At 70.9% G+C, this 56,731-nt stretch carries 48 protein-coding genes, 1 tRNA gene and 2 pseudogenes (1 of these 51 cut by a window edge); 23 read left to right on the forward strand and 28 right to left on the reverse strand.

Features of this window, described 5'->3' with window-relative positions:
- Window positions 1-130 precede the first annotated feature (130 nt).
- Window positions 131-793 carry a GntR family transcriptional regulator gene (locus ACZ7OO_RS07230; RefSeq protein ID WP_471502393.1) on the forward strand — a complete coding sequence of 221 codons (663 nt, stop codon included), beginning with the start codon at window positions 131-133 and terminating at the stop codon, window positions 791-793.
- A 101-nt stretch (window positions 794-894) separates the two neighbouring features.
- Here ACZ7OO_RS07230 and ACZ7OO_RS07235 read toward each other — a convergent pair whose 3' ends face one another.
- Entirely contained in the window at window positions 895-1,605 is a 711-nt protein-coding gene (locus tag ACZ7OO_RS07235) for a uracil-DNA glycosylase (RefSeq protein WP_471502395.1), read from the reverse strand.
- Between the two features lie 144 nt (window positions 1,606-1,749).
- Here ACZ7OO_RS07235 and ACZ7OO_RS07240 point away from each other — a divergent pair, with 144 nt between their 5' ends.
- Window positions 1,750-2,370: an RNA-binding S4 domain-containing protein gene (locus ACZ7OO_RS07240; RefSeq protein ID WP_471502397.1), complete on the forward strand. Its 621-nt coding sequence runs from the start codon at window positions 1,750-1,752 to the stop codon at window positions 2,368-2,370.
- Between the two features lie 81 nt (window positions 2,371-2,451).
- Here the strand turns inward: ACZ7OO_RS07240 and ACZ7OO_RS07245 are convergent, their stop codons facing one another.
- The 3 genes from ACZ7OO_RS07245 to ACZ7OO_RS07255 form a co-directional block, all read right to left on the reverse strand.
- Window positions 2,452-2,925, reverse strand: coding sequence for a DoxX family protein (locus ACZ7OO_RS07245; protein WP_471502399.1), 474 nt, complete (start codon window positions 2,923-2,925; stop codon window positions 2,452-2,454).
- A gap of 111 nt (window positions 2,926-3,036) precedes the next feature.
- Window positions 3,037-3,717 carry a class I SAM-dependent methyltransferase gene (locus ACZ7OO_RS07250; protein WP_471503366.1) on the reverse strand — a complete coding sequence of 227 codons (681 nt, stop codon included), beginning with the start codon at window positions 3,715-3,717 and terminating at the stop codon, window positions 3,037-3,039.
- Between the two features lie 164 nt (window positions 3,718-3,881).
- Window positions 3,882-4,847 carry an acyltransferase domain-containing protein gene (locus tag ACZ7OO_RS07255; protein ID WP_471502401.1) on the reverse strand — a complete coding sequence of 322 codons (966 nt, stop codon included), beginning with the start codon at window positions 4,845-4,847 and terminating at the stop codon, window positions 3,882-3,884.
- A 66-nt stretch (window positions 4,848-4,913) separates the two neighbouring features.
- Between ACZ7OO_RS07255 and ACZ7OO_RS07260 the strand changes: the two genes are divergently transcribed.
- Window positions 4,914-5,213 (forward strand): DUF6343 family protein, encoded by a 300-nt coding sequence (locus ACZ7OO_RS07260; protein ID WP_471502403.1) that lies wholly within the window; start codon window positions 4,914-4,916, stop codon window positions 5,211-5,213.
- 12 nt (window positions 5,214-5,225) lie between these two features.
- On the opposite strand, the gene ACZ7OO_RS07265 is transcribed toward ACZ7OO_RS07260, so the two are convergent.
- From ACZ7OO_RS07265 to rpsA, 5 genes are all read right to left on the reverse strand, one after another.
- Window positions 5,226-5,612, reverse strand: a complete 387-nt coding sequence (locus tag ACZ7OO_RS07265) for a tetratricopeptide repeat protein (RefSeq protein WP_471502405.1) — start codon at window positions 5,610-5,612, stop codon at window positions 5,226-5,228.
- A 72-nt stretch (window positions 5,613-5,684) separates the two neighbouring features.
- The gene (gene coaE, locus ACZ7OO_RS07270) at window positions 5,685-6,296 is read right to left on the reverse strand and encodes a dephospho-CoA kinase (RefSeq protein ID WP_471502407.1); all 612 of its coding nucleotides are present in this window, start codon (window positions 6,294-6,296) and stop codon (window positions 5,685-5,687) included.
- A 109-nt stretch (window positions 6,297-6,405) separates the two neighbouring features.
- Window positions 6,406-7,344 (reverse strand): PAC2 family protein, encoded by a 939-nt coding sequence (locus ACZ7OO_RS07275; protein ID WP_471502409.1) that lies wholly within the window; start codon window positions 7,342-7,344, stop codon window positions 6,406-6,408.
- Window positions 7,345-7,501: 157 nt separating this feature from the next.
- Window positions 7,502-9,028: a flavin monoamine oxidase family protein gene (locus ACZ7OO_RS07280; RefSeq protein WP_471503368.1), complete on the reverse strand. Its 1,527-nt coding sequence runs from the start codon at window positions 9,026-9,028 to the stop codon at window positions 7,502-7,504.
- Window positions 9,029-9,331: 303 nt separating this feature from the next.
- Complete coding sequence (gene rpsA / locus ACZ7OO_RS07285) at window positions 9,332-10,825, reverse strand: 30S ribosomal protein S1 (RefSeq protein ID WP_189947373.1); 1,494 nt, start codon at window positions 10,823-10,825, stop codon at window positions 9,332-9,334.
- 304 nt (window positions 10,826-11,129) lie between these two features.
- Between rpsA and ACZ7OO_RS07290 the strand changes: the two genes are divergently transcribed.
- Both ACZ7OO_RS07290 and hrpB read left to right on the forward strand, forming a co-directional pair.
- Window positions 11,130-12,041 (forward strand): class I SAM-dependent methyltransferase, encoded by a 912-nt coding sequence (locus ACZ7OO_RS07290; protein WP_471503370.1) that lies wholly within the window; start codon window positions 11,130-11,132, stop codon window positions 12,039-12,041.
- Between the two features lie 148 nt (window positions 12,042-12,189).
- On the forward strand, window positions 12,190-14,670 hold the full coding sequence (hrpB, locus tag ACZ7OO_RS07295; protein WP_471502411.1) for an ATP-dependent helicase HrpB: 2,481 nt from the start codon (window positions 12,190-12,192) through the stop codon (window positions 14,668-14,670).
- On the opposite strand, the gene pgfA is transcribed toward hrpB, so the two are convergent.
- From pgfA to ACZ7OO_RS07310, 3 genes are all read right to left on the reverse strand, one after another.
- The gene (pgfA, locus tag ACZ7OO_RS07300) at window positions 14,660-15,652 is read right to left on the reverse strand and encodes a cell envelope lipid trafficking protein PgfA (RefSeq protein WP_471502413.1); all 993 of its coding nucleotides are present in this window, start codon (window positions 15,650-15,652) and stop codon (window positions 14,660-14,662) included. The two genes, hrpB and pgfA, sit on opposite strands and share 11 nt — an antisense overlap.
- A gap of 21 nt (window positions 15,653-15,673) precedes the next feature.
- Complete coding sequence (locus tag ACZ7OO_RS07305) at window positions 15,674-15,808, reverse strand: SPW_0924 family protein (RefSeq protein ID WP_471502415.1); 135 nt, start codon at window positions 15,806-15,808, stop codon at window positions 15,674-15,676.
- Between the two features lie 164 nt (window positions 15,809-15,972).
- Window positions 15,973-17,733: a lytic transglycosylase domain-containing protein gene (locus tag ACZ7OO_RS07310; RefSeq protein ID WP_471502417.1), complete on the reverse strand. Its 1,761-nt coding sequence runs from the start codon at window positions 17,731-17,733 to the stop codon at window positions 15,973-15,975.
- Window positions 17,734-18,043: 310 nt separating this feature from the next.
- Between ACZ7OO_RS07310 and ACZ7OO_RS07315 the strand changes: the two genes are divergently transcribed.
- Window positions 18,044-18,883 (forward strand): DUF4184 family protein, encoded by an 840-nt coding sequence (locus tag ACZ7OO_RS07315; protein ID WP_471502419.1) that lies wholly within the window; start codon window positions 18,044-18,046, stop codon window positions 18,881-18,883.
- Here the strand turns inward: ACZ7OO_RS07315 and ACZ7OO_RS07320 are convergent.
- Both ACZ7OO_RS07320 and polA read right to left on the reverse strand, forming a co-directional pair.
- Window positions 18,819-19,190: a hypothetical protein gene (locus ACZ7OO_RS07320; RefSeq protein WP_471502421.1), complete on the reverse strand. Its 372-nt coding sequence runs from the start codon at window positions 19,188-19,190 to the stop codon at window positions 18,819-18,821. The genes ACZ7OO_RS07315 and ACZ7OO_RS07320 overlap by 65 nt on opposite strands.
- 405 nt (window positions 19,191-19,595) lie before the next feature.
- The gene (polA, locus tag ACZ7OO_RS07325; RefSeq protein WP_471502423.1) at window positions 19,596-22,322 is read right to left on the reverse strand and encodes a DNA polymerase I; all 2,727 of its coding nucleotides are present in this window, start codon (window positions 22,320-22,322) and stop codon (window positions 19,596-19,598) included.
- Between the two features lie 196 nt (window positions 22,323-22,518).
- Between polA and ACZ7OO_RS07330 the strand changes: the two genes are divergently transcribed.
- The 7 genes from ACZ7OO_RS07330 to ACZ7OO_RS07360 all read left to right on the forward strand — a co-directional run bounded on the left by ACZ7OO_RS07330 (window position 22,519) and on the right by ACZ7OO_RS07360 (window position 31,536).
- A complete protein-coding gene (locus ACZ7OO_RS07330) occupies window positions 22,519-24,813 on the forward strand; it encodes an FdhF/YdeP family oxidoreductase (RefSeq protein ID WP_471502425.1) in 2,295 nt (764 codons plus the stop codon).
- Between the two features lie 85 nt (window positions 24,814-24,898).
- A complete protein-coding gene (locus ACZ7OO_RS07335) occupies window positions 24,899-25,390 on the forward strand; it encodes a PaaI family thioesterase (protein WP_471502427.1) in 492 nt (163 codons plus the stop codon).
- A 495-nt stretch (window positions 25,391-25,885) separates the two neighbouring features.
- On the forward strand, window positions 25,886-27,094 hold the full coding sequence (locus ACZ7OO_RS07340; protein WP_471503372.1) for a branched-chain amino acid ABC transporter substrate-binding protein: 1,209 nt from the start codon (window positions 25,886-25,888) through the stop codon (window positions 27,092-27,094).
- 109 nt (window positions 27,095-27,203) lie between these two features.
- Window positions 27,204-28,142 carry a branched-chain amino acid ABC transporter permease gene (locus ACZ7OO_RS07345; RefSeq protein WP_352224167.1) on the forward strand — a complete coding sequence of 313 codons (939 nt, stop codon included), beginning with the start codon at window positions 27,204-27,206 and terminating at the stop codon, window positions 28,140-28,142.
- Between the two features lie 5 nt (window positions 28,143-28,147).
- Entirely contained in the window at window positions 28,148-29,923 is a 1,776-nt protein-coding gene (locus tag ACZ7OO_RS07350) for a branched-chain amino acid ABC transporter permease (RefSeq protein ID WP_471502429.1), read from the forward strand.
- A 6-nt stretch (window positions 29,924-29,929) separates the two neighbouring features.
- The gene (locus tag ACZ7OO_RS07355) at window positions 29,930-30,823 is read left to right on the forward strand and encodes an ABC transporter ATP-binding protein (RefSeq protein WP_471502431.1); all 894 of its coding nucleotides are present in this window, start codon (window positions 29,930-29,932) and stop codon (window positions 30,821-30,823) included.
- Complete coding sequence (locus tag ACZ7OO_RS07360) at window positions 30,820-31,536, forward strand: ABC transporter ATP-binding protein (RefSeq protein ID WP_471502433.1); 717 nt, start codon at window positions 30,820-30,822, stop codon at window positions 31,534-31,536. The genes ACZ7OO_RS07355 and ACZ7OO_RS07360 overlap by 4 nt, the downstream gene beginning before the upstream one ends.
- Before the next feature lie 72 nt (window positions 31,537-31,608).
- Here the strand turns inward: ACZ7OO_RS07360 and ACZ7OO_RS07365 are convergent, their stop codons facing one another.
- On the reverse strand, window positions 31,609-32,265 hold the full coding sequence (locus ACZ7OO_RS07365; protein ID WP_471502435.1) for an ANTAR domain-containing response regulator: 657 nt from the start codon (window positions 32,263-32,265) through the stop codon (window positions 31,609-31,611).
- A gap of 101 nt (window positions 32,266-32,366) precedes the next feature.
- Between ACZ7OO_RS07365 and ACZ7OO_RS07370 the strand changes: the two genes are divergently transcribed.
- Together ACZ7OO_RS07370 and ACZ7OO_RS07375 are read left to right on the forward strand one after the other, a co-directional pair.
- A tRNA-Leu gene (locus tag ACZ7OO_RS07370) sits at window positions 32,367-32,439 on the forward strand.
- Between the two features lie 109 nt (window positions 32,440-32,548).
- Window positions 32,549-33,066 (forward strand): annotated as a pseudogene (locus ACZ7OO_RS07375) (helix-turn-helix domain-containing protein); the annotation flags it as partial.
- Between the two features lie 15 nt (window positions 33,067-33,081).
- On the opposite strand, the gene pyk reads toward ACZ7OO_RS07375, so the two are convergent.
- Together pyk and ACZ7OO_RS07385 are read right to left on the reverse strand one after the other, a co-directional pair.
- Complete coding sequence (gene pyk, locus ACZ7OO_RS07380) at window positions 33,082-34,518, reverse strand: pyruvate kinase (protein WP_471502437.1); 1,437 nt, start codon at window positions 34,516-34,518, stop codon at window positions 33,082-33,084.
- 188 nt (window positions 34,519-34,706) lie between these two features.
- On the reverse strand, window positions 34,707-35,432 hold the full coding sequence (locus tag ACZ7OO_RS07385; protein WP_471502439.1) for an SIMPL domain-containing protein: 726 nt from the start codon (window positions 35,430-35,432) through the stop codon (window positions 34,707-34,709).
- Window positions 35,433-35,582: 150 nt separating this feature from the next.
- Here ACZ7OO_RS07385 and ACZ7OO_RS07390 point away from each other — a divergent pair.
- Window positions 35,583-37,378 (forward strand): annotated as a pseudogene (locus ACZ7OO_RS07390) (bifunctional metallophosphatase/5'-nucleotidase).
- A 40-nt stretch (window positions 37,379-37,418) separates the two neighbouring features.
- Here the strand turns inward: ACZ7OO_RS07390 and ACZ7OO_RS07395 are convergent.
- Together ACZ7OO_RS07395 and ACZ7OO_RS07400 are read right to left on the reverse strand one after the other, a co-directional pair.
- Window positions 37,419-38,831, reverse strand: a complete 1,413-nt coding sequence (locus tag ACZ7OO_RS07395) for a lysine N(6)-hydroxylase/L-ornithine N(5)-oxygenase family protein (RefSeq protein WP_471502441.1) — start codon at window positions 38,829-38,831, stop codon at window positions 37,419-37,421.
- 5 nt (window positions 38,832-38,836) lie between these two features.
- Complete coding sequence (locus ACZ7OO_RS07400; protein ID WP_471502443.1) at window positions 38,837-40,195, reverse strand: pyridoxal phosphate-dependent decarboxylase family protein; 1,359 nt, start codon at window positions 40,193-40,195, stop codon at window positions 38,837-38,839.
- Between the two features lie 219 nt (window positions 40,196-40,414).
- On the opposite strand from ACZ7OO_RS07400, the gene ACZ7OO_RS07405 reads away from it, so the two are divergent.
- Window positions 40,415-40,963 (forward strand): GNAT family N-acetyltransferase, encoded by a 549-nt coding sequence (locus ACZ7OO_RS07405; protein ID WP_471502445.1) that lies wholly within the window; start codon window positions 40,415-40,417, stop codon window positions 40,961-40,963.
- 9 nt (window positions 40,964-40,972) lie between these two features.
- Here ACZ7OO_RS07405 and ACZ7OO_RS07410 read toward each other — a convergent pair whose 3' ends face one another.
- From ACZ7OO_RS07410 to ACZ7OO_RS07425, 4 genes are all read right to left on the reverse strand, one after another.
- A complete protein-coding gene (locus tag ACZ7OO_RS07410) occupies window positions 40,973-41,806 on the reverse strand; it encodes an NAD(P)H-binding protein (protein WP_471502447.1) in 834 nt (277 codons plus the stop codon).
- 251 nt (window positions 41,807-42,057) lie between these two features.
- On the reverse strand, window positions 42,058-44,541 hold the full coding sequence (gene pepN / locus ACZ7OO_RS07415; protein ID WP_471502449.1) for an aminopeptidase N: 2,484 nt from the start codon (window positions 44,539-44,541) through the stop codon (window positions 42,058-42,060).
- A gap of 207 nt (window positions 44,542-44,748) precedes the next feature.
- Window positions 44,749-45,099, reverse strand: coding sequence for a chorismate mutase (locus ACZ7OO_RS07420; RefSeq protein ID WP_471502451.1), 351 nt, complete (start codon window positions 45,097-45,099; stop codon window positions 44,749-44,751).
- 34 nt (window positions 45,100-45,133) lie between these two features.
- A complete protein-coding gene (locus ACZ7OO_RS07425; RefSeq protein ID WP_471503374.1) occupies window positions 45,134-46,126 on the reverse strand; it encodes a helix-turn-helix domain-containing protein in 993 nt (330 codons plus the stop codon).
- Between the two features lie 108 nt (window positions 46,127-46,234).
- On the opposite strand from ACZ7OO_RS07425, the gene ACZ7OO_RS07430 reads away from it, so the two are divergent.
- Both ACZ7OO_RS07430 and ACZ7OO_RS07435 read left to right on the forward strand, forming a co-directional pair.
- A complete protein-coding gene (locus tag ACZ7OO_RS07430; protein WP_471502453.1) occupies window positions 46,235-47,986 on the forward strand; it encodes a glycoside hydrolase family 35 protein in 1,752 nt (583 codons plus the stop codon).
- A gap of 65 nt (window positions 47,987-48,051) precedes the next feature.
- The gene (locus ACZ7OO_RS07435) at window positions 48,052-48,942 is read left to right on the forward strand and encodes a hypothetical protein (RefSeq protein WP_471502455.1); all 891 of its coding nucleotides are present in this window, start codon (window positions 48,052-48,054) and stop codon (window positions 48,940-48,942) included.
- 12 nt (window positions 48,943-48,954) lie between these two features.
- Here ACZ7OO_RS07435 and ACZ7OO_RS07440 read toward each other — a convergent pair whose 3' ends face one another.
- Complete coding sequence (locus ACZ7OO_RS07440) at window positions 48,955-49,860, reverse strand: SDR family oxidoreductase (protein ID WP_471502457.1); 906 nt, start codon at window positions 49,858-49,860, stop codon at window positions 48,955-48,957.
- 1 nt (window position 49,861) lies between these two features.
- Window positions 49,862-50,620 (reverse strand): SDR family oxidoreductase, encoded by a 759-nt coding sequence (locus ACZ7OO_RS07445; RefSeq protein WP_471502459.1) that lies wholly within the window; start codon window positions 50,618-50,620, stop codon window positions 49,862-49,864.
- Window positions 50,621-50,745: 125 nt separating this feature from the next.
- Between ACZ7OO_RS07445 and ACZ7OO_RS07450 the strand changes: the two genes are divergently transcribed.
- Genes ACZ7OO_RS07450 through ACZ7OO_RS07465 form a run of 4 tightly spaced genes read left to right on the forward strand, consistent with a single transcriptional unit; the run spans window position 50,746 to window position 54,131 of the window.
- The gene (locus ACZ7OO_RS07450; RefSeq protein WP_471502461.1) at window positions 50,746-51,498 is read left to right on the forward strand and encodes an enoyl-CoA hydratase family protein; all 753 of its coding nucleotides are present in this window, start codon (window positions 50,746-50,748) and stop codon (window positions 51,496-51,498) included.
- Window positions 51,491-52,339, forward strand: coding sequence for a CoA transferase subunit A (locus ACZ7OO_RS07455; protein WP_471502463.1), 849 nt, complete (start codon window positions 51,491-51,493; stop codon window positions 52,337-52,339). The genes ACZ7OO_RS07450 and ACZ7OO_RS07455 overlap by 8 nt, the downstream gene beginning before the upstream one ends.
- On the forward strand, window positions 52,339-53,067 hold the full coding sequence (locus ACZ7OO_RS07460; protein WP_471502465.1) for a CoA-transferase subunit beta: 729 nt from the start codon (window positions 52,339-52,341) through the stop codon (window positions 53,065-53,067). Before ACZ7OO_RS07455 ends, ACZ7OO_RS07460 begins: the two co-directional genes overlap by 1 nt.
- On the forward strand, window positions 53,067-54,131 hold the full coding sequence (locus ACZ7OO_RS07465; protein WP_471502467.1) for an NAD(P)H-dependent flavin oxidoreductase: 1,065 nt from the start codon (window positions 53,067-53,069) through the stop codon (window positions 54,129-54,131). The genes ACZ7OO_RS07460 and ACZ7OO_RS07465 overlap by 1 nt, the downstream gene beginning before the upstream one ends.
- 90 nt (window positions 54,132-54,221) lie before the next feature.
- Here the strand turns inward: ACZ7OO_RS07465 and ACZ7OO_RS07470 are convergent, their stop codons facing one another.
- The 3 genes in view from ACZ7OO_RS07470 to ACZ7OO_RS07480 are tightly spaced (at most 25 nt apart) and all read right to left on the reverse strand, a layout consistent with a single transcriptional unit that may run on beyond the window.
- Window positions 54,222-55,379, reverse strand: coding sequence for an acetyl-CoA C-acetyltransferase (locus tag ACZ7OO_RS07470; RefSeq protein WP_471502469.1), 1,158 nt, complete (start codon window positions 55,377-55,379; stop codon window positions 54,222-54,224).
- 1 nt (window position 55,380) lies between these two features.
- Window positions 55,381-56,037 (reverse strand): TetR/AcrR family transcriptional regulator, encoded by a 657-nt coding sequence (locus tag ACZ7OO_RS07475; protein WP_352224141.1) that lies wholly within the window; start codon window positions 56,035-56,037, stop codon window positions 55,381-55,383.
- Between the two features lie 25 nt (window positions 56,038-56,062).
- Window positions 56,063-56,731 carry the 3' portion of an SDR family oxidoreductase gene (locus ACZ7OO_RS07480; RefSeq protein WP_471502471.1) on the reverse strand. 120 nt of this gene lie beyond the right edge of the window, so the window shows 669 of its 789 coding nt (coding positions 121-789); its start codon lies beyond the right edge, outside the window — the gene reads right to left on this strand; it ends in the stop codon at window positions 56,063-56,065.

A 56,731-nucleotide genomic window follows, 5' to 3' on the forward strand; every position in this document is an offset into this window, starting at 1 on the left:
ACACGAGGAACGATTTCAAGGCGACTTCCGCACCCACCGCAAGAAGATCAACAACTACAACGCGTGACCGGCTCACGGAACTTGTGCCAGATCCCCGTAAAAGCCCCCTCAGGTCGGCGAAGATGGCCCCATGGGATCCCCCACGGCGAAGATCGAACCCCTGGGCGCGGTGCGCGAGCGCGTCCTCGCGACCCTGCGGCAGGACATCATCGCGGGGCGTCTGGGCCCGGGCGACCGGCTGGTCGAGCGCGAGCTGGCCGAGCGGTTCGGGGTGTCCCGGGTGCCGGTTCGGGAGGCGATCCGGGCCCTGGTCGCCGAGGGTTTCGTCCTCTTCGAGTCGGCCCGCCGGACCGTCGTACGCCGACTGACCCCCATCGACGTCAAGGAGCTCTTCGAGCTGCGCGAGGCGCTGGAGGTGTACGCGGCCGGGCTGGCGGCGGCACGGGCGACTCCACAGGCGCTGGCCGAACTGCGGGACCTGCTCGACCGGGCCGCCACGGCGACGCGGGCCGGGGACGCCGAGACGATCACGGACATCAACACCCGTTTCCACGACCGCATCCTGGCTCTGGCCGGCAACAGCCTGCTCATCTCGGTGATGGAACCGGTCGACGGCCGGCTGCGCTGGCTCACCCGGCGGAACGAGGAGTGGCCGCAGCTACTCACCGAACACCGCGAGTTGTACGAGGCGATCGCCTCCGGCGACCCGGACCGCGCCCGCGCCCGCGCACTCGGCCACGTCCAGGCCAACTACCGCTCGACGGTACGGCACCTCTTCGGCGAGGAGCCCTAGCGACGGCTCTGACCTCGCACGGAGTCGCCCACAGGAACATGGACCCACACGGTCGCCGACCGTCCGTTGGCGGCGGCCCATATCGTCTGAGCCCGCCGTCGTCACCGCAGCCCGGCCGCCTCCGCCGCCGTCCGCAGCACATCGCGGAGCATCTCGGGGGTGAGGCGGCCGGTGAAGGTGTTGCGCTGGCTGACGTGGAAGCAGCCGAAGAGGTCCAGGCCATCGAGGTCGACCCGGGTGCCGTGGGCGAAGGCCGGACGGGGCCGGGGCACGCTCCAACCGGCCTCGGCCAACGCGGGCAGCGCGGCCTGCCAGCCGAAGGCGCCGAGCACGACGGCGGCACGCAGCGTCGGCCGCAGCAGCCCCAGCTCCTCCACCAACCAGGGGCGGCAGGTGTCGCGCTCCTCTGGGGTCGGCTTGTTGGCGGGCGGGGCACAGTGCACGGGCGCGGTGATCCGTACGCTGTACAGCTCCAGACCGTCGTCGGCGCGCACCGACGTCGGCTGCGAGGCGAGCCCGATGTCGTACAGCGCCTGGTACAGCACATCGCCGGAGCGGTCGCCGGTGAACATCCGGCCGGTGCGGTTACCGCCGTGCGCGGCCGGGGCGAGGCCGATGATCAGCAGCCGGGCGTCGGGCGGCCCGAAGCCGGGGACGGGCCGGCCCCAGTACGTCCAGTCGGCGAACGCGGCACGCTTGGTACGTGCCACGTCCTCCCGCCAGGCGACCAGGCGCGGGCAGGCACGGCAGGCGCTGACGCGCTGGTCGAGGCGGGCGAGGGGGTCGAGGGGTGTGAGAGGAGCGCGGTGCACAAGGTCCACGGTAAAGCCGGGCAGACCTGGCCGTGCCGCATCGATTCGGTCGGTGCGAGTGGGGTGGGTCGGTGCGAGGGGGGTGCGTGAGCGCCCGGGAAATCGGCTCCGTCTCTCTCGGCTCGGGGGGCTAAGGTCGGGGGCATGGCTTCTGAGGACGCGGGTGAGAGCAGGGAGCGCGAGAGCGGTGGGCCCAAAGCTCCCGCCCCCGCCTCGGCCGAGCCCGCCGAAGGCACCCCGGCGCCTGCTGCCCAGGCCGCCGACGCAGACCCCGCTGCCGTGGCAGCGGCCATCGCCGCCGCCGAGGCCGCGAAGCCCGCTCCCGGCGAGAACGTGCGGATCGACAGCTGGATCTGGGCCGTACGCCTGATCAAGACCCGCTCCATGGGAGCCACCGCCTGCCGGGGCGGGCACGTCCAGGTGAACGCCGAGCGGGTCAAGCCCGCCCATTCCGTGCGCGTCGGTGACGAGGTGCGGCTGCGCCACGAGGGGCGGGAGCGGATCGTCATCGTGAAGCGTCTGATCCGCAAGCGGGTCGGTGCCCCGGTGGCCGCCCAGTGCTACCTCGACAACTCCCCGCCGCCCCCGCCCCGTGAGGCCTTCGTCCCCATCGGTCTGCGCGATCGCGGCACCGGCCGCCCCACCAAGCGCGACCGCCGCGAACTGGAACGACTGCGCGGCCTCGGTGGGATGGGAGGAATGGGCGGGACGGGAGGCATGGGCGGGATGGGCCGGCCGGACGGTGGGCGCACCGGCGGACGGTGATCCACCGTCCGCCTGTTCCCCGGAGTTCGGCCAGGCCGCGCCCGGCTCCTTCCTCCTTGCGCGCTCGGCGGGAGCGGCGCGTCACGCACGGGGCTGCATCAGTCCCCACAACCGTGCGTTCTGTCCGCGCCGGGCCCAGGCGATCAGGGCCAGCGGCACGATCAGAATCAGCGGGGTCGCCGCGTACTGGCCGTCGAAGACGGTGAGCTGGACGATGAACGCGCCCACCATGAGCGCACTCAGCGCCATCGCCGCCACCGACTGCAGCACCGGTATCAACAGGGCGACAGCACCGGCCAGTTCGAGCATGCCGATGGTGTACATGCCCGCGCTGCCCCAGCCGATCCTGTCGAAGGACTCGACGGCCGACGGGTGCGCGATCAGCTTGGGCAGCGCGCTCGCGATGCCGTAGAACAGGGCGAGCAGCACCTGCACCGCGCGCAGGGCCAGGCGGGCACGGCGGCCGCGGGCGGTGGCGGACTCGGCGACGACCGGCGCGGACGCGGTGGAAGTGGCGGAAGCGGCAAGGGCGACGGAAGCGGTGGGCTTGGACATGGGGGTTCTCCTGGGGGTTGCGGTCCCTGTTGCTGTCACAGAGGTAGACCCGCCGCCGACGGAGAACTCATCGGCTGCCGCCCGGATTTCCCGGCTACCCGCCGTCTCTCGCTATGTCGCCGGTACCGCCCTCACCCACACCCCGTCCTCGGTCAGATACTCGGTCACCTCCAGTCCTGCTTCCGCGAGCGCCTCCTCGAACTGTTTCTCGGTGAGCGGCCGGGCCAGGAACGTCTGTGTCCAGCTCGCGTCCGGGAACTCGTACTCCGCGCGGACCGAGTTCACCCCGTCCCCGACCGGCTCCACGGACACGATCCGCACCGTGTAGCCGCTGGGGTCGACCCGTTCCCTCGGCACGTCCGAGTGGTAGTCCGCGCCCTCCCGCTGGATGAGCACACAGCCGCCGTCCGCCACATGCGCCGCGCAGGTGCGCAGCATGCCCCGGCGCACCTCCACGTCACCGGTGTTCACCAGGAACGACGCGAGCATCACCACGTCGAACTTCTCGCCCAGGTCGAGCCCCTCGATGCTGCTGCGTATCGTGCGTGCCCCGCGGACGCGCTCCAGCATCTCCGCCGACTCGTCCACCGCCGTGACCGTGAATCCGCGGTCCAGGAGCGGGTGGGTCATCCGCCCCACGCCGCTGCCCAGCTCCAGGATGTGGGCGCCGGCCGGGACCGCCGCCTCGATGATGTCCGGCGCGTCCCCCACGGCCAGCCGGGAGTAGAGCTCCACCGCGCAGCCGTCGGGGGTGATCGCACCGGGACCTGTTCCCTCGTGCCCCTCACGCATTTCAACCGTCATGCCCGAACAACGGCCCACGGCCGCACGGCCGTTCCCACACCCTTACGGTTCACCCGTTCGAGTAGTCCACGGTCCGGCGGGAACTTTCCTCCACGTGGATGAGGTTGACGGAGCATCAGAGGCCGGCCGAGGTCACCGTGCCCCCGGTGACCTCACCGTTCCCACGGAATCCACCCGTGCCCCAGATACCAGTGGCCGCCCGCCCGCAGATGGTCACCCACCGCCCGCTCCACCGACGTACGCCGGGGCAGGTCCCGTACCGGCAGGTCCGGGGCGCCGAAGACGAACCGGACGGCCGTCGTGTCGGCCGGTTCCGGGTCCACGTACCCGGGTCGGAACCGGTCCTGGAAGCGGACGATGTTCGAGTCCGTCGGCAGGTACCGCCTCAGCTGCGGGTCGAGCAGCCAGGAGTGGCAGGTCGCGACCGGGTACTGCTCCTCCGGGAAGTGCTGCGGAAAGAACTCCCGTGCCAGGGCCAGCGAGCGGTCGCAGGCGGTGGGGGTCAGTGGTCCGCAGTAGTCGGGGATGTGCAGGTTCAGGCAGGGCTGCCCCGGAGCCACGGACACGGCGTGGCCCGTGTCCGTGTCCGTGTCCGTGCCCGTGCCCGTGCCCGTTGCCGTGATCGTTCGTGCCGTGCGTTCGCCCAGCCGCGCCCGTTCGTACTGCAGCCGGCCCAGCTGGTACAGCTCCCCGCGGAAGTGGCGGGTGAGCCAGGACGCCTGGAGGGGCGCCAGTCCTCCCCTGCCGTAGTGCCTTCGGTGCAGCGTCATACCGCGCCCCAGGTCGGCCAGCGTGCGCCGGGACACGTCGGCGGGGACGCCCCGCGCGTGGTGGTACGCACGGGCGTGGGGCACCGCGGCGAGGAAGACGTAGACCAGGAAGTACCCGTCCAGTGCGGCCGGAGCGGTGGCGGCGAGCTCACCGAGCCCGGACGGGTCACCGGCCCCCGCTGTGGCGGCCGTGGCGCCGGTGACCTCGTCGGCGCACTCGGCGAGCAGCCGCTGAACTCCGGGATCGGCGGTCACGGTCCGCCGCAGGGCCACCACCTGGTTGATGTCCTCGTGCGGCACGGCGAGGTCGAGGAGCAGTTCGGGCAGGTTGTCGGCGTCCGGCAGCACGGCGGGGTCCCCCTTGGTGAACGTCCTGGTCGAAGAGTACGTTGCAAGCAGGAGTGGTGATCCGTGATGCGTACGGGCAGTGAACCGGCGACCGCGCGCAGTGCGCTGCGGGCGCGCTTGTGGCTGAGCGTGTGGGGCGTGGCCTGGGCGATCTTCGGCACGGCGGTGTTCGCGCTGGTCGGCCGTCCCGGCTGGGCGGCCGCCTGTGGGGTGCTGTGGCTGGTGGCGACCACCGACATGGCCATCATCCTCAGGCACATCAGGCAGGGCCCGCACTATCAGCCCGGCCCCGATGTGCCGCCGTACCGGCCGCCGGACAACGGCCCGCGGCGACTGCGGCACCCGCCGCAGCACGGTCACCCGTGAGCAGACGTCCGCTCACGCGCCGTCGTCGAAGCGGGCCGCCTTCAGGTACTGCGGGTTCGGGTCCAGGGCGGCCGCCAGCCGGAAGTGGCGTATCGCGAGGTCGGCGCGGCCCTGGCGTTGGTAGGTCCGGGCGAGCGCGAAGTGCGCGAACGCATTGTCCGGCTCGCGCTCCAGGACGATAGTGAACTCCAGCTCGGCGGGGCGTAGTTGCGCGGCCGCGAAGAAGGCACGCGCGCGCAGCAGCCGGGCGGCCGTGTTCTCGGGGTGCGCGGCGATCACTCCGTCGAGCAGTTTCACCGCACCCCGCGGGTCCCGCGCGTTGAGCAGTTGCTCGGCGGCACGGAAATCGATGACGTGCGTCTCCGGAGTACGTCCGGTCGAACCGCTGGTCTCGGGCACGGCAAAGTCCTTCCCTCACTGAAGCGGTTCAACGCCCGGACGGGTACCCGCTATTTCGAAGACGCATGACCGCTAACTCGAACCGGACACCCGTGCCCGGCGCACGAGGTCGGCCCACACCTCGGCGACGCGCTGTTCCAGCGCGTCCAGGGCCACGTCGTTGTCGATCACGATGTCGGCGATCTCCAGGCGCTTCTCGCGCGTCGCCTGCGCGGCCATGCGCGCGCGTGCGTCCTCCTCGGCCATCCCCCGCAGCCGTGTCAGCCGGTCGAGCTGGGTCTCGGGGGCGACATCCACGACGAGCACGACGTCGTAGAACGGCGCGAGGCCGTTCTCCGCGAGGAGCGGGACGTCGTTGACCACCACCGCGTCGGCGGCGGCCGCAGTCTCCAGCTCGCGGGAGCGGGCCCCGACCAGGGGGTGCACGATCGAGTTCAGTACGGCGAGCTTCTCCGGGTCGGCGAAGACGATCGAGCCCAGCTTCGGCCGGTCCAGGCTGCCGTCGGCGGCGAGCACGTCCGGCCCGAAGGCCTCGACGACGGCCGCCAGGCCGGAGGTCCCCGGCTCGACGACCTCACGCGCGATGCGGTCGGCGTCGACCAGCACCGCGCCGTGCCCGACGAGCAGCCGCGACACCTCGCTCTTGCCGGCGCCGATCCCGCCGGTGAGGCCCACTTTCAGCATGCCCCGAAGCTTAGGCCCTGCCACCGACACCGGCCCGGACAGGCCCCGGTTCCGGCCCGGACAGCCCCTGATCCAGGCCCGAGGGCTCGGTTCCGGGCCCGCGCGGGCCTCAGTTGTCGCCCTCACGCTCCGCGAGGAAACGCTCGAACTCCAGGCCGATCTCGTCCGCCGAAGGGATCTCCACCGGTTCGGCGAGCATGTTGCCCCGGGTCTCGGCCCCCGCGGCGGCGTCGTACTGGTGCTCAAGGCCCTGAACCAGGGCGGTGAGTTCCTCGTCGCCCTCCTGGATCTGGCGGTCGATCTCCGTCTGCGTACGGTGCGCGTCCGTGCGCAGGCCGTGCGCGATGCCCGGGAGCACCAGGCCGGTGGCGCCCGTGACGGCCTCCAGGACGGTCAGGGCGGCGTCGGGATAGGCGGAGCGGGCGATGTAGTGCGGGACGTGCGCGGCGACGCCCAGGACGTCGTGACCCGACTCCATGAGGCGGTATTCGAGCAGTGCCTCGGCGCTGCCGGGCACCTGGGCCTCATCGAAGGGGCTGCTGTGCCCCGGGACGAGGTCGGTACGGTTGCCGTGCGGCGTGAGACCGACGGGGCGGGTGTGCGGGACGCCCATCGGGATGCCGTGGAAGTTCACGGACAGCCGGACTCCGAGCCGCTCCACGACCTGCCGTACGGCCGCGGCGAAGCGCTCCCACTCGACGTCCGGCTCGGGGCCCGACAGCAGCAGGAACGGCGCACCTGTGGCGTCCTGCACCAGCCGGACCTCGATGCTGGGCTCCTCGTACTCGGTCCAGCGGTCCCGCTTGAAGGTCAGCAGCGGGCGGCGGGCCCGGTAGTCCACGAGCCGGTCGTGGTCGAAGCGGGCGACGACCTGGTGGGGCAGCGAGTCGAGGAGCCGGTCGACGATCTGGTCGCCGGTGTCGCCCGCGTCGATGTATCCGTCGAAGTGGTAGAGCATGACAAGACCGGCCGACTCCTGGGCCAGCGCCATGTCTACGACGGCCAGGCCCTTCGGCTCCCATGCGTACAAACCCTGCGGATCAAGCACTGTGACCGCTCCTCCTCGTGTTCGTACGGGACAACGTGGCAAGAGCCGCGGGCATTCCCGTCACCGCTCCGATCGACAGGCCACTCACCGCCTTCTCATGCCGGTGTGCGGGCACGCGCGCGTGCCCGCACACCGGCATGTCGCGCCCTCTCGGGCCCTATGCGGACAGCACGCGCGCGTGCAGTGCCATGACCGCCTTCCGCGCGGAGCTGAACGCTCCGTGCTGCCAGGCGTCCATGTAGCTGAGCCAGTCGCCGGCGAAGTAGACCCGGCCGGTGGGCTCGTTGAGCGGCTTGTAGCGCACGTCGTCGGGACCGCCGGGGGTGTCGTGCCAGGCGGCTTCCAGATGGGGGGTCTGGCGCCAGTGGTGGGAGAAGGAGGTGGCCAGCTCGGTGCGGTACTTGTCGCCGTAGATCTTCACACCGGCGGCCACCGCGCGCTGTTCGCGCCGGGCCGGGGTGAGCTGGGCGTATGAGTCGGCGTCGGTGTCGTAGTTGTAGTAGCCGATGAGGACGCCCCGTTCGCCGTGGAAGCCGTACGAGGGGTGCCAGATGTGTGTGACGTCCTGGTCGGTCTCGGTGATGCCGCCGTAGATGCGGTGGTCCAGTTCCCACCAGCGCGAGCGGTATTCGAGGCCGATCTTGGCCGCGGACGACGGTGTGACGGCCTCCAGGGCGCTCTGCACGCCGGAGCCCAGGTTGTGCGGCACCTTGGCGAGGATGTTGGGCGGCATGGCGGCCACGCAGTAGTCGGCGTCGACGACCTTGGTACGGCCGCTCTCGGTGTATGTCACGGTGACGCCGTCGCCCTTGTCGGTGATCCTGGAGACCACGGCTCCGGTACGGACGCGGTGGGCGCCGATCGCCCGGGTGAGCGCCTTCGGTATCCGGTCCATGCCGCCGACCGGCTGGAACATCAGCATCGCCTGGTCGAAGCCGAACTCGAAGGAGAAGTAGCGCCCGACGCCGCTCGCGAACACCTCGGAGGCGGACGGGACATCGCCGAGGAGCACCCCGGGAGTGCCGGCGGCGGCCGGTACGGTCGTGTATCCGCGCCGCTCACCGCCCTCGTACGTCAGCTTGTCGCCGAGTTCGCCCCAGTCCTTGAGGAACTCGACGAGCCGTTCCTGGTCGGTGGCCGTCAGTTCCTTGTCCAGGGCGCCCTTGTCGGTGGCCTTGGCGAGCAACTCCGATACGTAGCCGTACACATCGGCCTTGGCGGTGCGGTAGCGCTCGGGCTTCGTCATGCCGGCGGACTCGTTGTAGAGGTACGCGTCGGCGTTGGTGTTCGTGAACACCTCGATGGGGACGCCGAATTCACGGCAGTAGTCGAGGGTGATCATCCACTGCGGTATTCGGGCCGGCCCGGCGTTCATGTAGTGGCCGTCGGCGAATCTCGCGGTCTGCGTGTGGCCGTAGAGGTCGGTGGTCGAGTCACCGCCGCGCACGGTGAAGTTGCGTCCGCCGGTACGGTCCCTGGCCTCCAGGATCGTACAGTCGTAGCCGGCCTTGCCCAGTTCGTACGCGGTGGCGAGTCCGGCGATGCCGCCGCCGAGGATGACGACCCTCGCCGCGGCGCGCCCGGTGAGCGTGAAGTCGCTTGTGCCGGGCGCCCGGAAGGGCTGTTCGCGCTGGGCCGCCTGGGCGGTGGGAGCGAGGCCGATGGCTCCCATGGTGGCGAACATGGCGCCGGCGCCACCGGTGAGACCGACGTTCCGCAGGAACGTCCGCCGGTTCGTCCCTGACCTGTACTGAGGCTGTGCCATGCCTGGGTTCCTCCCCGATCTTGAACGAAGACCGGGGAAGCGTCGCAGCGCCGCGTTACGGCCCAGCAGTTACTGGTGTATCCCACACGTTTCTGCGAACGCGAAGTCGAGGAACAAGCCGATGAACGAGCCGACGATTGACGAACAAACCGGCCAACGCCAAGGGGCCGTACCTCGAAAGGTACGGCCCCTCAGTTACCGGCTAGGCCCAGCGGCTAGCGTTCAGCTCTGCCCACCGGCCAGCTTCTCGCGCAGCGCGGCCAGCGCCTCGTCCGAGGCCAGCGCGCCGGAGGTGTCCGCACCCTCGGAGGAGTACGAACCGCCACCCGAGGCGGCCGGAGCGGCAGCCTCGCCACCCTCGGCGGCAGCGGCAGCGTCGGCCTCGCGGCTCTTGATGACCTGCTGCTGGTGCTGCTCGAAGCGCTGCTGCGCCTCGGCGTACTGGTGCTCCCACGCCTCCCGCTGGGTCTCGTAGCCCTCGAGCCAGTCGTTGGTCTCGGGGTCGAAGCCCTCGGGGTAGATGTAGTTGCCCTGGTCGTCGTAGGACGCGGCCATGCCGTAGAGCGTCGGGTCGAACTCGACCGAGGCCGGGTCGGCACCGAAGGACTCGTTGGCCTGCTTCAGGGACAGCGAGATCCGGCGACGCTCGAGGTCGATGTCGATGACCTTGACGAAGATCTCGTCGTTGACCTGGACGACCTGCTCCGGGATCTCCACGTGGCGCTCGGCCAGCTCGGAGATGTGGACCAGACCCTCGATGCCCTCGTCCACACGGACGAACGCACCGAACGGAACCAGCTTCGTGACCTTGCCGGGCACGACCTGGCCGATCTGGTGGGTCCGGGCGAACTGCTGCCACGGGTCTTCCTGGGTCGCCTTCAGCGACAGGGAGACACGCTCGCGGTCCATGTCGACGTCGAGGACCTCGACGGTGACTTCCTGGCCGACCTCGACAACCTCGGACGGGTGGTCGATGTGCTTCCAGGACAGCTCGGAGACGTGGACCAGACCGTCGACGCCACCCAGGTCCACGAAGGCACCGAAGTTGACGATCGAGGAGACCACACCGGAACGGACCTGACCCTTCTGGAGGGTCGTGAGGAACGTCTGGCGGACCTCGGACTGGGTCTGCTCCAGCCAGGCACGGCGGGACAGGACCACGTTGTTGCGGTTCTTGTCCAGCTCGATGATCTTGGCCTCGAGCTCCTTGCCCACGTAGGGCTGGAGGTCGCGGACACGGCGCATCTCGACCAGGGAGGCCGGGAGGAAGCCGCGGAGGCCGATGTCGAGGATGAGACCACCCTTGACGACCTCGATGACGGTACCGGTGACGATGCCGTCCTCTTCCTTGATCTTCTCGATGGTGCCCCAGGCACGCTCGTACTGGGCGCGCTTCTTCGAGAGGATCAGGCGGCCTTCCTTGTCCTCCTTCTGGAGAACAAGGGCTTCGATCTCGTCACCGACGGCGACGACCTCGTTGGGGTCGACGTCGTGCTTGATCGAGAGCTCACGGCTCGGGATGACACCTTCGGTCTTGTAACCGATGTCGAGGAGAACCTCGTCCCGGTCAACCTTGACGATGACGCCGTCGACGATGTCGCCATCGTTGAAGTACTTGATCGTCTCGTCGATAGCGGCGAGGAAGGCTTCCTCGTTACCGATGTCGTTGACCGCAACCTGCGGGGTGGTGGCGGTGGTCTCGGTGCTGCTCGTCATGTGGGAAAGGGCTCCGGTACGGACATTGAAGTCGTAGGTACTGCTACGCCGGGAGCCCGTATCGCTCTGATGAAGCCGGACAGCCAAGGAAGCGCCACACAAAACCACTGGTGGCGCCTCGAAAACCGAGGGGACATACAACAGATGCGAGCGCAGCCTGCTACGTCTGAGGTGCGCAGGCCCGCAGCGCAACTTGTAGCATACGGGGGCAGCCGGGCAGGGTCAATGCGCGAAGGCGCACACCCGGGGCGGATCGCCGCATACCCGGCACAAGAACCGTCCCACGAGGCCACGCAGGCCCGAGATACCTCGTCCGCGACACACCCGGGACGGGGTTGGACGGAAGAGTACGACGAGGGAGCCGATCATCCAAGAGCCCGATTCGTTCGACCTCGAAGAGACCGGGTCAGAGACCGGAACAGAGGCCGAACCCGAAGCCACCCGGCGTGCCGCCGGGGTCGCGGAGAGCAGCCGGGCCAACCGGGGCTGGTGGGACCGCAACGCCGACGAGTACCAGGTCGAGCACGGCACGTTCCTGGGCGACGACCGTTTCGTATGGGGCCCGGAGGGTCTCGACGAGGTGGAGGCGGAGCTGCTCGGCCCGCCGGAGGACCTCAAGGGCAAGGACGTCCTGGAGATCGGCGCCGGCGCCGCCCAGTGCTCGCGCTGGCTGGCGGCCCAGGGCGCCCGTCCGGTCGCCCTCGACCTCTCGCACCGCCAACTCCAGCACTCGCTGCGCATCGGCGGATCGTTTCCCCTCGTCTGCGCGGACGCGGGCGCGCTGCCCTTCGCCGACGCGTCCTTCGACCTGGCGTGCTCGGCGTACGGCGCGCTCCCCTTCGTCGCCGACCCGCGGCAGGTGCTGCGCGAGGTGCGGCGGGTCCTGCGCCCGCAGGGCCGTTTCGTCTTCTCCGTGACGCACCCCATCCGCTGGGCGTTCCCGGACGAGCCGGGCCCCGAGGGCCTCTCGGTCTCCGCCTCCTACTTCGACCGCACTCCATACGTCGAGCAGGACGAGGACGGCCACGCGGTGTACGTCGAGCACCACCGCACGCTCGGCGACCGGGTCCGGGACATCGCCTCCGCGGGCTTCCGGCTCGTCGACCTGCTGGAGCCGGAGTGGCCGGCCTGGAACACCGCCGAATGGGGCGGCTGGTCGCCGCTGCGGGGCAATCTCCTCCCGGGCACGGCGATCTTCGTGTGCGAGCGGGACTGAGCGGCTCCACGAGCTTCTGGTCCGCGCGGCCCGGAAGCGGACTGCGCGGGCCGGAAGCGGACTGCGCGGGCCCGGAAGCGGACTGCGCGGGCCCGGAAAGGGGACGCGCGCGTGAAGGGCGTGCCCGGGTGCGTACGACACTGGGGGCGTGATCCGTTACGACGCCCTGGACGCGCTGCCCGTACGACAGGCGCTGCCCGGTCTGGACGACGCCCTGGAGGGGCACGGCACCGCCGTCCTCGTGGCACCGCCCGGCACCGGCAAGACCACTCTGGTGCCGATGGCGCTGGCCGGGCTGCTGGACGAGGGGCGCCCCGTGCGGCGGGTGGTCGTGGCCGAGCCACGCCGGATCGCGGCTCGCGCGGCGGCCCGCCGGATGGCCTGGCTGCTGGGTGAGCAGGTCGGGCGGAGCGTCGGCTACACGGTTCGCGGCGAACGGGTCGTGGGCCGGCACGCGCGCGTGGAGGTCGTCACGACCGGTGTGCTGTTGCAGCGCCTGCAACGCGACCAGGAGCTGCCGGGCGTGGACGTCGTCATCCTCGACGAGTGCCACGAGCGGCATCTGGACGCCGACACGGTGGCGGCCTTCCTCTGGGACGTGCGGGAGACGCTCCGCCCGGAGCTGCGCCTGGTGGCCGCCTCGGCGACCACGGACGCGCAGGGGTGGGCGGGACTGCTGGGCGGTGCGCCGGTGGTCGAGGCGGACGGTGTGTCGTACCCCGTGGAGGTGGTGTGGGCACCGCCGGCGCGTCCGGTACGGCCGCCGCACGGGATGCGCGTCGACCCGGCGCTGCTGGCGCATGTGGCGTCGGTGGTGCGGCGGGCCCTGGCCGAGCGGCCGGGGGACGTGCTGTGTTTCCTGCCGGGCGTGGGCGAGATCGCGCGCGTGGCGGGCCAGTTGGGTGACCTGGGGGACGTGGAGGTCCTCCAGGTCCATGGCCGGGCACCGGCAGCCGTCCAGGACGCGGTGCTGGCGCCCGGGGAGCGGCGCCGGGTGGTCCTGGCCACGGCGGTCGCCGAGTCGTCGCTCACCGTGCCTGGGGTCCGGGTGGTCGTCGACTCGGGGCTGGCGCGGGAGCCGCGGGTCGACCACGCGCGCGGGCTGAGCGCGCTGACGACGGTACGGGCGTCGCGGGCGGCCGGGCGGCAGCGGGCGGGCCGGGCCGGGCGTGAGGCTCCGGGGGCGGTGTACCGCTGCTGGTCCGAGGCCGAGGACGCCCGTCTGACGGCCTTTCCGGCGCCGGAGATCAAGGTGGCCGACCTGACCGCGTTCGCCCTGCAGACGGCCTGCTGGGGCGATCCCGGGGCCGCCGGGCTGGCACTGCTGGATCCGCCGCCGGGCGGGGCGATGGCGGCGGCGCGGGAGGTGCTGACGGCGATCGGGGCGGTCGACTCCGCAGGACGGGCCACGGAACGGGGGCTGCGGCTGGCCCGGCTGGGGGTGCATCCACGGTTGGGGCGGGCGTTGCTGGACGGCCCCGGCGGGGGTGCCGAGGTGGTCGCGCTGCTGAGCGAGGAGCCTCCCCGGGAGTACGGGGACGACCTGGCGGGCGCGCTGCGGGCCGCCCGGCGCGGCGGTGACGCCTATGCCGGGCGGTGGCGCGCGGAGGTGCGAAGGCTCCGGGCGGACGACGACGGCATGCCGGCCGGCACGGTGGACGAGCGCACGGTGGGACTCGTCGCCGCTCTCGCCTTCCCCGAGCGCGTCGCCAAGGCCGACGGCGGGTCGTATCTCATGGCCTCCGGCACCCGGGCAGAGCTCGCTGAGGGCAGCCCGCTGCGCGGTGCCCCGTGGCTCGCGGTGGCCGTCGCCGACCGTCCTGTCGGCAGGGGGCACGCGCGCGTGCGGCTCGCCGCGGTGGTGGGCGAGGACATGGCCAGGGCGGCGGCGTCGTCGCTGTACTCGGAGGACCAGGAGGTCCACTGGGCCGACGGGGACGTCGTCGCGCGGCGCGTGGAGCGGCTCGGCGCGATCGAGCTCGTGGTGCGGCCGCTGCGGGACGCCGACCCCGCCCTCGTACGCACTGCGCTCCTCGACGGCCTGCGGCAGGAGGGGTTCGGCCTGTTGCGGTGGACGCCCGACGCGGCCGTACTGCGGCAGCGGCTCGCCTTCCTGCGCCTGCGCCTCGGGGAACCCTGGCCCGACGTCTCCGAAGACGCGCTGCACGCGCGCGTGGACGAGTGGCTGGAACCGGAGCTCGGGCGGGCCCGGCGCCGGGCCGACCTCGGGCGGATCGACGCCGGGGAGGCGCTGCGGCGGCTGCTGCCATGGGCGAGCGGGGAGGCGGGACGGCTCGACGAGCTGGCGCCCGAGCGGATCGTCGTACCGAGTGGGTCGCGGATCCGGGTCGAATACGAGAACCCCGAGCAGCCCGTGCTCGCCGTGAAGCTGCAGGAGATGTTCGGGGCGCAGGAGTCGCCGGCCGTGGCCGGGGTGCCGGTGCTCGTGCATCTGCTGTCGCCCGCCGGGCGGCCCGCCGCCGTCACCGCCGACCTCGCCTCCTTCTGGCGGGACGGGTACAAGGGCGTGCGGGCCGAACTCCGGGGGCGCTATCCGAAGCATCCCTGGCCCGAGGACCCGGCGTCCGCCGAGCCCACCCGGCACACCAACGCACGCCTCAGGCGCTGACCGGTTCCGGAACCTCGGAGGGTGCGGGTTCCGGGTCGGCCGGGCGGCGGCCGAGGGCTTCCAGGCAGAGGGAGAGGGCGAGCAGCGCGATGCCGAGGGACAGGAAGCCCCACGGGAGGTAGGAGGTCAGCATCAGGACGAGCGTGCGGTTCTGCTTGACCAGGGCGACCGTGTGCTCGATGTAGTCCTCGCGCATCTTCACGTCGCCGGCGAAGGCCGTCACCTTGGCGCGGCCGCCCAGCAGGGTGCCGCCGCGCAGCTCCTCCTTGTGGATCTCCTCGCCGTAGACGGGCGCGCCGGTGACGGGTTCCACCCAGAACTTGCGGACCGTGGTGTACCAGCGGGTGGTGCCGGTCTTGGCGACCGTCTCGGGGGTGATGCCCTGCACCGGCATCTTCTTGGGCATGGGGACCTTGGTCCAGGGGATGGTCTGCTCGAAGTAGTAGACCTCGACGCCCCGGAAGGTCTGCGTCCCCTTGTAGTGGATGGGGTTGGTGATGCGGGTCTGCGCGTCGAAGTACTCGTAGTCCCGTTTCTCGGTCAGGAACGGCCACTTGAACTCGATGCCGTCCCGTCTCACCGGGTCCCCGTCGACCATCTCGCCGGTGGCGTGGACGGGTTCCTGACTGTGGGCGTCGAAGATGTAGCGCTCGGGGATCTCGGAGACCATCTTGCCGTCGGGACCCTGGACGTAGGACAGGCCGTCCCAGACGACGACGTCCCGGCCCGCCGTCTCCTCGATCTTCTTCGCGGCCGCCACATCGCCCTTGAGGGTCTGCACGATGGTGATCCGGGGGACCTGCTTCGCCTTCATGGTGCCGTAGTCGAGGAGGGTGGCGTCCTTCGCCTCCAGGACCATGTCCTGGTACTGGTTCGCCGGGATCTTGGCCAGGCGCGGGAAGGCGTACCAGCGCAGCAGCGGGGACAGTGCCGCGAAGAACACGGCGCAGGCGAGCAGGACCAGACTGGCCTTGCGGCGCATCTCGGCCTCCCGGGGCGGCGGTTACGGATGTGAGGGCACCGTCGTGAGCAGCGGCTTGGGGGACGTCTTACCGGCCGGCGACCCCAGGGCGCTGATCGTGACGACCAGGACGATCGCGAGGGCGAGACCGGTCGCGGCGGCGATCAGGGCACGCATGCGGGGCCTCCCGACGGCCGACTACTTCCCGACGGTCTTCCTGATGGATCGTCAGGTTTGGGCACCGTAGCAACGGGAGGGTGAGATGAGAACAGGTCGTACGACGGCGAAGGGCGCCGTCCCGCGTCGGCGGGAGGGCGCCCTCGGCGTCGTACGACGGTGGATCAGGGGGTGGCGGAGGCGCTCGGGGAGGCGGAGGCCGACGCGGACTCGGATGCGGACGGGCTCGGCGACGGGCTCGGCGAGGGGTCGCTCGCGGCGACCGTCAGTTCGACGGTGAGGGTCGCACCGCCGGTGGTGGTGATGCGGAGCAGGAAAGTGCCGGAGATGTCGTCCGCGTACAGCTTGGGCAGCGTGAGCAGGCCGTTCGCGTCCGTCTTGAGATCCGAGAGGGTCCGCACGGGGTTGCCGTTCGCGTCCTTGAAGTACGGGCCCTTGTCGATCTCGCCGGTGTCGTCCGCCGACTTGACGAGCGTGGCGGTGGCGGCGACCTGGTCGGCGACGGCGCCCTGGTAGGTCGCCTTCACCTGCACCTGGTCGGTGAACTCGGCGCCCGGGGTGCCGGTCGGCGCGGTGGCGTTGACGAGGGCGAGGGCGTCGGCGGCGCGCGCGGTGACCGTCGCGTCGTAGTCGACCGGGGTGATCGTACGGCCGATGACGGTGGCTCGGACCGTGAAGTCGCCGGTCTTCTCGCCCGCCTGGAGCGCCGGTGCGACGGCGACGCCCTTGCTGCCGGTGGTGACCATGGCGACGCTCTCGCCGCCCGTGAAGGTCGCGTCCGTGTCCCCGACGATGGTGAAGCGGATACGGACCTTGGAGACGGTCCGGCCGGCCTTGGTCTCCGCCCGCGTGCTGATCCTCTTGGCGAACGCGTCGCCCGCCATCGCCGTGAGCTTGGCGGTACCCGCGTCCTCCAGGTGGTCCACGGTGTCGGTGGCCGTGGGCGGCAGGGACGGGGGCGTGCTCGGGGTGCCCGGCGTCGGCTCGTTCGGCTTCGGGGTACCCGGCGTGCTGGGCGTGCTGGGCGACGGGGAGCCGCCGGAGCCCGAACCGCTGCCGGACTTGTGGTCGTCGCTGCGGTGGCCGGGTACGGTTCCGGTGCCGTTCGGGATCGAGTGGGTGCCCTTGCGGTAGAACTCGTACCAGGACAGGACCAGGTTGAGGTAGTCCTGCGAGTTGTTGTAGCTGAGGATCGCGCTGTTCATGTCGGCCTGGACGGACAGGTCCCAGCCGTTGCGGCACAGGTAGTGGCCGGCGGCGAGCGCCGCGTCGTAGACGTTGTTGGGGTCCTTGACGCCGTCGCCGTTGCCGTCGCGGCCCGCCCATGCCCAGGTCGACGGGATGAACTGCATGGGGCCGACGGCCTGGTCGTACGCGCTGTTGCCGTCGTACTGGCCGCCGTCGGTGTCCTGGATGAGCGCGAAGCCGTTGCCGTCGAGCTGCGGGCCCAGGATCCGGTGCAGGGTGTTGCCCGCGGCGTCGACGTCGCCGCCGCGGGCCTGCCCGGACTCCACCTTGCCGATGGCGGCGAGCAGCTGCCAGGGCAGGTTGCAGCCCGGCTTGGAGCCGCGCAGCTCCGCCTCGGCCTTCTTGTAGGCGTCCAGAACGGTGGCGGGTATGCCGGCCTCGGCCGCGCCCCGGGAGACGGCGGTGCCGATGCTCGACGAGGGGGCGGTGGGGCCGACGCTGGGGTTCGGGCTGTTGAGCGGCGGCAGGTCCGTGTAGTACGGCGAGTTGCCGGTGGCGCCGTCGACCGCACCGGCTTCGTCGGGTGCGGAGGTGCTGGCGCCGGTGTTGGCCTGCCGGCCCGTGTCGCCGCCCGTCGCGCCGGGCGCCTGGGACGCGGACAGAGCCGCTACCGCCAACGCGGCCGCGGCCGTCGTCGCCGCTCCCTTGCGCAGCCGCCTGCCGAATTGCGCCGCCATAAGGTGAACCCCTCCCAAGGGCGCCTTCTGAGCGCCCGTCTCCGTCTGTCTGCTCGCCCCTGGTGTGACGGTTGACCTGGTGCTGTGGTTGCCCCCTGTTACCTCTTTCGAGTGGTGAGGTGGCGCATCCGTGAAGCCCGCCGGGGCGGCAACCCAGGCGACACTACGACAACTTCCATTCCGCGAACACCCGGCGGTGCCCGATTTTCACCAGTTGGCCATTCCCCGTTGAACGATGGTGGTGTCGCGGATACTTGTCGTACGCGATCACGATTCGGCACTCCGGCCGACGACTGCTCCAGGGGGCCCGGTGCCGTTCACTCTCAGCCATGCCGCCGCCGTGCTGCCCGCCGTGCGCGGTGACGGGACCGGGCGCGGGCGGCTGGTGCCGGCGGTGCTCGTCGCGGGGTCCTTCTCCCCCGACCTCACCTACTACGCGGCGAGCGCGGTACCGGGCGCGATGGAGTTCGGCGGGTTCACGCACTCCTTCACCGGTGTTCTCACCGTGGACGTGCTCTTCTCCTGGGCGCTGGTGGCGCTGTGGGTGCTGGTACGGGAGCCGCTCGTGGCCCTTCTGCCCCGGGCCCGGCAGGGGCGGCCTGCGGCTCTGCTGCGCTGCGGTGCGCCACGCGCGCGTGCCGGTCTTTCCCTGACGGCCCGTTGGTATGTCTCCGCCGCGCTCGGCGCGCTCACGCATGTCATCTGGGACGCGTTCACGCACCACGACCGCTGGGGGACACGGCTGATCCCCGCGATCGGCCGGAACGTCGCAGGCATACCGCTGTACACCGTGCTCCAGTACGGCACTTCGGCGGTGGCCGCGGCCGTGCTCGCGGTGTTCGTGCTCCGTGCGCTACGGCGCGCCCCGGCCGCGGACCCGGTGGGGGTGCCGCCGCTGTCGGTAGGGGACCGGTGGTGGGCCGGGGCCGGGATCGCCGGCTGCGCGCTGATCGCCGCGGTGCAGCGGGCCGCGCGGTGGTGGGCCTACTGGGGTTCGACGGCGAAGCCCTGGGAGCTGCTGCCCACGGTGCTCTTCGGAGCGGGCGCGGGGCTGCTGCTCGGGGTGCTGGGGTACGCCGTGCTGGTCAGGGTGTGGCGTCCGGCTCCGGCGGCCGGCGACGTGCGCCGGAACCCTTCGGCCGTTCGGTGAGGGTCGCCACGAACACGGTCATGGTGCGGGGGCGGCGGGGGCAGGGGAGTGCGCTGAGGAGCAGAGTGAGATAGCTGTGGGCGAGGTCGAGCCACTGCCGTGGGGCGGGTCGGGTACGGAGTCTCCGCCGGAGACGGGTGGCCGCTTTGCGTACGGTGACGGCGAGTTCGGTGGGGATGCGGGCGGAGCTGGCGCCGGGTGCCATGGCCGGGGCCGACGGGGCCGCCGTGACCTGGGCCGCGGCGGAGCGGGCCTTGGCCGGGGGCCTTGTCTGGGGCGTCCGGCCGTGAAGCATGCGTATACCCATGCCCGCATCCTTGCCGGTGCCGGGGACGGGGGCGTTCTGACGGGGGCCAGCTGAGTGACGACGGCAAGCCGCCGTCGGCCCGCCGTCCCGCCCCGGTCCGGGCTGCCCCCCTTTTTTTCCGCCGCGCTTTTCCGTCGCGACGGTGTGTGACCACGACGGCGTCATCCGGCGGGTGCCGCACGGGCCGGGACCCGCGTGTTCCGCACCGCGGGACACCGCCGTCGTTACTGAGCACCGTCGCGGCGGAAAGAGGGGCGGCTGGGAGAAGGGGATGAGGAGTGGCCGCGGGACGTGAGCCGACGCAATGAAGCGCGGGCGTAAGCCGGTGGGAGTTCGGGGGAGCCGCAGAGGGCGCCGCTCCGCCAGGGTCGGCGGGTGGCGCCCTCTGTCGGCTCGCACCGGAGGTCAGTGCGCTGCCGACTCCCAGTCGGGGCCCACGCCCACCGAGACGTCCAGGGGCGCCCTGAGGTTGACCGCGGCGGGCATTTCGCGGCGGAGGATCGTCTCGACCTCGGCGCGCTCGCCGGGGGCGATCTCCAGGACGATTTCGTCGTGTACCTGGAGGAGCATCCGGGACTTCAGGTCCGCCTCGCGCAGCGCGCCGTCCACCTTCAGCATGGCCATCTTGACGATGTCCGCCGCGGTGCCCTGGATGGGCGCGTTGAGCGCCATCCGCTCGGCCGCCTCCCGGCGCTGGCGGTTGTCGCTGTTGAGGTCGGGGAGGTAGCGGCGGCGGCCGAAGAGCGTCGCCGTGTACCCCGTGGCGCGGGCCTCGTCGACGACCCGGCGCAGATAGTCACGGACCCCGCCGAACCGCTCGAAGTACGTGTCCATCAGCGCCCGGGCCTCGCCCGCGTCGATGTTCAGCTGCTGGGAGAGGCCGAAGGCCGACAGACCGTACGCGAGGCCGTACGACATCGCCTTGATCTTCCGGCGCATCTCCGCGTCGACGGCCGAGCGGTCGACGGAGAACACCTGGGAGGCGACTGTGGTGTGCAGGTCCTCCCCGGAGGTGAACGCCTCGATCAGGCCTTCGTCCTCGGAGAGGTGGGCCATCACCCGCAGTTCGATCTGGCTGTAGTCGGCCGTCATCAGCGACTCGAAGCCCTCGCCCACCACGAAGCCCCGGCGGATCGCCCGGCCCTCGTCCGTGCGGACCGGGATGTTCTGGAGGTTCGGGTCGGTGGAGGAGAGACGGCCGGTCGCAGCCACCGTCTGGTTGAACGTGGTGTGGATACGGCCGTCCGCCCCCACCGTCTTGATCAGGCCCTCGACCGTCACCCGCAGCTTGGCCTGCTCACGGTGGCGGAGCATGATCACCGGTAGTTCGTTCTCGGTCTGGTTGGCGAGCCAGGCCAGCGCGTCGGCGTCGGTGGTGTAGCCGGTCTTGGTCTTCTTGGTCCTGGGCAGGGCAAGCTCGCCGAAGAGGACCTCCTGGAGCTGCTTGGGCGAGCCCAGGTTGAACTCGTGACCGGCCGCCGCGTGCGCCTCCTTCACGGCCTGCTGCACCGCGCCCGCGAACATCTGCTCCATCGCTTCGAGGTGCGCGCCGTCGGCCGCGATGCCGTGCCGCTCCATCCGGGCGAGGAGGATGGAGGTCGGCAGCTCCATGTCACGGAGCAGATCCGCCGCGCCGACCTCCTGGAGCCGGCCCTCGAAGGCCTCGCCCAGGTCGAGAATCGCCCGGGCCTGGATCATCAGTGCTTCGGCCTCGGCGCCGTCGTCCGCGCCGAAGGCCAGCTGACCGTCGGCCGCGGCGGCCGGGGCCAGCTCGCGGTGCAGGTACTCCAGAAACAGCGCGTCCAGGTCGAAGGAGCGGCGGCCGGGCTTGACCAGATATGCGGCGAGGGCGGTGTCCATGGCGACGCCGTCGATGCTCCAGCCGTGCTCGGCGAAGACCCGCATGGCGCCCTTGGCGTTGTGAAAGACCTTGGGCTTCGCGGCGTCGGCCAGCCAGGCCGCCCACGCGTTCTCGTCGGCCTCGTCGAGCTCGGCGGGGTCGAACCAGGCCGCCGCTCCCCCTGCCGCGGCCAGCGCGACCTCGGCGACCGAGCCGGTGCCGAGCGCCCAGGTGTCGACGGTGGCGATGCCCAGCGCCTCCGTGCCGTGCTCGGCGAGCCAGCCGGCCAGCTCACCGGTGCCGAGGACCGTGCCGTCCACCTCCACGCCCGCCTCGGTGACCGGCGTGGACTCGGCCTCCTCGGCACCCGGGTCGACGGCGAAGAGCCGCTCGCGCAGCGACGGGTTGCGGATCTCCAGGGTGTCCAGGACCATCGCGACGGTCTTGCGGTCGTACGGCGCGCGCTCCAGGTCGGCGACCGTCTTCGGCAGCTCGACCTGGCGCTCCAGCTCGGTGAGCCGGCGGTTGAGCTTCACCGACTCCAGATGGTCGCGGAGGTTCTGGCCCGCCTTGCCCTTCACCTCGTCGACGCGCTCCACCAGTTCTGCGAAGGAACCGAACTGGTTGATCCACTTCGCGGCCGTCTTCTCGCCGACGCCGGGGATGCCGGGCAGGTTGTCGGACGGGTCGCCGCGCAGGGCCGCGAAGTCGGGGTACTGGGCGGGCGTCAGGGCGTACTTCTCGAACACCTTCTCCGGGGTGAACCGGGTCAGCTCGGAGACGCCCTTCGTCGGATAGAGGACCGTGGTGTGCTCCGTGACCAGTTGGAAGGAGTCACGGTCACCGGTGACGATCAGGACCTCGAAGCCCTCGGCCTCGGCCTGGGTGGCAAGGGTGGCGATGACGTCGTCGGCCTCGAAGCCCTCGACGGCGAAGCGCTGCGCGTGCATCGCGTCGAGCAGCTCGCCGATCAGCTCGACCTGGCCCTTGAACTCGTCCGGGGTCTTGGAGCGGTTCGCCTTGTACTCGGTGAACTCCTCGGAGCGCCAGGTCTTGCGGGAGACGTCGAAGGCCACCGCGAAGTGCGTAGGCGCCTCGTCACGCAGGGTGTTGGCCAGCATCGACGCGAACCCGTAGATCGCGTTCGTCGGCTGGCCCGTCGCGGTGGTGAAGTTCTCCGCGGGCAGCGCGAAGAACGCGCGGTAGGCCAGCGAGTGCCCGTCCATGAGCATCAGCCGGGGACGGGTCCCACTGAGGGTGCTGTCGGTCTTCTTCGATGCTGTCTCTGCCACGCCCCCGATCCTGCCACGCCGCACTGACAGTGAGGGCCGACGGGAGGGGCACGGCCGGGCCGGCATGGCCGGACAGCGCCGGCGCGGCAAGCATTGCTCCCGTTCCCGCCTGCGGGCCGCCCTCGATCGTTGTCGGTGGCGCGTGCGAGGATCGGATGCACATGGCAGTGGTGCCGGTGCAGAGGGGGAGGGTGGGATGGCTACGAAGTCGCCCAAGGAGGATCCGGTCCAGGACGCGCCGCGGGTCGGGGAGCCGAAGCACGCGGCCGCGGGCCTGCCGGCCATCGGGCACACCCTGCGCATCGCCCAGCAGCAGATGGGGGTGAAGCGCACCGCGCTGACGCTGCTCCGGGTCAACCAGAAGGACGGCTTCGACTGCCCCGGCTGCGCCTGGCCGGAGCCCGATCACCGGCACGCGGCCGAATTCTGCGAGAACGGCGCCAAGGCCGTGGCCGAGGAGGCCACCCTGCGGAGGGTGACGCCCGAGTTCTTCGCCGAGCACTCCGTCGCCGACCTGCACCACCGCAGCGGCTACTGGCTCGGCCAGCAGGGGCGGCTCACCCACCCCATGTATCTCGCCGAGGGCGCCGAGCACTACGAGCCGGTCGACTGGGACCGGGCCTTCGACATCATCGGTGAGGAGATCGCCGCCCTCGGCTCCCCCGACGAGGCCGTCTTCTACACCTCGGGCCGCACCAGCAACGAGGCCGCGTTCCTGTACCAGCTGTTCGCGCGCGAGCTGGGCACCAACAACCTGCCGGACTGCTCCAACATGTGCCACGAGTCCTCGGGCTCGGCGCTCAGCGAGACCATCGGCATCGGCAAGGGCAGCGTCCTGCTCGAGGACCTCTACAAGGCCGATCTGATCGTCGTCGCCGGGCAGAACCCGGGCACCAACCACCCCCGCATGCTGTCGGCGCTGGAGAAGGCCAAGGCCAACGGCGCGAAGATCATCAGCGTCAATCCGCTCCCGGAAGCCGGCCTGGAGCGGTTCAAGAACCCGCAGACCCCTCAGGGCATGCTCAAGGGTGCCGCCCTCACCGATCTGTTCCTGCAGATCCGTATCGGCGGCGACCAGGCCCTGTTCCGCCTCCTCAACAAGCTCATCCTGGAGACAGAGGGCGCGGTCGACGAGGAGTTCGTGCGCGAGCACACCCACGGGTACGAGGAGTTCGCCAAGGCCGCCCGTGCAGCCGACTGGGACGAGACGCTCGCCGCGACCGGTCTCACCCGCGCGGAGATCGAGGAGGCCCTGCGTATGGTGCTCGCCTCGAAGCGCACCATCGTCTGCTGGGCCATGGGTCTCACCCAGCACAAGCACTCGGTCCCGACCATCCGAGAGGTGGTCAACTTCCTTCTGCTGCGCGGCAACATCGGCCGCACCGGTGCCGGCGTGTGCCCGGTCCGCGGCCACTCGAACGTGCAGGGCGACCGCACGATGGGCATCTTCGAGCGCCCGGCCCCGGCCTTCCTGGACGCCCTGGAGAAGGAGTTCGGTTTCGCGCCCCCGCGCGAGCACGGCTTCGACGTCGTACGGGCCATCCGCGCGCTGCGCGACGGCGAGGCGAAGGTCTTCTTCGCGATGGGCGGCAACTTCGTCTCCGCGACCCCCGACACGGAGGTCACCGAGGCGGCGATGCGGCGGGCGCGGCTGACCGTGCACGTGTCGACGAAGCTCAACCGATCGCACGTGGTGACGGGCGCGCGGGCGCTGATCCTGCCGACGCTCGGCCGCACCGAACGCGATCTCCAGGGCAGCGGCGAGCAGTTCGTCACCGTCGAGGACTCGATGGGCATGGTGCACGCCTCGCGCGGTCGCCTGGAGCCCGCGAGCCTGCATCTGCTGTCGGAGCCGGCGATCGTGTGCCGGCTCGCCCGCCGGGTGCTCGGCGCCGACAGCGCCACTCCCTGGGAGGAGTTCGAGAAGGACTACGCGACGGTCCGCGACCGTATCGCGCGCGTGATCCCCGGTTTCGAGGACTTCAACGCGCGCGTGGCGCGCCCGGGCGGCTTCGCGCTCCCGCACGCCCCGCGTGACGAACGCCGGTTCCCGACGGCGACCGGCAAGGCGAACTTCACGGCGGCGCCGGTCGAGTACCCCGAACTCCCCGAGGGCCGGCTGCTGTTGCAGACGCTGCGGTCGCACGACCAGTACAACACCACGATCTACGGCCTGGACGACCGGTACCGGGGCATCAGGAACGGCCGCCGGGTGGTCCTGGTGAACCCGGAAGACGCGCGGGCGCTGGGTGTCGCCGACGGGTCCTACGTCGACCTGGTGAGCGAGTGGAAGGACGGCGTGGAGCGCCGGGCGCCCGGCTTCCGGGTGGTGCACTACCCGACGGCGCGGGGTTGCGCGGCGGCGTACTACCCGGAGACCAATGTGCTGGTGCCGCTGGACGCGACCGCCGACACCAGCAACACCCCGGCCAGCAAGTCCGTCGTGGTCCGTCTCGAGAGCGGCGTGCCGCAGCCGACGGCCACCGTCTGAGCGGACGCTCAGTCCGTCTGGAAGAATCGACGGCCGACTGAGCGTTTGCTCAGTGGAGAGACAGCCGTACGACGATCGGAGCCCCATGGGCGAGCAGCAGCATGTGAAGTTCCCGCAGGAGGTCATCGACGAGTACGCCTCGCTCGGCGTCGACCTGCCGGCCCTGTTCTCTGCGGGCCACCTCGGCAGCCGGATGGGCGTGCAGATCATCGAGGCCTCGGCGGACCGGGTCGTCGGCACCATGCCGGTGGAGGGCAACACCCAGCCGTACGGGCTGCTGCACGGCGGGGCCAGCGCGGTGCTGGCGGAGACCCTGGGGTCGGTCGGGTCGATGCTGCACGGCGGCAGCTCGAAGATCGCGGTCGGCGTCGACCTGAACTGCACGCATCACCGCGGGGCCCGCTCCGGTCTGGTCACTGGCGTGGCCACACCCGTCCACCGGGGGCGCTCCACGGCGACGTACGAGATCGTGATCAGCGACGAGGAGGGGCGCCGGGTGTGCACGGCCCGGCTCACCTGTCTGCTGCGGGACGCGCGCCCCGGCGACGAGGTCCACGTGCAGGTGGCACAGGCTTGACAGAAGCCCGGCGGGCGGCGCTTCTCCGCCTCGCCCGCACCGGGAGACGCGGAGAAGTTCTGAAGCTTTGACTTTCTTTCCTCGCCGTAACTCTGCGTAATACGCATGTAATATGCATTCGTCTAAGCACCCAGTCCTCACGGTTCACGACCCACCTCAGCCGTCCCGAAAGTCGCCTCCAGCAATAGAGACGCGTAACGACCAAAAACGCCGAGACGCCTGAACGGATCATGGCGGGTCCTGCGGGTTCTCAGGATGTGGACGGCGCGAATCGGACTGAATTCCTGCTTTCCCCCCACGTTGTACCGCTCTGCATTACCTCGTGTCATAACAAGAGCGTCACAGCCTTGGTCAAGCTCTCCTCCACGTTCCTCACACACGCCTAGAGTCACGGCCAGTCACCGCTCCACCGGGAGTTCGGTACCGGCGTGGCATCTGTCGTTCCCGCAAGGGCGACCATGCCCCTGGAAAGGATCGATTGTGCGACAGCGTTCTCTGGTGATTCTTACCTCCGTGTTGACCACCGGAGCCTTGACTCTCACCGCTTGCGGCTCCCGCAACAACGACAACAAGGGCAGCGACAGCGGCAACGTGACGGTTACGATCGGCGTCGACGCCCCGCTGACCGGCCAGAACTCCGCGACGGGCCTCGGCATCCAGTACGGCGCCCAGATCGCCGTCGACGACGCCAACAAGAACAAGACCGTTCCGGGCGTCACCTTCAAGATCAAGGCGCTGGACGACAAGGCGATTCCCGCCACCGGCCAGCAGAACGCCACCCAGCTCGTCTCGGACAAGACGGTGCTCGGCGTCGTCGGCCCGCTCAACTCCGGTGTGGCCACGCAGATGCAGCAGGTCTTCGCCACCGCCAACCTGGTGGAGATCTCGCCGTCCAACACCAACCCCGAGCTGACCATGGGCAAGAACTGGCAGACCAGCCCGTCCCGCCCGTTCAAGACGTACTTCCGCACCGCGACCACCGACGCCCTGCAGGGCGCCTACGCGGCGGACTACGCCTACAACGTCGCCAAGAAGAAGAAGGCCTTCGTCGTCGACGACAAGCAGACCTACGGCGCGGGTCTGTCGAAGATCTTCTCGGAGCAGTTCGCCAAGCAGGGCGGCAAGGTCATCGGCACCGACCACGTCAACACCGGCGACCGTGACTTCTCCACCCTGGTCACCAAGATCAAGAACTCGGGCGCCGACATCCTCTACTACGGCGGCCAGTACGACGAGTCCGAGGTGCTGACCAAGCAGCTCAAGGCCGCGGGCGCCAACATCCCGCTGTTCGGCGGCGACGGCATGTTCACCCCGACCTACATCAAGACCGCCGGCAAGGCCTCCGAGGGCGACCTGGTGACGTCGATCGGCGTCCCGGTCGACACCCTGCCCGCCGCCAAGGACTTCGTGGCCACCTACAAGGCCAAGAAGTACCCCGGTGACTACGGCACCTACGGCTCATACTCCTACGACGCCACCACCGCGATCATCAAGGCCATCGGCACCGTCGTGAAGGGCGGCAAGATCCCGGGCGACGCCCGCTCCCAGATCGTCAGCGCCGTCCAGAACGCCTCCTTCGACGGCATCTCCGGCAAGGTCTCGTTCGACCAGTACGGCGACACCACGAACAAGCAGCTGACCGTCTACAAGGTCGTCAGCGGTGCGTGGAAGTCCGTCAAGAGCGGCGTGGCCACCCCGAAGTAACCGGCCGAAGCACATCGCACCACCAGGGCCGCGCGGCGCAGACCACCGTCACCGCGCGGCCCGCCCTCTACCGCCCCCCTGACTCTCCCCACCACATGGAGGCCATGCGGTGAACACCCTGCCGCAGCAGCTGGCCAACGGGCTGTTCCTCGGCTCGATGTACGGTCTGATCGCCATCGGCTACACGATGGTGTACGGCATCGTCCAGCTCATCAACTTCGCCCACGGCGAGATCTTCATGACCGGAGGCTTCGGCGCCCTCACGGTCTACCTTCTCCTGCCGGACGGCATATCCATGTGGGTAGCCCTGCCGGCGATGCTCATCGGCGGCGCCCTGGTCGCTGTTCTTATCGCCGTCGGCGCCGAACGCTTCGCCTACCGACCGCTGCGCGGCGCACCACGCCTCGCGCCGCTGATCACCGCGATCGGCCTGTCGCTCGCGCTGCAGCAGGCGGTCTTCAACTGGTACCACGTCGACGGCGACGCCAAGACCGCCCGCGTCTTCCCGCAACTGCCGTTCGGCCCGCTGCACATCGGCTCCGTGACCGTGCAGAGCGGTGACATCTTCCTGATCATCGCCGCCCCGCTGTGCATGGCGATCCTCGCCCTGTTCGTCCGGCTGTCCCGCACCGGCCGTGCCATGCAGGCCACCGCCCAGGACCCGGACACCGCCCAGCTGATGGGCATCGACACCAACCGCATCATCGTCATCGCCTTCGCCATCGGCGGCTTCTTCGCGGCCGTCGCCGGTGTCTCGTACGGCCTCAAGTACGGCTCCGTCTCCTATGACATGGGCTTCATCGCCGGCCTGAAGGCGTTCACCGCGGCCGTCCTCGGTGGCATCGGCAACATCTACGGCGCCATGCTCGGCGGTCTCGTCCTCGGCATCGCCGAGGCCATGGCCACCGCCTACATCGCCAACATCCCCGGCATGCAGCAGCTCGGCGGCGGCGGCTGGGCCTCCGTGTGGGCCTTCGTCCTGCTGATCCTCGTACTCCTCTTCAGACCACAGGGTCTGCTGGGCGAACGCGTCGCGGACAGGGCGTGAGCGGCATGACCGACAACACCGCCAAGGCCGGTGCCGGGCGCGGGCTTGTTCCGCTGCCCGAGGCCGTCGCCCGTCTGCTCATCGTCGTCGGCGCGGTGGGCACCATCGCCAGCACCTTCCTCAGCTGGACCTGGACGTCGCAGTTCCCCGGCGACCTGACGGTCTACGGCTACCCGGCCGGCCTGCAGATCCTCGCTCTCGTGGGCGGCGCCCTCACCCTGCTCTCCGGGCTCACCCTGTGGGACGTCAAGTGGCTGCGCTGGCTGAACCCGGCGGGCGCCACCTCCCCGGTCTTCCTGACGGCCCTGTCGGCGTTCGCCGTCTGCTGGTTCACGGGCATCGCCATCGCCGTCGACCTCGGCGGCCTGGCCAACCTGGACCCCGGCGCCTACGTGGCGATGGCGGCCTCCGCGCTCCCCGTCATCGGCGCCCTCGCGCTGCCCCACCCGGCCCCCGGCACCGGTATCCGCGGCTACCTGACCAAGCCTCAGCTGCCCGCTCCCGGCAAGGGGTCACCGCTCACCGAGCGCATCGTCGTCACGGTCGGCGTCGCGCTCGCCCTGGTGGTCTTCACCTACGGCATCGGCATCGACAATGACGCGAGCGAGACCTTCATCGGCTACCTGCTGCTGCTCGTCTTCGCCGCCTGGGGCCTCATGCACACCGGCCTCGTCGACCGCTTCGCGACCACCGCGGCGCACCACAAGGGGTTCGCCTCCGCGCTCGCCTTCGTCGCCGCCGTGATCTTCCCCTTCACCCAGAGCGACGACCACAACGCCAACGTCGGCGTGAACATCCTGATCTTCGCCACCGTCGCCCTCGGCCTGAACATCGTCGTCGGCCTCACCGGTCTGCTCGACCTCGGTTACGTCGCGTTCCTCGGCGTCGGCGCCTACGCGGCCGCCCTGGTCTCCGGCTCGGAGTACTCCCGCTTCTCCGGCGTGCACTTCCCGTTCTGGGCCGCCGCCCTCACCGGCATGGCCGCCTCGCTGATCTTCGGCGTACTGATCGGCGCACCGACCCTGCGACTGCGCGGCGACTACCTCGCCATCGTCACCCTCGGCTTCGGTGAGATCTTCCGTATCACCGTCAACAACCTCGACGGCGACTCCGGACCGAACATCACCCGCGGCCCCAACGGCATCACGCAGATCCCCGACCTCAACATCTTCGGGTTCAACCTGGGCGAAGCGCACGACATCGGCGGGTTCACCCTGGGCCGGTTCGCCAACTACCTGTTCCTGATGCTCATCGTCACAGCAATCGTCGTGCTCGTCTTCACCCGCGCCGCCGACTCCCGTATCGGCCGCTCCTGGATCGCCATCCGCGAGGACGAGACCGCCGCCACCGCCATGGGCATCAACGGCTTCCGCGTCAAGCTGATCGCCTTCGCCCTCGGCGCCTCCCTCGCGGGTCTCGCCGGCACCGTGATGGCGCATGTCAACTACAGCGTGAACCCGCAGCCCTACCAGTTCGCCGGCGCCGCCCCGCCCAACTCGGCCTTCCTGCTGGCCGCCGTCGTCCTCGGCGGCATGGGCACCGTCAGCGGCCCACTGCTCGGCGCGAGCGTGCTCTACCTGGTCCCGGAGAAGCTCCAGTTCCTGCAGAACTACGAGCTGTTCGCCTTCGGCGTCGCGCTGATCCTGCTGATGCGGTTCCGGCCGGAGGGCATCATCGCCAACCGTCGCCGCCAGCTGGAGTTCCACGAGACCGGCCAGCTCGACGTACCGGCGCAGGCGACGCTGAGCGACGATCCGGCCGTCACCAAGGCAGGGGCGTAAGCAACCATGACGACACCTGTACTCGAAGCCCGTGACGTCACGATGCGCTTCGGCGGCCTGACCGCCGTCCGCTCCGTCGACTTCACGGTCAACAGCGGCGAGATCGTCGGTCTCATCGGCCCGAACGGCGCCGGCAAGACCACCTTCTTCAACTGCCTCACCGGCCTGTACGTCCCCACCGAGGGCACGGTCTCCTACCAGGGCAAGGTGCTGCCGCCCAAGCCGCACCTGGTGACGCAGGCGGGCATCGCCCGTACCTTCCAGAACATCCGGCTCTTCGCCAACATGACCGTCCTGGAGAACGTCCTCGTCGGCCGCCACACACGGACCAAGGAGGGCCTGTGGTCCGCGCTGCTGCGCGGCCCCGGCTTCCGCAAGGCCGAGAAGGAGTCCGAGGCGAAGGCCATGGAACTCCTGGAGTTCGTCGGCCTCGCCGCCAAGCGCGACCACCTCGCACGCAACCTGCCCTACGGCGAGCAGCGCAAGCTGGAGATCGCCCGGGCACTGGCCAGCGAACCGGGTCTGCTGCTGCTCGACGAACCGACGGCCGGCATGAACCCGCAGGAGACCCGGACCACCGAGGAGCTGGTCTTCGCCATCCGGGACAAGGGCATCGCCGTCCTCGTCATCGAGCACGACATGCGCTTCATCTTCAACCTGTGCGACCGCGTCGCCGTGCTCGTACAGGGCGAGAAGCTCGTCGAGGGCACGTCCGACGTCGTACAGGCCGACGAGCGCGTCGTCGCCGCCTATCTGGGTGAACCCTTCGAGGGTGACCCCGGCGAGGTGGAGGCCGCCGAGGTCGAGGCCGCCGAAGCGGCTGCGGCGGGCGCCGAACCGTCAGACACGGAACCCCAGGTGGACAGCACCACCGACACCACCAAGGGAGAGGCCCGGTGACCGCACTACTGGAGGTCGAGGACCTCAGAGTCGCCTACGGCAAGATCGAGGCCGTCAAGGGCATCTCGTTCAGCGTGGAAGCCGGCCAGGTCGTCACTCTCATCGGCACCAACGGCGCCGGTAAGACGACGACCCTGCGCACCCTGTCGGGTCTGCTCAAGCCCGCCTCGGGCCGGATCGTCTTCGAGGGCAAGCCGCTGAGCGGTGTCCCGGCGCACAAGATCGTAGCGCTCGGACTCGCCCACTCCCCCGAAGGTCGGCACATCTTCCCGCGCCTGACCATCACCGAGAACCTCCAACTCGGTGCCTTCCTCCGCAAGGACAAGGCGGGCATCGAGAAGGACATCCAGCGCGCCTACGACATCTTCCCCATCCTCGGCGAGCGCAGAAAGCAGGCCGCCGGCACCCTCTCCGGCGGTGAGCAGCAGATGCTCGCCATGGGGCGGGCGCTGATGTCCCAGCCGAAGCTGCTGATGCTGGACGAGCCGTCCATGGGGCTGTCGCCGATCATGATGCAGAAGATCATGTCGACGATCGCCGAGCTGAAGTCCCAGGGCACGACGATTCTGCTCGTCGAGCAGAACGCGCAGGCGGCGCTGTCGCTGGCCGACCAGGGCCATGTGATGGAGGTCGGCAACATCGTCCTGTCGGGAACCGGCCAGGACCTGCTGCACGACGAGTCGGTCCGCAAGGCCTATCTGGGCGAGGACTGACACCCACGTCCGATACGACGAGGCCCGCGCCCCCTTCTCCGGGCGCGGGCCTCGTCGTACGCGGGCGCCGGGTCAGCCCTTGCTGGACTTCTTCTCGTCACTGTCCGCGATGACCGCCTCCGCGACCTGCTGCATCGACATCCGGCGGTCCATGGACGTCTTCTGGATCCAGCGGAACGCGGCCGGCTCGGTCAGGCCGTACTCCGTCTGGAGGATGGACTTCGCACGGTCGACCAGCTTGCGGGTCTCCAGGCGCAGGGTGAGGTCGGCGACCTCCTTCTCCAGCTGCTTCAGCTCGTTGAAGCGGGAGACGGCCATCTCGATCGCCGGGACCACGTCGCTCTTGCTGAACGGCTTGACGAGGTACGCCATCGCGCCCGCGTCCCGCGCCCGCTCGACCAGGTCGCGCTGCGAGAACGCGGTGAGCATCAGGACCGGGGCGATGGACTCCTCGGCGATCTTCTCGGCCGCCGAGATGCCGTCCAGCTTGGGCATCTTGACGTCCAGGATGACCAGGTCGGGGCGGTGCTCGCGGGCGAGTTCCACCGCCTGCTCGCCGTCGCCGGCCTCGCCGACGACGGTGTACCCCTCCTCCTCCAGCATCTCTTTCAGGTCCAGCCGGATCAGGGCCTCGTCCTCGGCGATGACGACACGGGTCGTCAGCGGAGGCACATGCGACTTGTCGTCGTCGGGTACGTCGACTGGCTGGGGCGACTCGGCGGCGGTCACGGGGGCTCCTCGTTCAGGGCAGGGGTACTGCTGACAAGAGCCTACCTAGCTGCGGTAGGGTAGGGCACGGCGGGTGACCGTCGACCTTTGATTTGCAGGAAGCCCCGGTAGCCCAGCGGTAGAGGCACGGTGCTCAAACCACCGACAGCGTGGGTTCGAATCCCACCCGGGGCACTTTTCCTTCAGTCCCAAGGTCGCGACCCATAAGCGGATCCGCACGTTCTCGTGAACATCCACTATTTGCTGCGCTTCGTCGCGGTCCTCCACCCAGAGTGACCACATGGAACAGCACCACCTGTCCGTCTACTGCAACGCGCGTCAAACAGGCCTGATCGCTGCCGCCGAAGACGCCATGCACAAGGTGATGCCGCTCCCAGCGTCAGTCAGCGCCACAAGACCGGTTGCGTCGAGGTGAAGTCGTACTCGAAGCACTGGGCCTGCATGCTCCCCCAGCACGCCCCCGGCAAGAAACACGAGCGCGCGATCGCCCTCGATGCCTGGCAGCAAGCCATCGTCGACAACCACCCTTGGGAATTCGTCCGCGGCTTCATCCACTCCGACGGCTGCCGCATCACCAACTGGACGAGCCGCATGATCGGCGGTGAGCGGAAGCGGTACGAATACCCGCGCTACTTCTTCACCAACAAGTCCGACGACATCCGGGGCTTGTACACCGGCACCCTCGACCGGCTCGGCGTCCGGTGGACGCATTCCACCCGCAGCGGCAGCCCCTACAACATCTCCGTCGCCAGGAGAGCCGACGTGGAGCTCATGGACGACCACGTCGGCCCCAAGCACTGACGGGGATCCGTTCCGTCACTTCGGGCTGTCGTCCTCGCCGATGTGGTGTACGCGCACCATGTTCGTCGAGCCGGACACCCCCGGAGGCGACCCCGCCGTGATGACCACGACGTCGCCCTTCTCGCAGCGGCCGTACTTCAGCAGCAGCTCGTCCACCTGGTCGACCATCTTGTCCGTCGAGTCGACGTGCGGGCCGAGGAAGGTCTCCACGCCCCAGGTCAGGTTGAGCTGGGAGCGGGTGGCCGGTTCCGGGGTGAAGGCGAGCAGCGGGATCGGCGAGCGGTAGCGGGAGAGCCGGCGGACCGTGTCTCCGGACTGGGTGAAGGCGACCAGGAACTTCGCGCCCAGGAAGTCGCCCATCTCGGCGGCGGCCCGGGCGACCGCGCCGCCCTGGGTGCGGGGCTTGTTGCTCTCGGTCAGCGGCGGCAGGCCCTTGGCGAGGATGTCCTCCTCGGCCGCTTCGACGATCTTCGCCATCGTCCGGACGGTCTCGATGGGGTACTTGCCGACGCTGGTCTCGCCGGAGAGCATCACCGCGTCCGTGCCGTCGATCACCGCGTTGGCGACGTCGGAGGCCTCGGCGCGGGTGGGCCGGGAGTTGTCGATCATCGAGTCGAGCATCTGGGTGGCGACGATGACCGGCTTGGCGTTGCGCTTTGCCAGTTTGACGGCGCGCTTCTGGACGATCGGCACCTGCTCCAGCGGCATTTCCACGCCCAGGTCGCCGCGCGCGACCATGATGCCGTCGAAGGCGGCCACGATGGAGTCGATGTTCTCGACGGCCTGCGGCTTCTCTACCTTGGCGATCACCGGGAGGCGGCGGCCCTCCTCGGCCATGATGCGGTGGACGTCCTCGATGTCCCGGCCGCTGCGCACGAAGGACAGGGCGATCACGTCGACGCCGGTGCGCAGTGCCCAGCGCAGGTCGGCCTCGTCCTTGTCGGAGAGGGCGGGGACGGAGACGGCGACGCCGGGGAGGTTGAGGCCCTTGTGGTCGGAGACCATGCCGCCCTCGACGACCGTGGTGTGTACGCGGGGGCCGTCGACGTGGGTGACCTCCAGGCAGACCTTGCCGTCGTCGACGAGGACGCGCTCACCGGGGGTGACGTCGTCGGCCAGGCCGGCGTACGTCGTCCCGCACTGCCGGCGGTCGCCCTCGGCGCCTTCCTCCACCGTGATGACGAAGGTGTCACCGCGTTCGAGGAGTACCGGTCCCTCGGTGAAGCTGCTGAGCCGGATCTTCGGACCTTGAAGGTCGGCGAGGATCCCGACGCTGCGACCGGTCTCGTCGGAGGCCTTGCGGACGCGTTGGTAGCGCTCCTCGTGCTCGGCGTAGGTGCCGTGACTGAGGTTGAATCGGGCGACGTCCATTCCGGCCTCGACCAGGCCCTTGATCTGGTCGTACGAGTCGGTGGCGGGCCCCAGAGTACAAACGATCTTTGCTCGGCGCATGGTTCGAGCCTAGGCCTTACCGGCGGGTAGAGAATTGGTCGTACATGACGACCCAACAACCTTTGCGTGAAGGCCTATTGACAAGTGTTGAATTGTGCGGGTGACCGCTCCGATGAGCATCTCGCATTTGTTGAATGCGGGAATGCAGGCGCTCATTCATTCGAAATACCGAACGTCTGCTTCGGGGGTCACAGCTGTGGCGGCGCCATCGTGAATTGCGCGCTGACCTGAGCGGTTACGCGCAGTTGTGGAGGTTCGAGATCCAGGGGTTCGGCGGGCTCGGCGATTTCGGCCGCGGCGGCCATCCGGCGGACCCCGCGGCCGAAGGCCGGCCGGCGCGGCTGAGGCCCCTCGGTGCCGGTGTCGGCGAGTTCGAGCAGGGCGACGAGGGAGGTGCCGAGGGCGCCGGCGTACTCCCGGGCGCGCTGCACCGCCTCGGCGACCGCCCGCCGCCGGGCCTCGCCGTGCACGGGTGAGTCGGTGCGCAGCGACCACCACGGGCCGTCGACCCGGGTCAGCTCCAAGTCGGCGAGCCTGGTGGTGAGTTCGCCGAGGACGGTGAAGTCCGTGAACTCGGCGGTGAGCTGGACCCGGCCCTGGTAGCTGCGGACGCGCTCCCCCCGGCCGCGCTCGGCGAGTTCGGGGGCGATGGAGAAGGTCCCGGTCGACAGCCGGGCCACCGCTTCGCCGTACGACTTGATCAGGTCGAGGGCGGCGGTGTTGCGGCGGGTGAGGTCGTCCAGTGTCGAGCGGCGGTCGCGGCCCCGGGCGCTCACCGTGACGCTGATCCGGGCCAGCTCGGGCTCGACCTCCAGCTCGGCCTCGCCACGCACGACGAGAAGGGGGGCGGCGGGCGTGCCGGCCGGCCGGCGTTCCTCGGCTGAGGGTGCGGGTGCGGGTGCTGGTGCGGTCATACGCCCCACTCTGTCACGCCATCCCCGTGTGTGCGCACCGGAGTTCACAGTGGAGGTCACCGGATCGCAACCTCCCGGCCCTGTTGCCGTCGGTGGTGTCCAGGACAGAATCTACGCGCGTCGTTGACCATTTCCAGAGGAGATCAAGACATGCCCTTGAATCGCCGGAAGTTCCTGAAGAAGTCCGCCGCCACCGGGGCGGGAGTGGCGATCGCCGGAGCGGCAGCGACTCCGGCACAGGCCTCCATCAGGCCCGCCCGGCACCCCAAGCGGTACTCGCTCACCGTGATGGGCACCACCGACCTGCACGGAAACGTCTTCAACTGGGACTACTTCAAGGACGCGGAGTACACGGACGCCAAGGGCAACGCGCTGGGCCTGGCGCGCATCTCGACCCTGGTGAACCAGGTCCGCAAGGAGAAGGGCCGCCGCAACACCCTGCTCCTTGACGCCGGTGACACCATCCAGGGCACCCCGCTGACGTATTACTACGCCAAGGTCGACCCGATCACCGCCAAGGGCGGCCCGGTGCACCCGATGGCGCAGGCCATGAACGCGATCGGGTACGACGCGGCGGCGCTCGGCAACCACGAGTTCAACTACGGCATCGAGACCCTGCGCAGGTTCCAGGACCAGCTGTGCTTCCCGCTGCTCGGTGCCAACGCGGTCGACGCGAAGACCCTCAAGCCCGCTTTCCCGCCGTACTTCATGCAGAAATTCCACGTCCCTGGCGCCCCGCCGGTCAGGGTCGCCGTGCTCGGCCTGACCAACCCGGGCATCGCGATCTGGGACAAGGCCCATGTCCAGGGCAAGCTGGCCTTCCCGGGTCTTGAGGAGCAGGCCGCGAAGTGGGTGCCCAAGCTGCGGGCGATGGGTGCGGACGTGGTCGTGGTCTCGGCCCACTCCGGCACCTCGGGCACGTCGTCCTACGGCGACCAGGTGCCGTACGTCGAGAACGCGGCCGCGAACATGGCCAGGCAGGTGCCGGGCATCGACGCCATCCTGGTCGGCCACGCGCACGTGGAGATCCCGGAGCTGAAGGTCACCAACGAAGTCACCGGCAGGGCCGTCGTCCTCTCCGAGCCGCTCTGCCATGCCGAGCGCCTCACCCTCTTCAACATCGAGCTGGTGTTCACCAAGGGCAGCTGGGAGGTGGAGTCGGTCGCCGCCTCGCTGCGCAACTCCAACACCGTCGGCGACGACCCGAAGATCACCCGGCTGCTGGAGGACGAGCACGCGAAGGTCGTCGCGTACGTCAACCAGGTCGTCGGCACCGCCACCGAGACGCTCACCACGGTCGAGGCCCGCTACCGGGACGCCCCGATCATCGACCTGATCACCAAGGTCCAGGAGGACGTGGTCAAGGCGGCCCTGGCGAGCACCGAGTACGCCTCGCTCCCGGTGATCGCCCAGGCCTCGCCGTTCTCCCGGACCTCCGAGATCCCGGCAGGCGAGGTCACCATCCGGGACCTGTCGAGCCTGTACGTGTACGACAACACCCTGGTCGCCAAGCTGATGACGGGCGCGCAGATCCGCTCCTACCTGGAGTACTCGGCGGAGTACTTCGTGCGGACGGCCGCCGGCGCGCCTGTCGACGTGGAGAAGCTGACCAACGCCAACAACCGTCCGGACTACAACTACGACTATGTCTCGGGCCTCCGGTACGAGATCGACATCGCACAGGCGGCCGGGTCCCGGATCAGGAACCTCACCTACGACGGTGCCCCCTCGACGACGCCCGGCAGCTCGTGCTCGCGGTGAACAACTACCGTGCCAACGGCGGCGGCGCGTTCCCGTACGTCGCCTCGGCCAAGGAGCTGTGGTCGGAGTCGACGGAGATCCGCACCCGGATCGCGGAGTGGGTGACCGCCAGGGGCGTCCTGGACCCGAAGGACTTCGCGTCGGCGGACTGGAAGCTGACCCGCGACGGCACGCCGGTGTTCTGACGGGTTGGAGGGCGCCGGTCCCCGGACCGGCGCCGTTCACTCAGTCGACGAGGGGGGTGAGCTGCCTCGGCCGCTGCCCGTTCTGCGTCGGCACCCTCTCCTCCGGCCGGTCCAGGCCGAAGCTGGTGAAGGCCGTACGGGTGGGCAGCGGATAGGGGTTCTTGCCGGTGAGGGAGTTGAGGATGGTGGCGCTGCGCCAGGCGGCGAGGCCGAGGTCGGGGGTGCCGACGCCGTGGGTGTGGAGTTCGGCGTTCTGCACATAGGCCGATCCCGTCACCGACGGGTCGAGGACCAGCCGGAACCGGTCGTCCACGCGCGGGCGTTCACTGCTGTCCCGGCGCAGATAGGGGTCGAGTCCGGCGAGCAGCCGGCCGAGGGGGCGCTCCCGGTAGCCGGTGGCAAGGACCACGGCGTCGGTGGCGAGCCGGGAGCGGCTGCCCTGCTGGATGTGTTCCAGGTGGAGTTCGATCTTGGTGGTGGCGATGCGTCCGGCCGTACGGACCTGGACCCCGGGCGTGAGGACGGCGTCGGGCCAGCCGCCGTGCAGGGTGCGGCGGTAGAGCTCGTCGTGGATGGCGGCGATGGTGTCGGCGTCGATGCCCCGGTGCAGCCGCCACTGGGAGGTGACAAGACCGTCGCGGACGGGCTCGGTGAGGGCGTGGAAGTAGCGGGTGTAGTCGGGCGTGAAGTGCTCCAGGCCGAGTTTGGAGTACTCCATGGGCGCGAAGGCCTCGCTGCGTCCGATCCAGTGCAGCTTCTCGCGGCCCGCCGGTCGGTGCCGCAGCAGGTCGAGGAAGACCTCGGCGCCGGACTGTCCGGAGCCGACGACGGTGACATGCTCGGCGGCGAGGAAGGCCTCGCGGTGGTCGAGGTAGTCGGCCGCGTGCACGACAGGCACACCGGCCGACTCCACGAGGGGTTTGAGCGGGTCGGGCACATGGGGAACCGTGCCGACGCCGAGCACGACGTTCTTCGCGTACGTCCGGCCCAGGGCCTCGGCCTCACCCTCGGCGTCGAGCTGGGTGAAGTCGACCTCGAACAGGTCCCGTTCGGAGTTCCAGCGGACCGCGTCCACCTGATGCGAGAAACGCAGCCCGGGCAGGCTCTCGGCGACCCAGCGGCAGTACGCGTCGTACTCGGCGCGCTGGATGTGGAAGCGCTCGGCGAAGTAGAAGGGGTAGAGCCGGTCGCGGGACTTGAGGTAGTTGAGGAAGGACCAGGGGCTGGCGGGATCGGCGAGGGTCACCAGGTCGGCGAGGAACGGTACCTGGATGGTGGCGCCGTCGATCAGCAGCCCGGGGTGCCAGTCGAAGCCGGGGCGCTGCTCGTAGAAGACGGCGTCCAGCTCGGCGAGCGGGTGGGCGAGGGCGGCGAGGGAGAGGTTGAACGGTCCGACGCCGATGCCGACCAGGTCGCGGGGTGCTTCCGGCTCGAGATGTGGGGGGTTGGGCATCGAGCTCATTGGGGCGTCGTTCCTTCCACGAGTTTGAGGAGGACGGCCAGTTCGTCCGGCCGGGTGTGAGGGTTGAGGAGGGTGGCCTTGAGCCAGAGCCGGCCGTCGAGCCGGGCCCGGCCGAGGACGGCCCGGCCGTCGTGCAGCAGCCTGCGCCGTACGTCGGCGACGTCGTCGTCGGTGGCTGAGGCGGGGCGGAACAGCACCGTGCTGATGTTCGGCCGGTCGTAGAGCTCGAAACCGGGGTGCTCCCGGACCAGGGCCGCGAACTCCCGTGCCCGTGCGCACACCTGGTCGACCAGGGCGCCGAGCCCGGAGCGGCCCAGGGTCCTGAGGGTGACCGCGATCTTGAGGACGTCGGGGCGCCGGGTGGTGCGCAGGGAGCGGCCGAGCAGGTCGGGGTAGCCGGCCTCGGTGTCGTCGTCGGCGTTGAGGTAGTCGGCGTGGTGGTGGAGTACGCCGAGCTCGGCCGGGCGGGCGACCGCGAGGAGGCCGGCGGCGACCGGCTGCCAGCCGAGTTTGTGCAGGTCGAGGGTGACGGTGTGGGCACGTTCCAGGCCGGCGAGTTTGTCCCGGTGCCGGTCGCTGAAGGCGAGGCCGCCTCCGTAGGCGGCGTCGATGTGCAGCCGGGCGCCATGGGCCGCGCACAGGCCCGCGATCTCGGGGAGCGGGTCGATGAGACCGGCGTCGGTGGTGCCGGCGGTCGCGGCCACGACGAACGGTTTCGGCAGGTGGGTGAGGGCGGCGTGGAGGGCGGCCGGGTCGAGGGTGCCGTTCGGCGCCGGGACCACGACCGGGTCGGGCAGGCCCAGCAGCCAGGCGGCGCGGGGCAGCGAGTGGTGGGCGTTGGCGCCGCAGACCAGCCGGACACCGCCGCCGAGGGCCTCGCGGGCGAGGAGGAGGGCAAGCTGGTTGGACTCGGTGCCGCCGGTGGTGACCACGGCGTCGGAGAGGCCGATGGCATGGGCGAGGGCGCGGGTGACCATGGCTTCCAGGGCGGAGGCGGCCGGCGCCTGGTCCCAGGAGTCCAGCGAGGGGTTGAGGGCACTCGCGGCGAGGTCTGCGGCGGTGGCGACGGCGAGCGGTGGGCAGTGCAGATGCGCCGCGCACAGCGGGTCGGCGGGGTCGGCCGCGCCTGCCGCGAGGGCGGTCACCAAGGTGTGCAGGGCCTCGGGGTCGCCGTCGTCCGGGAGTACGTCCCCGACGGCGTCCGCGACCCGCTGGGCCACCGCCTCCGGTCCGCCGGCCGGCAGCGGGCCGCCGCGGGCCCGGCCGCCGTCGCGCAGCGCGTCGAGGACGGTGTCGAGCAGGGGCCGCAGGGCGTCGGGGCCCTGGGGTCCGGATGCGAGGGGCGGCGTGCTCATGGGATCTCCTCGGGGCGCCGGCCGAAAGGGGTTGTCCGCGGGGGGAGTTCCAGCTTGTACGGGATGGGGTCTGCGCGCCCCCGAGGCTCAACGATCGAGACCCCGAAGTGGGTACTGCCGTGCGGGGAAAACGTGTCGGGGGCGGTGTGCCGCGGGCGCGTCGGAGCAGACGGGGAAAGGGCGTTGAGACCGGGGCTGACCGGGGTTAACGTCGGTCGGGTGGTTGACGCGTGGATGATCGACGTGCCCGGTGAGCGGGTGCTGGTGCGGGAGCCGCTGCCCTCGGACGAGGCGCCGCTGCTCGACCTGTTCGAGGCGTGCGAGGACTGGTTCGTGGCGGCGACGGGACTGCCGTCGGGGCCGGGCGATGTGCAGAGCCTGTTCTACGGGCTGCCCGAGGGCGCCGAACCGGACGACAAGGTGCTGCTCGTTCTGGAGCGGGACGGGGTCGTCACGGGCCTGGTGGACGCGGTACGGAACCATCCGGTGCCCGGTGGGGTCGCGGTGGGCCTGTTCCTGCTGGCGCCCTGGGCGCGGGGCCGGGGCCTCGGGCGGGCGCTGGCCGAGTCGCTGCTCGCGCACGCCGAGGGCGTGTCCCTGGTGACGGCGAGCGTGCCGCCTCGCTGGCGGTCGGGAGAACGCTTCCTGCAGCGCCTGGGCTTCACGCTGGGTGCGGAGGCGCCCAGGGCGGCCGAGGTGGGCAACCGGCGTGCGGGGCCCCGGGAAAGGGGCCTGCGGAGGGCGGAACTGCGACTGACGGCGGGTTGAAAGCTCTGGTCAGGGCTGGAAGTCGGCCGCGTGGTCCTCGGCCCACTGCTCGAAGGTGCGGGCCGGGCTGCCGGTGATCTCCTCGACCGTACCGGTGATCTCCGGCGCGACGCCGACGGTGTCCGCGAAGGTCTTCAGGAGGCCCTTGACCAGTTCCTGCGGTGTCTGCGGGAAGAGCAGCGGGGCCGCCTCCTCCGGCCCCACCTCGGCAAAGGCCAGCTCCCGGCCGACGGCCCGCCCGATCGCGGCGATCTGGCCGGCGTTGGTGGTGGCGGCGGGACCGGTGAGGCGGTGAACGGCGTCCTCGTGACCGTCGTCCAGGAGGGCGCGTTCCGCGACGGCGGCGATGTCGTCCTCGTGGATGGGTGCTGTGACCATGTCGGCGAAGACGCCGCGGACGGTGTTGCCGGCGCGGATCTGGGGCGCCCACTGGAGGGCGTTGGTGGCGAACGCGTTGGGGCGCAGGAACGTCCAGGCGAGGCCGCTCTCGCGGATCTTCCGCTCGGCCGTGGCGTGCATGGCGTGGATCGGGTGGGTTTCGTCCGCGCCCTCCCGGATGATCCCGGAGGAGAGCAGGACGACCTGCCGCACGCCGGCCGCGCGGGCCGCGTCCAGGAGCTCGGGCATGCGCCCGCCGGCGCCCTGGACGTAAAGGAAGACCTTGTCCGCCCCCTCGAACAGGGCGGCCTGGTCGTCCGGCCGGAACTTGACCACCTCGGCCTTGTCGGGCAGTCCGGCCCGCTCCGGGGCACGGGTGAGCGCCCGCACGGGCCGCCCGTCGGCGACGAGCCGTCCGACGAGGGCACGTCCGACGTTGCCGGTGGCACCGGTCACTACGATCACGGGACTCTCCTTGAGGCGCTGGCCGTTCTTGACGACCGAGCCTAGAAGCGGCGGCCGGTACGCGCATCGTCATCAGGGACCAGCCGCACTCGTGCCGCCCTACGTCGGCGGCCGTAGGACCTGTCTGACAATTCGCGTCGTCGCCCGAAGGGCGGCCGCGCGGCGTCAGGTGCGTGCTCCGGAGTCCCCCCGGCCGAAGGCTGGGGGAGGGTGCACGGCGTCGCGCGGCAGACGAGAATCGTCAGACAGGCCTAGGCCTCGCGGACCCGCAACGCCCGCTCCAGGTCGTCGAGTTCGTCGGTCAGGCGGCGGCGCAGGGCCGTGACCGGGTCGGCGTCGCGCAGACAGGCGCGGCCCAGGGCGAGGTTCTCGGCGTCGACGGCGTGGGTGGGGAAGGCCTCGCGGCCGGCGACGGCGGCGATGGCGGGTCCGCGCCGGGCGGCGACGGCGGCCGCGTCCCGGTAGTAGCGAGGCACGTACTCCCGGACCAGGTCGGCCTGTTCGGGGTGCCAGAAGCCCTGGGCGGTGGCCGTGAACAGGTAGTTGGACAGGTCGTCGCCGGTGAACATCGTCTCCCAGGCCCTGCGCTTGGCCTCGGGGTCGGGCAGCGCGGCCCGGCAGCGGGCGGCGCCCTCCTGGCCGCTGGCGCTGGGGTCGCGGGCCAGCTCGGCGGCGATCTGCGCCTCGTCGGTGGCGCCGAGCACGGCGAGCCGGCTCAGGATGCGCCAGCGCAGTTCGGGGTCGAGCTCGGGGCCGCCCGGCACGGTGCCCTCGGCGAGCCAGGCGGCGATGGTGTCGGGGTGGGCGGCCGCCCGGATGAAGTGCCGTACGGCGATCAGGCGCAGGCCGGGGTTGTCGCCGTCCTCGGTGCGCCGGATGAGGGCGCGGCACAGGGCGAAGACGGTGGCGAGGGCGGCCGGGCGGTCCTCCGGCCTGAGGTACCGGTCGACGACATGGACCGCGGTGAAGGCCAGCACACCCTGGACGAGGGCGAGGTCGGTCTCGCGCGGGAGGTGGGCGCGGGCGGTCTCCAGGTAGTCGGCGGGCGGCAGTTCGCCGTCGCGGACCGCGTCCCGCAGGGCGTTCCAGACCACCGCGCGGGTGAGCGGGTCGGGCAGGCCCGACAGGTCGGCGCGGACGGTCCTGGCGGACTCGGTGTCGAAGCGGACCTTGGCGTAGGTCAGGTCGCCGTCGTTGAGCAGGAGCAGGGCGGGGCGCCTGCCGAGGACCTGCGGGGCGGTCTGCGGGATGTCGAGGTCGATGCGCTCGCGCAGGGTGAGCCGGCCCTCGTCGGTGAGGTCCCGGTCGTAGACGCCGACGCAGACGCGGTGGGGGCGGCCGCCGGTGCGCTCGACGGTCAGGGTGCGGGTGCCGTCGGGGGCGGTGGCCAGGGCCGGGGTGAGGGTGTCGACGCCGGTGGTGCGCAGCCAGGCGTCGGCCCAGGCGTGCACATCGCGTTCGGTGGCGGCGGCGAGGGAGTCGATGAAGTCGGCGAGGGTGGCGTTGCCGAACCGGTGCCGCCGGAAGTGGATGTTGATGCCGGCGAGGAAGTCCTTCTCGCCCATCCAGGCGACCAGCTGGCGCAGCGCGGAGGCGCCCTTGGCGTAGGAGATGCCGTCGAAGTTGAGCAGGGCGGCGGCGGTGTCGTCGACGGCCTCGGGGGCGACCGGGTGAGTGGAGGGGCGCTGGTCGGCGTCGTAGCCCCAGGCCTTGCGGGCCACCCCGAAGTCGACCCAGGTGTCGGTGAAGCGGGTGGCCTCGGTGAGGGTCTGGTAGCCCATGTACTCGGCGAACGACTCGTTGAGCCAGATGTCGTCCCACCACTTCAGGGTGACGAGGTCGCCGAACCACATGTGGGCCATCTCGTGGGCGATGACCATCGCGCGGGTCTGCCGTTCGGTGTCGGTGACGGCGGAGCGGTAGACGAACTCGTCGCGGAAGGTGACCAGGCCGGGGTTCTCCATGGCACCGGCGTTGAACTCGGGGACGAACGCCTGGTCGTAGGAGTCGAAGGGGTAGGGCTCCTCGAACTTCTCGTGGTAGCGGTCGTAGCACGCGCGCGTGACGTCGAGGATCTCGTCGGCGTCGGCGTCGAGGTGCGGCGCCAGCGAGCGGCGGCAGTGGATGCCGAAGGGCAGGCCGCGGTGTTCGGTGCGCACCGAGTGCCAGGGGCCGGCGGCGACGGCGACCAGGTAGGTGGAGATCAGCGGGGTGGCGGCGGCCCGCCAGCGGCCCTCGCCGAGGTGCTCGGTGACCCCGTTGGCGAGGACGGTCCAGCCTTGGGGAGCGGTGACGGACAGCTCGAAGACGGCCTTCAGGTCGGGCTGGTCGAAGGCGGCGAAGACGCGCTGCACATCGTCCAGGAAGAGCTGTGTGTAGACGTAGGTCTCGTCGTCCGTGGGGTCGGTGAACCGGTGCATGCCCTCGCCGGTGCGGGAGTAGCGCATCGTGGCGTCGACGCGCAGCTCGTGCTCCCCGGCGGTGAGGCTCTTCAGGGGCAGCCGGTCCTGGTCCAGCGTCCCGGGGTCGAGGGGCTGTCCGTCGAGGCTGACGGCGCGCAGTGCGACGGGCTTCATCTCGACGAAGGTGTCGCCGTCGGATCGGGCCGTGAACCTGATCACGGTTCGGGAGTCGAAGGTCTCGTCCCCGGTGGTCAGGTCGAGGTCGATCGTGTAGCGGTGGACGTCGAGGAGCTCGGCGCGGCTCTGCGCTTCGTCGCGAGTCAGTACGGACATGCGGGCCATGCTGCCCGATGACACCGACAACGCACAGGGGCAGGAGTGGTACGCGGCTTATGTCCGGTCCGCAGCCGCGCGGGACGAGACGGCGCTGGTGGGCGCGGTGCGGCCGGCGGCCGGCCGTTCGTTGAGCACCTGTTCGAGCGCCTCGTCACCGCTGGTGGCCCGGCGGGGCCGAGGCGCCCTCCGGCACGTACGGCCGGGTCAGTGCGCGTCCGCCGCCCGGCCTCCGACGGTGTCCTCGGCGATGGATTCGTGGTGCCGGATCACCTCGGCGATGATGAAGTTCAGGAATTTCTCGGCGAAGGCGGGGTCGAGCTTGGCGTTCTCGGCGAGGGCGCGGAGCCGGGCGATCTGGCGGGCCTCGCGGGCCGGGTCGGCCGGGGGCAGCCGGTGGACCGCCTTGAGACGGCCGACCTGCTGGGTGGCCTTGAAGCGTTCGGCGAGCATGTGGACGACGGCCGCGTCGATGTTGTCGATGCTGTCGCGCAGCCGGCCGAGCTCGGCGCGGACGGCGGGATCGACGTCACCGGTACCGGTGTTGCTGGTGGTCATGGGCGTCAACCCTAAGGGGACGACCGCGTGATCACTAAGGGTCTTCGTCAAGGCCGCCTTCGCCCAGGCCGCCTTCCCTCAGGCCGTCGTCCCTCAGGCCGTCGTCGCTCAGGCCGTCGTCCCTCAGGCCGCCTTCGCTCAGGCCGTCGTCCCTCAGGCCGTCGTCCCTCAGGCCGCCTTCGCCCAGGCCGTCGTTCCAGTCGTCGGGGACGGCGCGGCTCTGCTGGGCGCGGAAGCGTACGGGGGCAATGCCGACGCGGCGGGTGAACAGGCGGGAGAAGTAGGCGGGGTCGTCGTAGCCGACGCGGCGGGCGACGGCGGCGACGGACAGTTCCGTGGTGGCGAGGAGTTCCTGGGCGCGGCCGAGCCGGATGCCGATCAGATAGTCCTTGGGGCTGCACCCGGCGATCCGGCGGACGGCGGTACGCAGCTCGGCCGGGGTCATGCCGTGCCGGGCCGCGTGGTCGGCGACGGTCATGCCGGTGCAGGCGTCCCGGGCGAGCGCCTGCAGCACCGGGTCCCCGTCGGGCGCGAGGTCGGCGCGCGCCCGACGCAGGGCGACAAGGAGCTCGTGCACGGCGGCGCCGGTCTCGACCTCCAGGAGGGGGTTTCCGTGGCGGGCGGCCCGGGCGATACGGGCGATGACGTCCCGGGGTCCGGCGGCGTCCGCGAGGGGCACCACGGGCCGCTCGGGCTCGATGTAGCCGAGTTCCGTGTAGGTCGCGGTGTCGGGCCCGGTGAAGGTCACGAAGCCCTCGTCCCAGCCGCTGTCCGGGTCGGGCCCGTAGTGGTGCGGAACGCCCGGCGTCAGCCACACCAGCGCGGGCGCGGTGACGGTCGTACGGCGCCCGTCGGGCGTGCGGTACCAGCCCCGGCCCGAGCTGATCACCACGGCGACGTGCCCGTCGAGGACGCGCGGGCCGACGGCGGGCACCGCGCCGTACTGGAGGCCGACGCCCTGGCAGACCAGGCCGAGGCGGTGATGGACGGCGCCCGGTGTGAAGAACCGCATCCAGGTGTGGAAGATCGGCGCTCCGCCCGGCACTGCGCGCCCCCTCATCGGCGTCTCTTCCGTCCAAGTGCTGCCGATCTTTGTCCATGGTCCAGGCGCCCGCCAGGGGGCCAAGGTGAGCCTATGAGCGACTTCACGGTGGGCGAAACGGATTTCCTTCTGGACGGCCGGCCGGTGCGGCTGCTGTCCGGCGCGCTGCACTACTTCCGGGTGCACGAGGAGCAGTGGGGCCACAGGCTGGCGCTGCTGCGCGCCATGGGGCTGAACTGCGTGGAGACGTACGTCCCGTGGAACCTGCACGAGCCGCGCCGCGGCTCCTTCCGGGACGTCCCGGCCCTCGGCCGCTTCCTGGACGCGGCGCGCGAGGCGGGCCTGTGGGCGATCGTGCGCCCGGGGCCGTACATCTGCGCGGAGTGGGAGAACGGCGGTCTGCCGCACTGGGTGACGGGCGAGCTGGGCGCACGGGCACGCACGCGTGACGAGCGTTTCCTCCAGTACGTGGACAGCTGGTTCCACCAGCTGCTGTCCGAGGTCGTGCCCCGGCAGCTGGACCGGGGCGGCCCGGTGATCATGGTCCAGGTCGAGAACGAGTACGGCAGCTACGGCTCCGACGCCGACTACCTGACCCACCTCACCGGCCTGCTGCGCGCCGAGGGCGTCACGGTGCCGCTGGTCACCTCGGACGGCCCCGAGGACCACATGCTCACCGGCGGCTCGGTCCCCGGGCTGCTCGCGACGGTCAACTTCGGCTCCCACGCGCGCGTGGCCTTCGAGACCCTGCGCCGGCACCAGCCGCGGGGCCCGCTGATGTGCATGGAGTTCTGGTGCGGCTGGTTCGACCACTGGGGCGGCGAGCACGTCGTACGGGACGCCGAGGACGCGGCGGCGGCGCTGCGCGAGATCCTCGATTGCGGGGCCTCCGTGAACGTGTACATGGCGCACGGCGGCACCAACTTCGCCGGCTGGGCGGGCGCCAACCGGCCCGGCGGCGAGCTGCACGAGGGCCCGCTGGAGGCGGATGTGACGTCGTACGACTACGACGCGCCGATCGACGAGTACGGCCGCCCCACGGAGAAGTTCTGGCGCTTCCGGGAGGTGCTGGCCGAGTACCATGCCGAGCCCCTGCCCGAACCGCCGCCCGCGCCGGCCGTGTTGGCCTCGGCGACGGACGTGCGGGTCACCGGCTGGGCGCCCCTGGCCGGCGTCCTGGATGCGCTCGGCGGCCCGGAACGCGTCCACGCCGTCCCGCCCACCTTCGAGGAGCTGGGCATCGGCCGGGGCCTGGTCCGCTACGAGGCGGACGTACCGGGACCACGCGGGCCGTATCCGCTCACCGCGCGGGGGCTGCGCGATCTGGCGGTCGTGTACGTCGACGGGGAGCGGGCCGGCGTGCTCACCGAGGAGGAGCCCCAGCTCAGGAAACCGGTCACCGGCCCCGCGCGCGTGGAGCTCTGGGTGGAGTCCCTGGGGCGCGTCAACTACGGCCCCCGCTCCGGCGAGACGAAGGGCATCACCGGCGGCCTACTGCACGAACGCCAGTTCCTGCACGGGGTACGCGCGCGTGGGCTCGATCTGGACGCGTTCGAGGGGGGTGTGGCGGCGGTCCCGTTCGGCTCTCCACCGGAGGACGGCGCACCCGGGCTCTACCGGGGGACGGTGACGGTTCACGGTGCTGGGGACGCGCGTGTGGAACTCCCCGGCTGGACGCGGGGTTTCGTCTGGGTCAACGGCTTCAACGTGGGCCGCTACTGGTCGGCGGGACCGCAGGAGTCGCTGTACGTACCAGCGCCGGTCCTGAGGGAGGGCGAGAACGAGGTATGGGTCCTGGAGCTCGAGGACACTGATCAAGGAACGGTCCGGATGGCGCCCCTCTAGGGGCGCGGGACCGTATCCGCATACAGTGGAAAAAAAGCTCCGGCGGCGTCTGTGGGGGTAAGGACGTGGCGAACGGCGGCCCCGTGGAACACGGCTACCCGCACCTGGACACGGTGCGGGCCGCCATCACGGCGTTGTACCGGCGCCTGTCGTACGACACCGTCCAGACCTTCGCCACCAGCGTGCTCCCCGCCGACGTCGCGTTCTGCGACACCGACGACCTCCACCTCGGCGCCCAGCGGGTCGCCCACGAGATCGTCCGGCACTTCCGGCTGCCGGACGCCCGGATGGTCGTCGGCTTCCGGGAGATGACCCACGCGGCGAACGTCGAACTCACCGCGGGCCCCGAGTACTTCGTCGAGCTGAACGACCGTTTCCGCACCCACCGCAGTGACATCGGCGCGGCCCTCGCCCACGAGGTGATGCACGTCTATCTGCACCGGCTGGACCTGTCCTTCCCGAGCATCCCGGAGAACGAGATCCTCACGGACACGGCCACCACCTACCTGGGCGCGGGCTGGCTGCTGCTCGACGCGTACCGGGAGCACGGTGAGGCGTCCCAGAAGCTGGGCTATCTCACCCCGGAGGAGTTCGGCTACGTCCTGGCCAAGCGGTCCCTCGTCTTCCACGAGGACCCGTCCGTGTGGTTCACCAGCCCGCAGGCCTACACGGCGTACGAGAAGGGCAGGGCCCGGGCCCGCCAGGACGAGGAGCAGCCGCCGCTGACCGCGGCGGGCTGGGCGGGCCGCCGCCGCTACGCCCGGGACCGCCGCCACGCCCCCGCGGCCCCGGCCCCGCAGTCCGCCGCGCCCTACACCTTCACCCCCGACGGCGGCGGCCGGCTGCGGGTCTCGTTCCCGTGTCCGACCTGCCACCAGCGGATCAGGGTGCCGGTGCGGGGCCGGGTACGGGCCCGGTGCTCGCTGTGCCGGACGGTGCTGGAGTGCGACACCTGAGCGGGGCCGCGGTCACGCCCCGTACACCGCCCCCGGCGCCGCCGCCTCGGCAAGCAGTTTCAGTGCCGTCTCCCCCGCCTCGGCCGGGGTCCGGCGGGCGCCCCTGTCGGCGGTCGGCCCCGCTCGCCAGCCCTCCATGACGGTGATCCGGCCGCCCTCGGTCTCGAACACCCGCCCGGTGACTCCGGCGCTCGCGGCGGAACCCAGCCAGACCACGAGCGGGGAGACGTTCTCCGGGGCCATGGCGTCGAAACCGGAGCCGGGGGCGGCCATGGTCTCGGCGAAGGTGCGCTCGGTCATCCGGGTCCGGGCGGCCGGGGCGACGGCGTTGACCTGGACGCCGTAGCGGGCCAGTTCGGCGGCCGCGACCAGGGTGAGGCCGAGGATGCCGGCCTTGGCGGCGCTGTAGTTGCCCTGCCCGACCGAGCCCAACAGGCCGGCTCCGCTGCTGGTGTTCACGATCCGGGCCACCGGGGTGCGGCCCGCCTTGGCCTCGGCCCGCCAGTGCGCGGCCGCGTGCCGCAGCGGCAGGAAGTGACCCTTGAGGTGGACTCGCATGACCGCGTCCCAGTCGTCCTCGCCGAGGTTGACGAGCATGCGGTCGCGCAGGAACCCGGCGTTGTTCACGAGGGTGTCGAGCCGGCCGTAGGTCTCGACGGCCGTTCCGATCAATGAGGCGGCCCCCTCGGTGGTCGCGATGTCACCGCCGTGTGCGACCGCCTCGCCGCCGGCCGCGCGGATCTCGTCCACGACGGCCCCTGCGGGACTGTCCGGCCCCGGCACGCCGTCGAGGGCGACTCCGAGGTCGTTGACGACGACCCGGGCGCCCTCGGCGGCGAAGGCCAGCGCGTGGGCCCGGCCGAGCCCGCGCCCGGCGCCGGTGACGACCACCACCCGGCCCGCGCAGATTCCGCTCATCTCAGTCCTCCTTGTCGGACGGCTTGTTGACGGTCGCGGCATCGAGAAAGGGAGGCCGCTCCCCGCCGCCGTGCACCAGCAGGCTCGCCCCGCTGATGTAGGCGGCCGCGTCGGAGGCGAGGAAGACGGCGGCGGCGCCGATGTCGGACGGGGCGGCGAGGCGGCCGAGCGGGACGGTGCGGGAGACGGCGTCGATGCCGTCCTGGCCGCCGTAGTGGAGGTGGGCCAGCTCGGTGCGGACCATGCCGACGACCAGTGTGTTGACCCGGACCTCCGGTGCCCACTCCACCGCCATGGACCGGGCGAGGTTCTCCAGTCCGGCCTTGGCCGCGCCGTAGGCGGCCGAGCCAGGCGAGGGGCGGCCGCCGCTGACACTGCCGATCATCACCACCGCTCCCCGGGCCTGTCGCAGGTGCTCGTACGCGGCGAGGGATGCGGTCAGCGGGGTGAGGAGGTTCAGCTCGATCACCCGGGCGTGCCGCTCGGCGTCCCCTTCGGCGAGCCGCCGGTAGGGGGTGCCGCCCGCGTTGTTGACGAGCACGTCGACCCGGGGCAGGGCGTCGAAGTAGGCGCGCACGGCGGGTGGGTCGCGCAGGTCGAGGGGGGTGAATTCGACGCCGTCGAGGGGTTGTTCGGGCGGCCGGCGGGCACAGGTCAGCACATGGGCGCCGGCCTCGGCGAAGGCCCGGGCGATCCCGGCGCCCACGCCCCTGGTCCCGCCGGTGACGACGACGGTCCGGCCGTGCAGCGAGTCGTCCACAGGGCCTCGTTCCGGGTTTTCCACAGGGCCTCCCGCTTGCCGGCAGCGACTGCTAGCTTCGAAGCCTCACACCTAACAAATGTTTGGTGGAAAGGTAGCTGAGTGCGAAGGTAGCTGATGCGTCCATGGGTGTCTCCACCTCGTGTCCGGAAAAGGGCATCGCGCTTGTCACGGTCGACCACCCGCCGGTGAACGCGCTGCCGGTGCGCGGCTGGTTCGCGCTGGCGGAGGCGGTGCGCGCGGCGGGCCGCGCCCCCGAGACCCGGTGCGTGGTACTGACCGCGCAGGGCCGCGGTTTCAACGCGGGCGTGGACATCAAGGAGATACAGACGGACGGGAACGAGGCGCTGCTCGGCGCCAACCGGGGCTGCGCGGAGGCCTTCGCGGCGGTGTACGAGTGCGAGACCCCGGTGGTGGCGGCGGTGCACGGCTTCTGTCTGGGCGGCGGCATAGGCCTGGTGGGCAACTCGGACGCGATCGTGGCGAGCGAGGACGCCGTCTTCGGGCTGCCCGAGCTGGACCGGGGCGCCCTGGGCGCGGCCACGCATCTGGCCCGGCTGGTCCCGCCGCATCTGATGCGGACGCTGTACTACACCTCGCGCACGGCGACCGCGGCCCAGCTGCACGCACACGGCTCGGTGTGGCGGGTCGTGCCGCGAGAGGAACTGCTCTCCGCGGCGCTGGAGCTGGCGCGGGAGATAGCCGCCAAGGACGGCCGGCTGCTGCGCCTGGCCAAGGCCGCCATCAACGCCATCGACCCCGTCGACGTGCGGCGCAGCTACCGCCTGGAACAGGGCTTCACCTTCGAGGCCGCCCTCAGCGGGGTGGCCGACCGGGTCCGTGACACCTTCGGGAAGGAGGGTGCGGGGAGTGACTGACAAGACGATGACCGCCGACGAGGCCGTCGCCCGGCTGACTGGCGGCATGACCCTCGGCATCGGCGGCTGGGGTTCCCGACGCAAGCCGATGTCCCTGGTCAGAGCGCTGCTCCGATCCGGCATCGACGACCTCACCCTGGTCTCGTACGGCGGCCCGGACGTCGGGATGCTGGTCGCGGCCGGGCGGGTGCGCAAACTGGTGACGGCCTTCGTCACCCTCGACTCCATCCCGCTGGAACCGCACTACCGGGCGGCGCGGGAGCGCGGGGCGTTCGACCTGATGGAGGTCGACGAGGGCATGTTCATGTGGGGCCTGCACGCGGCCGCCAACCGGCTGCCCTTCCTGCCGGTGCGCGCGGGGCTCGGCTCGGACGTCATGCGGGTCAACCCCGGCCTGCGCACCGTGACTTCGCCGTACGACGACGGGGAGACGTTCGTGGCGATGCCCGCCCTGCGCCTGGACGCGGCGCTGGTCCACGTCAACCGCGCCGACCGGCTGGGCAACGGGCAGTATCTGGGCCCGGACCCCTACTTCGACGACCTGTTCTGCGAGGCGGCGGACACGGCCTATGTCTCCTGCGAACAGATCGTGGACACGGCCGAGTTGACGAAGGCGGCGGCCGCGCAGTCGCTGCTGGTCAAGCGGCTGAACGTGACGGGGGTCGTGGAGGCACCTGGCGGTGCGCACTTCACCTCCTGCGCCCCCGACTACGGGCGGGACGAGGACTTCCAGCGGCTGTACGCGACAGCCCCGTGGGCGGAGTTCTCCGGGCGGTTCCTGGCCGGGGACGAGCAGGCCTACCGCTCGGCGGTGCGGAACTGGCAGAAGGAGCAGGGCTGATGGACGTACTGCGCGCCGACTACTGCGTCGTCGCCTGCGCCGAGGCCTGGCGCGGCTCCGGTGAGATCCTGGCGAGCCCGATGGGCCTGATCCCCTCCCTGGGCGCCCGGCTGGCCCGGCTCACCTTCGCGCCGGATCTGCTGCTGACCGACGGCGAGGCCCTGCTGGTCCGCCCGGACGGCACACCCGAGGGCTGGCTGCCGTACCGGCAGCACCTCACCCTGGTGGCCGGTGGCCGCCGGCATGTGATGATGGGCGCGAGCCAGCTCGACCGGTACGGCAACCAGAACATCTCGGCCATCGGCGACTGGTCCCGGCCCCGCCGCCAGCTGCTCGGTGTGCGCGGCGCATCCCTCAACACGCTGAACAATCCCACGAGTTACTGGGTCCCGAAGCACTCCCGGCGGGTGTTCGTGGCGAAGGTCGACATGGTGTGCGGGGTGGGGTACGACCGGGTGGCCGAGCAGCCCGGCATCGGCCGCTTCCACCGCGTCCCGAGGGTCGTCAGCGACCTGGGCGTCTTCGACTTCGGGACACCGGACCGCTCGATGCGGCTGGCCGCGCTGCATCCGGGGGTGAGTGTCGGCCAGGTGCGGGAGGCCACCGGCTTCGAGCTCGCCGTCCCGGACGAGGTGCCGTACACCCGAGAGCCCACCGCGGAGGAGCTGCGGTTGATCCGCGAGGTGCTGGATCCGGGCGGCGCGCGGACGAAGGAGGTCGCGGGCTGATGGAGACCGCGCTCACCCGGCTGGTCGGGATCCGGTACCCGATCGTGCAGACGGGGATGGGCTGGGTGGCAGGCCCCCGTCTGGTCTCCGCGACGGCCAATGCCGGGGCCCTCGGCATCCTGGCCTCCGCGACGATGACCCTCGACCAGCTGCGTACCGCGATAGCCGAGGTGCGGTGCCGCACGGACGCCCCGTTCGGGGTGAACCTGCGGGCGGACGCGGCCGACGCCGGCGACCGGGTCCGGCTGATCGTCGACGGGGGTGTGCGGGTGGCGTCCTTCGCGCTCGCCCCCTCCCCCGAGCTGATCGCCGAGCTGAAGGAGGCGGGTGTGGTGGTGATGCCCTCCGTCGGGGCGCGGCGGCACGCCGAGAAGGTCGCGGCGTGGGGCGCGGACGCGGTGATCGTGCAGGGCGGTGAGGGCGGCGGGCACACCGGCGAGGTGGCGACGAGCGTGCTGCTGCCGCAGGTGGTGGACGCGGTGCGGATACCGGTGGTGGCCGCCGGGGGTTTCTTCGACGGGCGTGGACTGGTGGCGGCGCTGGCGTACGGGGCGGCGGGGGTCGCGATGGGGACGCGTTTCCTGCTCACCTCGGACTCGACGGTGCCGGACGCGGTGAAGGCGAGGTATCTGGCGGCGACGGTCAAGGACGTCACGGTGACCAGGGCGGTGGACGGCCTGCCGCACCGGATGCTGCGGACCCCTCTGGTCGACTCCCTGGAGAACGCCGGACGGACGCGGCGGCTGCTGCGGGCGCTGCGCCATGCGGCCGCCTTCCGCAGGCTCTCCGGCCTCAGCTGGCCGCAGATGGCCCGCGACGGCCTCGCCCTCCGGCACGGCAAGGACCTGTCCTGGAGCCGGCTGCTGCTCGCCGCCAACACCCCGATGCTGCTCAGGTCGGCGATGGTGGAGGGCCGTACGGACCTCGGGGTGATGGCGTCCGGGCAGGTCGCCGGAGTCATCGACGACCTGCCGTCGTGCGCGGAGCTGGTGGAGAGGGTGATGACCGAGGCCGGGGAAATCATCGGCGCGCTGCCGGGGGCGGGTGCTTCAATGCGCGGATGACGGAGATGATCGACAGACCCTGGGGCATCAGTGTGTTCGGCGCGGGCACCGTGCGGAGCGAACCCCAGGTGGCCCGGTGCGGTCGGCCCGTCAGATCCTTTCGATGATCGTCACGTTCGCCTGTCCCCCGCCCTCGCACATGGTCTGTAGGCCGAAGCGGCCGCCGGTGCGTTCGAGTTCGTGCATGAGGGTGGTCATCAGTTTGACGCCGGTGGCGCCGAGGGGGTGGCCGAGGGCGATCGCTCCGCCGTTGACGTTGACCTTGGCGGGGTCGGCGCCGGTCTCCTTGAGCCAGGCGAGGACGACCGGGGCGAAGGCCTCGTTGATCTCCACGAGGTCGATGGCGTCGATGGTCAGGCCGGTTTTCTTCAGGGCGTGCGCGGTGGCCGGGATCGGGGCGGAGAGCATCCGGATGGGGTCCTCGCCGCGGACGGAAAGGTGGTGGACGCGGGCGCGAGGGCGCAGTCCGTGTTCGCGGACCGCTCGTTCGGAGGCGAGCAGCATCGCGGCGGCGCCGTCGGAGACCTGGGAGGAGCAGGCCGCGGTGATGGTGCCGCCGTCGACGACCGGCTTGAGGGCGGCCATCTTCTCCAGGGAGGTGTCCCGGCGCGGCCCCTCGTCCACGGCGACCGGGCCGTAGGGCACGATCTCGCGCTCGAAGCGGCCCTCGTCGATGGCGCGCAGCGCCCTGCGGTGGGAGTTCAGGGCGAACTCCTCCTGGTCCTGACGGCTGATACCCCACTTGGCGGCGATCATCTCGGCGCCGGCGAACTGGTTGACGGGCTGTCGGCCGTACCGGGCACGCCAGCCCTCGCTGCCCAGGAAGGGGCCCTCGGTCAGCCCCAGCGGCTCGGCGGCCTGCCGGGAGGCGAAGGCGATCGGGATCTGGGACATGTTCTGGACGCCGCCGGCGACCACCAGGTCCTGGGTGCCGGAGAGGACGGCCTGGGCGGCGAAGTGCACGGCCTGCTGCGAGGAGCCGCACTGCCGGTCGACGGTCACGCCCGGCACCTCCTCGGGCAGCCCGGCCGCCAGCCAGGCGGTCCGGGCGATATCGCCGGCCTGCGGTCCGACCGTGTCGAGGCAGCCGAAGACGACGTCCTCGACGGCCGCCGGGTCGATACCCGACCGCTGGACCAGGGCGGTCAGCACACGGGCGCCCAGATCGGCCGGGTGGACCCCGCTCAGTCCGCCCCCGCGCCGCCCGACGGGCGTACGCACCGCTTCGACTACGTAGGCCTCGGCCATGTCAGGAACTCCCTCGTCGGAAAGGGGTTTTCAGCGAATGGGTGAGCTGTTCACGAACCGCGATCCCGTCCAGCACCATCGACAGGTACTGCCGGGCGATCTCCTCCGGGCTGTGCTGTCCGCCCGGCCGGTACCAGGAGGCGGCGACCCACACGGTGTCGCGCACGAACCGGTAGGTGAGGCGGACGTCGAGGTCGGCGCGGAAGACGCGCGCGGCGACCCCGCGCTCCAGGGTGGCCAGCCACGCCTTCTCGAACTTGCGCTGCGACTCGGCGAGAAAGGCGAACCGCTCCTGCGCGACCAGTTGCCTGCTCTCCTTCTGGTAGATCGCGACGGCGGCGCGGTGCCGGTCGATCTCCCGGAAGGACTCGGTGACCAGGGCTTCGAGGGTCTCGCGGGGACCGAGTCCGGCGTCCAGGACGGTGTCGTAGCCGTCCCAGAGCTCGTCGAGGAAGGTCCGCAGGATCTCCTCCAGCATCGATTCCTTGGAGTCGAAGTGGTAGTAGAGGCTGCCCGCGAGCATGCCCGCGTGGTCCGCGATCTTGCGTACGGTGGTGGCGTTGTAGCCCTGCTCGGCGAAGACCTCGGCGGCGGTTTCGAGGAGTTCGCGGCGCCGGGCGGGGGCGGCGGTCACCTGGGGCTTCTTCTTGGTCGGCACGGGTCCATTGTGAGCACTCCGGTGGTCAGGGATGCTGACTGCTGACGGAGACGACCTCCCCGGTGAGGTACGAGGAGTAGCCGGACGCCAGGAAGACGATGGCGTTGGCCACCTCCCAGGGCTCGGCGTACCGCCCGAAGGCCTCGCGCGCGGTCAGCTCCTCCAGCAGCTCGGCGGAGGTCACCTTCACCAGGTGCGGATGCATGGCGAGGCTCGGCGCCACGGCGTTGACCCGCACCCCGTACTCGGCGGCCTCGATCGCCGCGCACCGGGTCAGCGCCATCACCCCGGCCTTGGCGGCGGCGTAGTGCGCCTGTCCGGCCTGGGCGCGCCAGCCGACGACGGAGGAGTTGTTGACGATGACCCCGCCCCGTCCGCTCTCCCGGAAGTGCCGCAGGGCGGCGCGCACGCACCGGAAGGTGCCGTTGAGAGTGACGTCCAGGACGCGCGCCCACTGCTCGTCGGTCATGTCGACGAGCGTCGAAGTCCCGCCCAGTCCCGCGTTGTTGACGACGATGTCCAGCCGCCCGTGCTCGCTAAGGGCGGTCTCGAACAGCGCCCGCACCTGCCCCTCGTCGGTCACGTCGCAGGGCACCGCGGTCACGGCCCCCGGATGCCGGCCGGCCAGCTCGGCCTCGTACTCCTTCAGCCGCCGTGCATGCGCGTCGCTGATCAGTACGCGCGCGCCCTCCTC

The organism is Streptomyces sp. NPDC111744, from assembly GCF_055634995.1.

Excerpts from the sequence above, each read along its gene's own strand:
- ACZ7OO_RS07465 (WP_471502467.1), top strand. The coding sequence starts at position 53,067 with ATGGAGACCGCGCTCACCCGGCTGGTCGGGATCCGGTACCCGATCGTG.
- ACZ7OO_RS07330 (WP_471502425.1), top strand. The coding sequence starts at position 22,519 with ATGGCTACGAAGTCGCCCAAGGAGGATCCGGTCCAGGACGCGCCGCGG.
- pepN (WP_471502449.1), bottom strand. The coding sequence starts at position 44,541 with ATGTCCGTACTGACTCGCGACGAAGCGCAGAGCCGCGCCGAGCTCCTC.
- ACZ7OO_RS07250 (WP_471503366.1), bottom strand. The coding sequence starts at position 3,717 with ATGCGTGAGGGGCACGAGGGAACAGGTCCCGGTGCGATCACCCCCGAC.
- rpsA (WP_189947373.1), bottom strand. The coding sequence starts at position 10,825 with ATGACGAGCAGCACCGAGACCACCGCCACCACCCCGCAGGTTGCGGTC.
- ACZ7OO_RS07460 (WP_471502465.1), top strand. The coding sequence starts at position 52,339 with ATGGACGTACTGCGCGCCGACTACTGCGTCGTCGCCTGCGCCGAGGCC.
- ACZ7OO_RS07385 (WP_471502439.1), bottom strand. The coding sequence starts at position 35,432 with ATGACCGCACCAGCACCCGCACCCGCACCCTCAGCCGAGGAACGCCGG.
- ACZ7OO_RS07420 (WP_471502451.1), bottom strand. The coding sequence starts at position 45,099 with ATGACCACCAGCAACACCGGTACCGGTGACGTCGATCCCGCCGTCCGC.
- ACZ7OO_RS07450 (WP_471502461.1), top strand. The coding sequence starts at position 50,746 with ATGGGTGTCTCCACCTCGTGTCCGGAAAAGGGCATCGCGCTTGTCACG.
- ACZ7OO_RS07440 (WP_471502457.1), bottom strand. The coding sequence starts at position 49,860 with ATGAGCGGAATCTGCGCGGGCCGGGTGGTGGTCGTCACCGGCGCCGGG.
- ACZ7OO_RS07280 (WP_471503368.1), bottom strand. The coding sequence starts at position 9,028 with ATGTTCGCCACCATGGGAGCCATCGGCCTCGCTCCCACCGCCCAGGCG.
- coaE (WP_471502407.1), bottom strand. The coding sequence starts at position 6,296 with ATGCTGAAAGTGGGCCTCACCGGCGGGATCGGCGCCGGCAAGAGCGAG.
- pyk (WP_471502437.1), bottom strand. The coding sequence starts at position 34,518 with ATGCGCCGAGCAAAGATCGTTTGTACTCTGGGGCCCGCCACCGACTCG.
- ACZ7OO_RS07305 (WP_471502415.1), bottom strand. The coding sequence starts at position 15,808 with ATGCGTGCCCTGATCGCCGCCGCGACCGGTCTCGCCCTCGCGATCGTC.
- ACZ7OO_RS07260 (WP_471502403.1), top strand. The coding sequence starts at position 4,914 with ATGCGTACGGGCAGTGAACCGGCGACCGCGCGCAGTGCGCTGCGGGCG.
- ACZ7OO_RS07240 (WP_471502397.1), top strand. The coding sequence starts at position 1,750 with ATGGCTTCTGAGGACGCGGGTGAGAGCAGGGAGCGCGAGAGCGGTGGG.
- ACZ7OO_RS07245 (WP_471502399.1), bottom strand. The coding sequence starts at position 2,925 with ATGTCCAAGCCCACCGCTTCCGTCGCCCTTGCCGCTTCCGCCACTTCC.
- ACZ7OO_RS07430 (WP_471502453.1), top strand. The coding sequence starts at position 46,235 with ATGAGCGACTTCACGGTGGGCGAAACGGATTTCCTTCTGGACGGCCGG.
- ACZ7OO_RS07310 (WP_471502417.1), bottom strand. The coding sequence starts at position 17,733 with ATGGCGGCGCAATTCGGCAGGCGGCTGCGCAAGGGAGCGGCGACGACG.
- ACZ7OO_RS07355 (WP_471502431.1), top strand. The coding sequence starts at position 29,930 with ATGACGACACCTGTACTCGAAGCCCGTGACGTCACGATGCGCTTCGGC.
- ACZ7OO_RS07320 (WP_471502421.1), bottom strand. The coding sequence starts at position 19,190 with ATGGGTATACGCATGCTTCACGGCCGGACGCCCCAGACAAGGCCCCCG.
- ACZ7OO_RS07395 (WP_471502441.1), bottom strand. The coding sequence starts at position 38,831 with ATGCCCAACCCCCCACATCTCGAGCCGGAAGCACCCCGCGACCTGGTC.
- ACZ7OO_RS07350 (WP_471502429.1), top strand. The coding sequence starts at position 28,148 with ATGACCGACAACACCGCCAAGGCCGGTGCCGGGCGCGGGCTTGTTCCG.
- pgfA (WP_471502413.1), bottom strand. The coding sequence starts at position 15,652 with ATGCGCCGCAAGGCCAGTCTGGTCCTGCTCGCCTGCGCCGTGTTCTTC.
- ACZ7OO_RS07400 (WP_471502443.1), bottom strand. The coding sequence starts at position 40,195 with ATGAGCACGCCGCCCCTCGCATCCGGACCCCAGGGCCCCGACGCCCTG.
- ACZ7OO_RS07230 (WP_471502393.1), top strand. The coding sequence starts at position 131 with ATGGGATCCCCCACGGCGAAGATCGAACCCCTGGGCGCGGTGCGCGAG.
- ACZ7OO_RS07470 (WP_471502469.1), bottom strand. The coding sequence starts at position 55,379 with ATGGCCGAGGCCTACGTAGTCGAAGCGGTGCGTACGCCCGTCGGGCGG.
- ACZ7OO_RS07335 (WP_471502427.1), top strand. The coding sequence starts at position 24,899 with ATGGGCGAGCAGCAGCATGTGAAGTTCCCGCAGGAGGTCATCGACGAG.